Raw genomic sequence first — 57,671 nt, forward strand, 5'->3', positions numbered from 1 at the left:
GGACGCCTGTGGTTTCATCTCCAACCGGGTGCTGATGCTGACCGTCAACGAGGCGGCCTACCTGGTGTACGAGGGCGTTGCCGATGCCGAGGCCGTGGACGAGGTTTTCCGCAGTTGTTTCGGTCACCCGATGGGCCCGCTGCAGACCGCTGACCTGATCGGTGTCGACACCATCCTGTACAGCGTCGAGGTGCTGTACGAGCACTACAGCGACAGCAAGTACCGGCCCTGCCCGCTGCTGCGCCAGATGACCGATGCCGGCCTGCACGGGCGCAAGTCCGGACGTGGCTTCTACGACTACTCGACCGGTTGAGTTTGACCCCTGTAGGTAAGCAGAACAGCCAGCACACTCGATTCCAGCTCACTCGATTCAAGCAAGGAGCACTTCTCATGTCACAGCACGTCCAGGATCAGATCCTCGCTTTCATCCGCAGCCGCTTCCCGCAGGCAGAGATCAGCGACACCGAGGACATCTTCCAGATCGGCTTCGTCAACTCGCTGTTCGCGATGGAGCTGGTCATGTTCGTCGAGAAGACGTTCGGGGTCACCGTTCCCAACGACGAGCTGCGGATGGACAATTTCCGCACCGCCAAGTCGATGGCCGAACTGGTGGACCGGCTCTCCGCCGCATCCGTCGTCGAGGTCTAGCCGTGACCCTGACCAGTCCGCCCGTCCTCGCGCCGGAGAGCTGCGTGGTGCACGATCGCGGCTCCGCGCGAGGCTTTGTCGACGCCCACATCACCCCGTACGCCAACGACTTCGAGCGCGAGGGCAGGCTGCCCGAGGAACTGCTCGAGCGCATCGGGGCAGCCGGGCTGTGGGCGCCGTTCCTGCCGCGCGAGGTTGGTGGCGGGGGCCTGGATCTGGTCACTCTCGGCCACATCCACGAGGAGGTCGGCCGCGGTTGCTCCTCGGTCCGCAGCTTGCTCACCGTGCACACCATGGTCGCCTGGGCGCTGCAACGTTGGGGCAGTCCGGCGCAACGCGCGCAGTGGACCTCGGCGCTGTGTAGCGGCGCGGTGCTCGGGGCGTTCTGCCTGTCCGAGCCCGAGGCCGGCAGCGATGCGACCGGCATCCAGACGACCGCGGTCGAGACCGGCGGCGGCTGGGTCCTCAACGGGGTGAAGACCTGGATCACCAATGGCCAACGGGCTGATCTCTTTCTCGTGTTCGCCCGCACGGCCGACAGCATCGGTGCCTTCCTGGTGCCGCGGAGCACGCCGGGCGTCGAGGTTCGGGCCATTCCCGAGATCCTGGGCACCCGCGGCTCGATGCTGGGCAAGGTCAGCTTTCGCGACGTCAGGCTCGGCCCGGACGCGCTGCTCGGCCCCAGCGGCTTCACCGCCGGCATGATGCTGACCGGCACGCTGGACCTGGGCCGATACAGTGTGGCGGCGGGCTCCGTGGGCATCGTCCAGGCCTGCCTGGAGGCGTGCGCGACGTACACCACCCGCCGCACGGTCGGCGGTACGGCGCTGCGCAACCTGCAGTTGATCCAGGCCAAGGTGACCGACATGGTGACCGACGTCCGGGCGGCCAGGCTGCTGGTCGGCGAGGCCGGCCGACTCAAGGACGCCGGTGAGGCCTCCACGATCATGGCGACCTGGGTGGCGAAGTACTTCGCCTCCACCGCCGCGGCGAAGCACTCGTCCGAAGCCGTGCAGATTCACGGAGCCAACGGTTGCGGGCCGGACTACCCGGTGGCGCGGCTGTATCGCGACGCCAAGGTGATGGAAATTATCGAAGGCAGCAATGAGGTCCAGCGCATCACGATCGCTGGCGCGGCATATCGGGAGATGAACCTGTGAGTGTTGACAACCTGTTGGAGCCGGCCACGGTGAGCGTCCTTCCCGAGAAGCCGGTGCGGGGCCGCATCAAGGTGGTGGTGTGGGATCTGGACAACACCCTGTGGGACGGCGTGCTGCTGGAGGACGACCGAGTCACCGCCCGTCCCTCGGTGGTGGCCCACATCCGGCACCTGGACCAGGTGGGGGTGCTCAACTCCATCGCCAGCAAGAACGACCGGACCGCCGCACTGGCCACGTTGGCCGAGCTGGGACTGGCCGACCTCTTCCTGTTTCCGCAGGTGAACTGGAACCCCAAATCCAGTTCCATCGAACTGATCGCCAAGGCGCTGAACCTGGGCCTGGACGCGTTCGCCTTCGTCGACGACCAGGAGTTCGAGCGCGCCGAGGTGGCCCACGGCCTGCCGCAGGTGACCTGCGTGGACATCCTCGATCTCGACGAGGCGCTGCGGCGACCGGAGTTCCGGCCCCGGTTCGTCACTGACGAGTCGGCCAAGCGGCGCGAGATGTATCAGGGCCAGATTGCCCGGGACGAGCTGGAGCAGGACTTCGTCGGTACGAACGACGAGTTCCTGGCGAGCCTGGGCATGTGCTTCACCCTGGAGCGTGCCAAGCAGCAGGACCTGCAGCGCGCGGAAGAGCTGACGGTGCGCACCAACCAGCTCAACTCCACCGGCAAGACCTATTCTTACGACGAGCTCAACGAGCTGCGGGAATCACCGGATCACCTGCTGCTCGTCGCCTCCCTCACCGATACGTTCGGCAGCTACGGCAAGATCGGACTCGCCCTGGTCGAGAGGGGCGAGCAGGTATGGCAGCTGCGGATGATGCTGATGTCGTGCCGGGTGATGTCGCGTGGCGTCGGGATGGTGCTGCTCAACCACATCATGACGCTCGCCAAGCAGGCGGGCGTGGCCCTGCATGCTGACTTCGTCGAGACGGGCCGCAACCGGATGATGCAGATCACCTATGCCTTCGCGGGCTTTCGTGAGGTGAGCCGCAACGGCAACCTGGTGGTGCTCGGCGCCGACCTGGACTCGCTGCAGGCGCCGCCGCCCTACGTCCGGCTCGAGATCCTCGGATGACGGCCACCGTCGAGCAGTCCAGCCGGTGGCTGCCGCTGCGGACGCCGGGCAGCACCGGCCTGCCGCTGTTCTGCTTTCCACACGCGGGCGCCGGCGCCTCGGCGTACCGGTCCTGGGTCGGCCGGCTGCCCGGTGTCGAGGTGTTGCCGGTGCAGGCCCCCGGCCGTGAGGCGCGGTTGCGGGAGCCCGCCTACGAGCAGCTCGGCCCGATGGTCGAGGAGCTGGCGACCGTTGTTCTGGACGCGGTGGACGGTGGTCCGTATGCCCTGTACGGGCACAGCCTGGGCGCGCTGGTGGCCTTCGAGACGCTGCGGAAGATCCGTCGGCGTGGGGCGACCGAGCCTGCGCACCTCATCGTCTCGGGCTGCGCCGCGCCGCAGTGCCCGGTCGAGGACGGGCCGCCCGTCACCGGCATGTCGCAGGCCGAGCTGGCCCGGATGCTGGGCAAGCTCGGCGGCACCCCGGCGTGGCTGCTGTCCGATCCCGAGCTGCTGCAGATGATCCTGCCCGCGGTCCGGGCCGACTTCAGCGTCAAAGAGACCTACCGGTACGTCGAGCAGGCGCCCATCAGCGTTCCGCTCACCGTGCTGGCCAGCACTGCCGATCCGCGGGCCGCGCACCACCTGCAGGAACGGTGGCGTGAGCTGACGGCGGCGGAGTTCCGGCTTCATACGCTTACCGGCGGCCACTTCGCGGTGCTGGAGCAGCACGAGCGCACCCATCAGCACCTCAGTCACGCGCTGGCTGCGGCCCTCGGCGCGACCGCGGGCTGAGCGCTGTCCGCCGATGTATGGCAGACAGCTGACTGGCAGTGAATAGCCAGTGGTCACGGTCTGTGGCATTCCCGCAAGGTCTGGCAGCATGTCCGGTATAGCCGGACGCCGGAATCGACAATAGTTTGTGGTATGCGAAGGATGGCACATGTTTGCATCGTGGGGAACGGCGATAAGCAGGTTGCGGTGGCTCGTACTGATCCTGGCGGTGGCCTTTCTCGCCTTCGCCGGGGTCTGGGGGACCGGCGTATTCGGCAACCTGTCGGGCAGCTCGGACCTGGACGATCCGGCGAGTGAGTCGCAGCAGATCAATGCGCGGGTCGTGGCGGAGTTCGGGCCGCAGACCGTCGATTTCGTAGCGCTCTATTCCAGCAATGACCTGGCCGTCAGCGATCCGCGATTCCGGGCCGCGGTGCAGGATGTCGCGACCAAGATCCGCGCCAGGCCGACCGTCGCCGCGGTCACCACCTACTACGAGACGCATTCGCCGGCCCAGATCTCGCAGAACGGCCACGAGACCTTCCTGACCGTCCGAATGGCGCCCGGGTCCTCGGACGGAGCGGCGAAGAAGGTCCGCCACAACCTCGCAGCGAGTGGCCTCACCAGCCAGGTCGGTGGCCAGCGTGCCGTCGACCTCGATATCAACGACGCGGTGCCCAAGGACATCGAGCGGGCCGAGATGATCGGCATGCCCATCCTGCTGATCGCGCTGCTGATCGTGTTCGGCAACGTGGTGGCCGCGCTGATGCCGGTGCTACTCGGTGGGTTCGCGGTCCTCGGCGCGTTCATGGTCGTCCGGATCATCACGCTGTTCACGAGCGTGTCCATCTTCTCGATCAACATCATCACAATTCTCGGGCTCGGCCTGGCCGTGGATTACGGGCTGTTCATCGTCAGCCGCTTTCGGGAGGAGCTGGACAGGGGCCATCCGGTCGAAGCGGCGGTGTCGCGCACGGTGGCGACGGCGGGCCGGACGGTCGCGGTGTCCGGCCTCCTGGTGATGCTGGCACTGTCGAGCCTGACCATTTATCCCCAGGTCCTGCTGCATTCCATGGGGCTCGGCGGTGCGGCCGCCGTCCTGGTGGCGATGATCGCCAGCCTCACGGTGCTGCCGGCCCTGCTCGCCGTACTGGGCCACCGAATCGACTCGTTGCGGCTGCCCTGGTCGCGTCGTCGCAAGATTCCCACGCTGACAGGCGCACTCGCGGCACGGACTCCAGGCGGTGGCCGATGGGGCCGGATCGCCGGCAGCGTCATGGCCCGGCCGGTGGTCTACCTGGTCGCGGTGGTGGCGGTTCTCGGTGTGCTGGCCGCCCCGTTCGCCCGGGTGCACTTCGGCGGGATCGACGAGCGGATGCTGCCCGCCCCCACTCAGAGCCGGGTCGTCACCGAGCGGTTGGCGGCAGACTTCCCGGACGGCGGCATTCGCCCGATCCGGGTGCTGATCAGCGACGCCCCGGCCGCCGCGGCCGCCGGTTTCACCCAGCAGGTCAAGGGGGTCGCCGGGGTCTCCGACGCTGTCGTGGCCGCTCAAAAGGGCAACTCGACCCTGCTCAATGTCAGCTTCACCGGTGACGCGAGCTCACCCGCGGCCCGAGCGATCGTCGAGCACATCCGGGCGCTCAGCCCGCCCGGCGGCGCGAACGTGATGGTCGGTGGCACCACGGCCGGAGTGGTGGACCAGCTGAGCTCGCTGATGTCGCGGCTGCCCTGGATGACGCTGCTCGTCGCCGGGATCACCTTTGTATTGCTGACCATTGCGTTCGGCTCGCTGGTGGTGCCGCTCAAGGCGATCGTGATGAACCTGATCTCGATCGGTGCCGCATTCGGCGTGGTCACCTGGATCTTCCAGGACGGCCACCTGGCGGGGCTGTTCCACTTCACGCCGACCGGCTACGTCGAGGCCAGCCAGCCCATCCTGATGGTGGCCATCCTGTTCGGACTGTCCATGGACTACGAGGTGTTCCTGCTGTCGCGGATCCGGGAGCGCTGGGACGAGACGGGTGACAACACCCTCGCCGTCCGCAGCGGCGTGCAGCAGACCGGCGCCCTGATCACGACGGCGGCCGTGCTGCTGTGCGTGGTGGTCGGCAGCTTCGCGACCTCGGGCATCACGTTCATCAAGATGATCGGCGTCGGCATGGTGGTGGCGCTGCTGGTCGACGCCACCCTGGTCCGGCTGCTGCTGGTGCCGGCAACGATGCGCCTGCTGGGCCGCTACAACTGGTGGGCACCGCCGTTCGTGCAGGCGCTGTACGGCCGCTACGGTGCCCGCGAGAGCGACCCGGTGGACGACACCGCCGCTGCGGTGTCACAACCGGCGCTGGTGTCCCACCCGGCATAGCCGGCCCGGACCGATCAGCGGCTGCGCTTGCGGCGGGCGGCATCCAGGCGGCGCTGCGCGGCGGCGTTGCGGCGGGTCCGCTTGATCATCGTGACCCCGGCGGACAGGCCGAACAGCGCGGCTCCGGGCGGTCCGGCGACCCACATCGGCCAGAACACCTTGTGCCCACTGTGCATGGTGACCAGGGCCCAGACCACGAGGTTGATCAGCACCGCGGTGAACCACACGGTCCAGAGGATCTTCACCCATAGCGGCAGGTCGCTGATCACGCCGCTGGATTCCTCGGCGACCGGGCGCTTAACGGGCGCGGACACCGGCTGCGGCGGCATCGACCGGCCGTCGTCGGGCAGGTCCGCGCACACCAGCGCAAGCTCGCTGTAGGTCGTCGAGCGGTACGCGCTGGCGACCCGCTCGTCCCACTCGTGCAGGTTGAGCCGGCCCTCGTCCAGTGCCTTCGTCAGGCGGTCCGTCACTGCCTGACGGTCGCTGTCGGAGGCCCGCAGGTCCCCGGCTGTCCGGGCCTCACGCCGTTCGTCCATGTGCTTGCCTCCGCGCGTCTGCCGTCACCGGTCCAGCACCAGCGCCCCTGTCGGGCGAAGGATGGCCCGCAGTTGCCATTGGCTCCTGGGCACACCCTAACCAGTCGAGCACCCGGCCTGAGGTTGCCGGCGCTGTCAGGTTGCGGACAGCGCAGGTCTGCGAACCGGGGTACCGCTGACCTAGATTCTCCGACAACTTCATGCCAATAGCGGTCGCTCACTGACTTCTCTATGTTCTGAATTGACCACCCGGATCAGGCGAATTCAGTCCGCTGAGCAACTCGGCGTGCTCGCACTTTTCGAATCCGGACCTGAAACCCTGGCCGCCGTCAGTGCGATTACTTAGGATGTGACGACTTGCTCGATGTCCATGACCTCAGCAAACGCTACGGCGCGGTCAACGCGCTGGATGGATTCAATCTGCAGGTGGCCTCCGGCGAGATCGTCGGGCTGGTGGGCCACAACGGCGCAGGCAAGACGACCTTCGTCGAGATCGCGTCCGGTCTGGTCCGCGCCGATCGCGGCTACGTCACTGTCAACGGCCGGGTTCCAGCCGACGCCCGTGGCGACATCGGCGTGACCCCGCAGCACATCGGGCTCTACCCCTCGATCACCGTGCGCGAGCATCTGCTGCTCTTCGGCCGGCTGGCCGGGCTGCGGCGGGCCGCGTTGGCCGCCTCGATCGAGGAGCTCGCCGTCGCACTCCGGCTGACCGAGATCATGGACCGCCGCACCGGCGTCCTGTCCGGCGGTCAGCAGCGCCGCACCCAGGCGGCGACCGCGCTCATCCACAAGCCCTCGGTGCTGCTTCTCGACGAGCCGACGGCCGGGGCCGACCTGGAGACCCGCCAGGCGATGCTCGACGTCGTGAAGCAGCGAGCCGGTGAGGGGGCGGCGATCGTGTACACGACCCACTACCTGCCCGAGTTGACCGAGCTGCACGCCACCATCGCGGTCATCCGTGACGGCCGCATCGTGGCCAGAGGAAACTACGACGAGCTGGTCCAGGGCCTGCCGGGCGAGGTGCGGGTGATCTTCGAGGACGAGGAAGATCTGCGCGTCTCGACCACCGAGCCGACGGCAACCCTGATCGGCCTGCTCAGTTCCACCGACCGCGCGATCAGCGCGGTCGAACTTCGCAACGCCTCCCTCGACGACGTCTACCGGTCCCTGGCGGTCAACGATGCTTCTTGACACTCCGCACCGTCCCAGCACCATGGACGGGCTACGTGGCTCCGCGTACCGGATCAGTGCCATCGCCCGGCACAACCTGATCATCCGGCTGCGTGACCCGGGCCAGATGATCAGTTACATCGTTATGCCGATGGTGCTGATGGTCGTGCTGAAGCCGCTGTATATCAGGGCTGTGAGCGGCGGCGCGGTGCAGGTGGTGACCGGGCTGCTCGTGATGTTCTCGGTGTTCGCCATCGCGATCGCCGGCAACTCCATCCTGGTGGAGCGGCACTGGCACACCTGGGACCGGCTCCGGCAGAGCCGGGCATCGGCAACCGAAATGCTGCTGGGCAAGACCATTCCGATCTTCGTGCTGATGCTGCTGCAGCAGACCCTGCTGTTCGTTTACGGCTGCCTGGTGATCGGCGTCCGGTTGCCGCACTCGGTCGGTTACATCGCACTCGCCATTCCGGTGTGGGCGTTCTCGCTGCTGGCGATGGGCGCGGCCCTGGCTACGGTGGCGCGAAGTCTCGGCGAGCTCGGCGTGATCTCCGACGTGGGCGCGCTGGTGCTCAGCTCGCTGGGCGGCGCCCTGGTGCCGTTGAGCATTCTGCCCGGCTGGGCGCGGGCACTTGCCCACATCTCGCCCGGCTACTACGCGCTGTCGATGATGCAGGCCGCGATCCGCGGTGACGGCCGCGGGGTGCTCGTACCCGCCGCGGTGCTACTGGTGCTCGGCCTGCTCGCCGGTGCCTACGCCGTACGCCGGCTGGCCCGCGGCTGGGGCCGTACTCGGCTGCTGTAGCAGCCACCCGAACCCGTTCACCATGCAAAGCGCGAGAAGGCGTTGCCGGACCGCGACTGATAGGGGCCGTCTTTCATGGATCACCAGAGCGTTCCGAGCGCGACGATGCCGTCCCGGGAACCCGACATCGCGATCATCGGCATGGCCGGGCGTTTTCCCGGGGCCGACGATGTGCACGACTTCTGGCGCAACATCAGCACCGGTGTGGAGTCGTTCACCCGGTTCACCGATGAGGATCTGCTCGCCGCGGGTGAGGACCCGGCAGTGTTCACCCAGCCGAACTACGTCCGGTCGCGCCCCGTCCTGAACAACATCCGCGGTTTCGATGCCTCGTTCTTCGGCGTCAGCCCGCGCGAGGCGACCTTGGCCGATCCTCAGCAGTTGCTGTTCACCGAGTGTGTGTGGGAGCTGCTCGAGTCCGCCGGCTACGGCACGGCGGAGGACCGCGGCGACGTCGGCGTCTACGCGGGCATGAATATCAGCACCTACCTGCTGACCCGTCCGAACGCCTTCCGGCTGAGCGTCGAGATCGATGGTCTGATGGCCGGCAACGACAAGGACGCCCTGGCCACCAATGTCTCGTACCGGCTCGACTTGCGTGGTCCCAGCGTCACCGTGCAGACGTTCTGCTCGACGTCGCTGGTAGCCGTCCACCTCGCCTGTGCGAGCCTGCGCCGCGGCGAGTGTGACGTGGCGCTGGCCGGCGGCGTGTCGATCAGGGTTCCGGACCGGACCGGGTTCCTTTATGCGGAAGGCAATCAGGCATCACCGGACGGCCACGTCCGGACCTTCGACGCGCAGGCGCGCGGCAGTATGTTCGGCGACGGGGTCGCCCTCGTCGCGCTGAAGCCGCTGGCCAAGGCGATCGCCGACCGTGACACCGTGCTCGCGGTCATCCGCGGTTCGGCCATCAACAACGACGGCGCCCTGAAGTTCAGCTTCCAGGCACCGAGCATCGAGGGCCAGCGGCGCTGCGTCACCGCGGCCATCGCGAACGCGGGCGTCGACCCGGCCGACATCTCTTACGTCGAGGCGCACGGCACCGCCACCGAGGTCGGTGACCCGATGGAGGTGGCCGCGCTGAGCAGCGCATTCGGCCCGACTGAAGACAAGCAGTACTGCCTGCTCGGGTCGGTGAAACCAAATGTCGGTCACCTCGACCGGGCCTCCGGCGTCACCGGCCTGATCAAGGTCATCCAGTCCCTGCAGCATGAACTGATTCCGGGGACGCTGAACTTCGATACCCCGAACACCGAAATCGACTTCGTCAACAGCCCGTTCCGGGTGACCGCCCAGCCGACGCCGTGGCCACGTCGGACCGACCGGTCGCGGATCGCCGGACTGAGCTCGCTGGGCACCGGCGGCACCAACTCGCACGCCATCATCACCGAGGCACCTGAGCTGCCCGCTCGGCCCGAGCGCCCGCGCCGCTGGCAGGTCCTGCCGGTGTCGGCGCGCTCGGTGACCGCCGCCGACCATGCCTGTTCCAATCTCGCCGGGCGGTTGGACGCCGAGCCGGAGTTGGAGCTCGGCGATGTGGCCTTCACGTTGCAGGTCGGACGCAAGCTGTTCAACCACCGCAGGGTGATCGTCGCCGACTCGACCGGTGGCGCGGCATCGCGGCTCACCGATCCGGCCGGCCCGCTCGGCCGGGTGGACGCCACCGTTGGGCGCACCGTGGGCCTGCTGATCGCCGGCGTCGGCGAGCAGTATCCGGGCATGGTCGCCGACCTGTACGCCGACGAACCGGAGTTTCGCGCTGAGGTCGACGAGTGTGTCGCGCTGCTCGGGCTGACCGAGGCGGCGCAGCTGTCCGACATCTTCGCTCCGAACGCACGCTCGGCCTCGGGCGGCGGTGATCTCGCCCGGCTGCTGGGTCGCGATGGCCCGGCCCCCGACCGGCAGCCGACGGTGAACGCACACCTGATCCAACCGGCCGTGTTCGTGGCCGAGTACGCGGTAGCCAGGCAGCTGATGCGCTGGGGCATCCAGCCCGAGATAATGCTCGGCTACAGCCTCGGCGAATACGTCGCCGCCTGCCTGTCCGGAGTGCTGTCGCTGCCCGACGCGCTGCAGCTGGTTGCCTACCGCGCCAAGCTGATCGCGTCACTGCCCGAGGGCGCGATGCTGGCCGTGGCAGCCGACGAGGCGCGCCTGCGCACCGTGCTCGGCAACGCGTTCGAGGACCTGGACGTCGCGATCCGTACCGGCTCACAGGTCGTGCTGGCGGGCCCGATCGAGGTGGTGGACGCCGCCGCCAGCACGCTGCTGGCCGCCCAGCTGAGCTGCCAGCGGTTGCAGACCTCGCATGCCTTCCACTCCCGGATGCTGGCTCCGGCCGCGACCGAACTGGTCAACTGGATCAGCGACAACGTCACCCTGCACGCGCCGAAGCTGCCCTTCGTCAGCAATGTCACCGGCGAGGTGGCGACCGAGCGGGACGTCACAGACCCCGAGTACTGGGCCGAGCACATGTGCCAGACGGTCGAGTTCGGCAAGGGCCTGGCGACCGTGCTCGCCTGCGGTGAGCCCGCCCTGGTCGAGGTCGGCCCCGGCCAGTCGCTGGGCGCGCTCGTCCGTAGCCATCCCGCCTGCGAGCAGCGCCAGTGGCCGCTGATACTCACCACCCTGCCCGCGGCTGCCGATTCGCGCAGCGCGCTGCTGACGCTGACCGAATCCCTCGCCAGGCTATGGCTGACCGGTGTTGCGATCGACTGGGCGGCTCTGCACGGCATGGGAGGCGCGGGCTCTATAGCGGACGGTAGCGGCACCGCCGTAGCGCACGGCTGGCGCCCTGGACGGGTGCCGCTGCCGACGTATCCGTTCGAGCGGCAGGAGCACTGGCTCGAGGCCGAGGAGCTCGGCGGCGCACCCGCCACCCAGGCGTTCGACGGGGACGACCCGGCGAGCATCCTGACCAGCCTGCCGCTGCTGCCTGAGGACGACTGGATCACAGTGCCGATCTGGCGCCAGACCACCCTGCGGCCGCCGGCCGATGACGCGCCGTGCTGGCTGGTCTTCACCGACACCGGCGTGGCGGACACGTTGGCCACCGCGCTGCGGACCCAACTCAACGGTGCCACCGTGCTGTTCGCCCGGCCGGGCAGCCGGTTCGCGGTGGTCGAGGACGGCTTCGCACTGCGCCCCGGCTCCTGGGAGGATGCGACGGCAGCGCTGCGCAACCTCGCCGAGCGGCAATTGCAGCCGGAGCGGGTGGTACATCTGTGGACGGCGGGGGCCGAGCCGGATTCGCCGGCAGATGACGTGCAATTCGGCCTGCATACTCTCATCGCCTATGCCCGCGCGGCCGGTGACCTGGGGTTCGGGCCCTGGTCACTGGACGTGGTCACCAGCGGCAGCAGCAGGGTGCTTCCAGGTGATGCGGTGCGGCCGGAGCGGATCACCGCGCTCGGCCCGTGCCGGCTGATCCCGGTCGAGTACCCGAAGGTACGAACCCGTCTGATCGACATCGACCTTGCCACGGCGGTGGCCTCGCCGCGTGCGCTGATCGGCGAGCTGAGGGCCGCGCCCACCGACCAGGTCGTCGCGCTGCGCGCCGGAACCCGCTGGCTGCCCGACTACGAGGTGCTCGACGCCGCATGCGGTGCCAGCCAGCCGCCCGCGGTTGAGATCCGGCGCGGCGGCACGTACCTGGTCACCGGCGGTCTCGGCGGTATCGGCCTGGCCATGGCCGAGCGGCTGGCGGCGGATTACCAGGCGCGCCTCGTGCTGATGGGCCGTACCCCGGTGCCACCACCGGACCACTGGGGCCAGATCCTGGCCGCGGACAGCACCACCAGCGAGGTCCGCAGGCGCTTGGACGGCCTGCAACGGCTGCGGACGTCCGGCGCCGAGGTCGTGACGGTCGCCGGTGACGTCTCGCGCGTCGAGGATGTCCGGCGTGCCGTGGACACCGCGATAGAGCGCTTCGGCGGTCTCGACGGGGTGCTGCACTGCGCCGGCGTCCCCGCGGTGGGGCTGATGCAGTTCAAGACCGCCTCCGACGTCGCCAAGGTGCTGTCCCCGAAGATGGGCGGAGCGCTGGCCATCGCAGAGGTGGTGCGTCAGACGCCGGTCGACTTCGTCGCGCTGTTCTCGTCAACCACCTCGGCAACGGGTGGCGGTGCCGGCCAGGTCGACTACTGCGCGGCCAATGCCTACCTCGACGCCTTCGCCGAGAGCGATCCGATTCCCGGCACCCTGGTGACCGCCATCGACTGGGGGGAGTGGACCTGGAACGGCTGGACCACGGGCCTGGACAACTACGACGAGGGCTCGCGGCAGTTCTTCGAGACCTACCGGCAGACCTTCGGGGTGTCCTTCGACCAGGGCTGGCACGCTCTGCAACGGGTGCTGGCCAGCGGGCAGGCGCACGTCGTCATCTCGACCCAGGACTTTCCGACGTTGGTACGCATGAGCCGGCGCTCCTCGATCGCCAGCCACCAGGCCACGGTGAAGAAGGCCCGGGACGCGCTCGGCCGGCACCCCCGTCCGGAACTGTCGACGGCGTTCGTCGAGCCGCAGTCCCCGGCCGAGCACGCCATCGCCGGGGTGTGGACCGAGGCCCTGGGTCTGGAGCTGGTGGGCGTGCACGACAACTTCTTCGAACTGGGCGGCAACTCCCTCATCGGGATGGAGATCATCGCCGAGATCCGCAAGGCCCTCGACGTTCCGTACCTGCCGCCGCACCTTCTCTATGAGGCACCGACGGTCGCGGCACTCGCCGAGGCCGCCCTTGCCGGCAGCACCGACACCAACCAGGAACCACAGACTGCCGATCTCGGGGACCAGCAGCGGTCCCGGATCGAGCAGCGTCGCAGCACGCTTCGGAGCAGGAGAGTCTCATGACAGAAACGGACGCCGGAACCGACGCCGGGACGCACGTCGGCACCGACTACGACTCGGCGGTCGCACTGGTCGGGATGTCGGGCCGGTTTCCGGGCGCACGTAGCGTCGGCGACCTGTGGCAGAACCTGTTGGCCGGAGTCAAGGGCCTACGCGAGTTCACCGACGAGGAGCTGATCGCGGCGGGTGCGGAGCCTGGCCGGCTCGCCGACCCGCGCTACGTGCGGACCGGTGGCGCCCTGGATGAGCCGGACTGGTTCGACGCCTCGGTGTTCGGGATCAACCCGCGCGAGGCCGAGACGATGGACCCGCAGCACAGGCTGTTCCTGGAGTGCTCGTGGGAGGCCATGGAGGGCGCCGGCTACTGCCCGACTGACATGCCCGGCCAGGTCGCGGTCTTCGCCGGTTGCGGATTCCCCGACTACATCGTCCAGAACCTGCAGCAGCTCGCGGGTGAGCCCGGTGGCGCGCTGCTGATGGCGGTCGGCAACGAGCGGGACTCGCTGGCCTCGCTGGTGTCCTACAAGCTCGGCTTGCGCGGTCCGGCCATCGCGGTGCAGACGTTCTGCTCGACGTCGATGGTTGCCGTGCACCTGGCGTGCCAGAGCCTGCTGACCTACGAGTGCGACATCGCGGTGGCCGGCGGTGCCTACATCCCGCTTCCCCAGCCCTCTGGTTACCTATACGAACAGGGTGGAATCACCTCACCGGACGGCCGGGTACGCAGCCTGGACGCCGAGGCCAACGGCACCGTGATGGGCAGCGGCGTCGGCGCGGTGACGTTGAAGAGAATGTCCGACGCGCTCGCCGACGGTGACCTCATCCACGCCGTGATCCTGGGTTCGGCGGTGAACAACGACGGCCGGGTCCGCGCCGGTTACACCGCGCCCGGGGTTGACGGCGAGGCCGAAGTCATGGAGCTCGCGCTGGGCGTCGCGGGGGTGAAGCCTGAGAGCATCGGCTACGTCGAGTGCCACGCCACCGGCACGACGCTCGGCGATTCCATAGAGTTGGCCGCGCTTAACCGGGTCTTCTCCCAGGCCCGCGACACTCCCTGCGTCCTCAGCACGCTCAAGCCCAGCCTGGGTCACCTCGACCGGGCCTCGGGCGTCACCGGGCTGATGAGGGCGGCGATGAACCTCAAGCACGGCGTGCTTCCGTCGACCCCGAACTACCAGAGTCCGAACCCGGCGCTGGCCAACGCCGGAGACCGGTTCACCGTGCTGACCGAGCACCAGCCCTGGCCCGAGGGCGCGCATCCCCGGCGCGCCGGCGTCAGCTCGTTCGGCCTCGGCGGCACGAACGCCCATGTGGTGATGGAACAACCGCCGCTTCGTGCAGCGCGACCGGCGCGTCCCGGCCCGCAGCTGTTGACCTTCTCGGCGGTGGATGACAAGGCGCTCGCGAAGGTTACCGAGCGGCTGCGCAACCACCTCGCCGGACATGCCGAGGACGACCTCGCCGACGTCGCGTTCACCCTGCAGGTGTCGCGCGGTGGCTTCGCGCTGCGCCGCGCCGTGGTGTGCTCCGACTCCGACGATGCGCTGGCCGCGCTGGCCGACCCCGCGCGGTGGATCGACGGCAAGACCCAGCGGCGCGATCCCAAGGTCGCCCTGGTGGCTCCCGAGACCGAGGTGCCCACCGGCTGGTGGCAAGACCTGCGGGCCGCGATCGCCGGCCTGCGCGGCACCGCCGGCCCGACCGCTTCCGCCACTGACGAGGCCACCCTCAGCGCGCTCGCCGACGGCCTCAGCGGCCTCGGCGTGCAGTTGCTGCGCGGCGGCTCGGACGAGACGGCCGCTGTCGAGAGGATCGTCGTCGCCCCCGAGTCCGGCGAGCCGGCGTCGCAGTGGCTGCTGGCCACCATCGCCCGGCTCTGGCAGGCCGGCAGCACCATCAACTGGCCGGCCCTGCACCATGGCGGCGGCCAGCGGGTAGAGCTGCCAACCTATGCCTTCCAGCGCCGCCGGTACTGGATCGAGGCCAAGTCCACCGTCGAGGTGCCCAACGTCTGGTGGTCAGCCCCCACGACCACCACCCGAACGTTCGACCGGGCGCAGTGGGCGTACCAGCCGACCTGGCAGGTGCAGCCGCACCTGGTCGCCAATCTCGACGAGCAGCTCCGGCTGGCTGGTCCGTGGCTGGTGTTCAGCGCCGACACCACAGGCGAGGCATTGATCGCCCGGCTCTCAGGCAGCGGAGCGGAGGTGCTGGCGGTCCGTCCCGGCGAGGAATTCGACCAGGACGACGCGGGTGATTACACCGTCCGGGTCGACTCGAAAACGGACATGGCGGAACTCGTCGGCTCACTGATGGTCAGTCCGCGTTCAATCGTGCACGGCTTCAGCCTCGCCAGCGCCGAGGCCGGATCCACCGACCCGGTCGAGCACTTCACCGCCGAGCAGCACCGCGGCTTCTACTCCGCGCTGGCACTCACCGCCGAGCTCGTGGACGACACGGGGGCCGCCCCGCGCGCCGAACTGGTGTTGCTGACGTCCGGGGCGGTGGGAGTGGTGGGCTCTGACCTGCGCCATCCCGAGCACGCGACCCTCGCAGCGCTGGCACCCAGCCTGTCCCAGGAGAACCCACGGCTCCGCTCGCGCCACATCGATGTCGACACCGTGCCGGAGGGCAACGCCCGCGCGCTGAGCCGCACCATCACCGAGATTCTGACCACCGCGGTACTGCCGCACGAGGGACCGGTTGCCGTACGGACCGGTGAGGCCTGGCTGCGCCGTTATCAGCCCTTCGCCATCGAGGAGCCGACCGAGCAGGACCCGCCGATCCGCGCCGGTGACACGGTGCTGATCACCGGCGGCCTCGGTGACATCGGCCTGGTGCTGTCGAGGCACCTGGCCAGCCGCTACGGCGCCAAGCTGGTGCTCACCGCGCGCTCGGCATTGCCGCCGCGCGAGGAGTGGGATGCCTACCTGGCCGAAGTGCCGGGCGGCGGAGAGCGAACCGCCCGTCATATCAAGAGCGTTCTCGATCTCGAGCAACGCGGCGCGCAGGTGCTGGCAATGTCGGCAGATGTGGCCGATACCGTCCAGATGCAGGCGGTCATCGACGCCGGGGTCGAGCGCTTCGGCGGGATCGACGTGGTCGTGCATGGTGCCGGTGTGCAGGACGGGGCGTTCTTCAACTTCGCTCACCTGATGGACCGTGCGGCGTGCCAGGCGCACTTCGATGCCAAGGTGACGGGCTTCCACGTCCTGCAGCAGGTGCTGGGCGACCACGCTCGGGACCGCCGGATCACGATGTCCTCGCTGGCGGCGGTGCTCGGTGGGATGACCCTCGCGCCCTACGCCAGTGCAAATGCCGGTCTGGACGCCTACACCCGGGTGGCACGGAGTGCCGATGCCGGGCGCTGGATCACCATCGACTGGGATACCTGGAACATCGATCCCGAGCGTCTGCAGGGACATGGTCCCGGCGTGACCGACTACGCGATGATGCCGGCCGAGGCCGTCGACGTGTTCGAGCGGAGCCTCGCGGCCGGCGCGCAGGTCGGTCACCTGGTCATCTCGACCGGTTCCCTGGGCAACCGCCTCGAACAATGGGTGACCGGTGATCTGCACGACGTCGACGATGACGAGGCCACCGACGATCGCGAGCGCCATCCGCGACCGGACCTCAGCACCCCGTATGTCACGCCGAAGGAGGGCACCGAAACGGTCGTCGCCGAGATCTGGTCCCGGGTGCTGCGGATCGAGCCGATCGGAACCGCCGACAACTTCTTCGAGCTCGGCGGGCACTCCCTGATCGCGATCGACCTGACCGCGCGCATCCGCAAGTCCTTCGGCATCTCTATCCCGGTCACCGGGCTGCTGGAGTGCCCGACCGTCCGGCAGCTCGCGAACCTGATCGACTCGACCGTTGCAGGGGAATCCGGCAGGGCAGCCGAGGATGACAGCACGGCAGCCGACGCGGGCCTCGCAGACCGTGACGCCGGGGATGCCGCCGGACAGGAGGCGAACGCCGATGCGACAGCCTGAGTACGTCCGCACGGTCCAGGCCTTCGCGCGCAGGGAATTGATCGGTCAGGAACGGTTGCTGGACTCACTCGCCGACGCGCCGCTGCCGCTCTACGGCCGCTTCGCCGAAACGGGCCTTGCGAACTGGTGGTTGCCCAAGGAGCATGGCGGCCTCGGGCTGAACCTGGAGGAGAGCGTCCGGATCGTCTCGGAGCTGGCCTACGGCGATGCGGGTGCCGCGTTCATGCTGTTCATCCCGGTGCTGACGACCAGCATGGTCGGTTGGTACGCAAGCGAGCAGCTCAGGAAACGCTACCTCAGCACCATGGTCGAACAGAACGGCTCTTGCGCCACGCTGGGCAGCGAGCACGAGGCCGGCAGTGAGTTGGCGCGCATCACGACCACCGTGCGCCGGGACGGGAACTTCCTCGTCCTCAATGGGCACAAGGCCTACTCGACCAATGCCGACTTCGGCCAGTTCCTGGTCGTGCTGGCACGGGTCGAGGGTAGTACGTCAGAGTTCCTGGCCGTCCTCGTTCCGCGCGACACGCCCGGCATCACCGTCGACAAGCGATGGGAGATGATCGGCCTGCGCTCGTCGGGCACGTACCAGGTCTCGCTGGCCGACTGCCGGGTACCGGCCGACAACGCGCTGGCGGGCAACGGGCTGCGACTGCTCGAGGTGGGCCTGAACGCGAGCCGGATCCTGATCGCCACCACGGGGCTGGGCATCGCCCGCCGGATTCGCGATCTGTGCATGGAGTACGCCAAGACCAAGTCGGTCAAGGGCGCACCGCTTGCCGGAAACGCCGTATTCGCCGCCAAACTCGGCCAGTTCGAGATGCTGATCGGGGTGATGACGAACCAGTGCCTGACGGCGGCACGGGAGTACGACGCGATCGCGGCGCGGCCGGACGCGGGCGAGGAGTTCCTGCGGGTGGGCACGCTCAAGTCGGCGCTCACCACGAAGATGTTCTGCGGCCAGAGCGGTTGGCAGATCGCCTCGACGGCCTCGGAAATGTTCGGCGGGTTCGGTTACACCCACGAGGCGGTCATCGGAAAGTTGATGCGTGACATGCGCTACGTCTCGATCGTCGAGGGTGGCGACGACGTGCTGCGCGACCTGGTCTTCAGCCGGTACGTGGTCCCGGTCTCGAAACGCTCCTGACCCGGGCCGGCTGACCAACCCGGGCGCCTCTCTCAGCCGAGCCGGAAGTCGGGGAAGATCGCGCCCACCGCGATGCCCGCGATGAACAGCCAACCGAACAGCCGGTTGTGCACCAGGCAGACCCGGTGGTACCAGAGCGGCCAGCCGACGTAACCGGCCGGCGGCTCGTTCGGTGCGGGCTGCGACATCACCCGCAGCGCGTGCAGCGCCCGGGGCGCGGCGAACAGCACCACCGCGGTGAACGGGCTCAGCGCGCCGACCGCGATCGCCAGCGCCGTGACGAGGTACATCGCGACGACGGCGGTCCGGTTCAGCGTGCGGGCGCCTTTCTCACCCAGCAGCACCGGCAGCGTCCGCTGGTCCTGCGAGGTGTCGAACGCGCGCTGGTCGATGTGCTTGCCGACGAGGATCGACGCAACGCCCAGTCCGGCCGGAACCGAGGCCAGGTAGGCGCCGCCGGACAGGTGCCCGGTGATCACGTAGTACCCGCCACCGATCATCAGCGGCCCCCACACCGCGAATGCGGCGACCTCTCCCAGCCCCAGTTCCTTCAGGGCCTTGGGCGCGGCGTCATAGGCGTAGAGCAGCACCCCGCCGATCACGGTCAGCACGAGTGCGGGCCAGCCCCGCAGCGCGATGAAGTACGCGGCGATGGCGAGAGCCAGGACGGCCAGCACCGCGAGACCGCTGGCCAGCAAGCGCGGCGTGACCGCACCGCTGGCGATCGGGTGCAGCGTGTACCGGCGTCGCGGCGAGTCGGCGGTGTCGTGGCCGCGGCGGTAGCCGAAGTAGTCGTTGGACAGGTTGCTGATGGCGTGCAACACGACATATCCCATGAATACCAGGAGAAACGGCAACACCCCCAGCCGCCGGTCGGTCAGTGCGAGCAGTCCGGCAATCACGGCCGACTGGGCTGAGATCACCAGGATGACGCTGCGCGAGGCGTACAGGAAGCGGGTCACCGGATCCAGGTCGGAGAACTCGTCGGCCTGTGCTGGATAGAACCCGGTGAACGCGCCGACCCAGGCGAACGGGCCGCGCTGCGGGCGCTTGCCCAGGGCGGGTGTGGCTTGAGCCATGGTCGTCCTCTTCCTTGTCGAGACAACCTCACAGTACGACCGCTGTAAGCAGGCCCGCACCGTGGCGGTTCATCGGCCGAGCAACTCGTCGACGAGCGACTGGACGCGGGCGCGTATCTCGTCCCGGATGGGCCGTACGTCCTCGACGCTCCGGCCGGCCGGATCGGGCAGGTCCCAGTCCTCGTAGCGCTTACCGGGAAAGATCGGACAGGTGTCGCCGCAGCCCATGGTGATCACCGCATCGGAGTCGCGCACCGCTCCGACGGTGAGGATCTTGGGCTGCTCGGCGGTGATATCGATGCCGACCTCGGCCATCACGGCGATCGCGGACGGGTTTATCCGCTCGGCGGGTTCGGAGCCGGCGGACCTGACCTCGATCCGGTCCCCGGCGAGGTGGTGCAGCCAGCCCTGGGCCATCTGGGACCGGCCGGCGTTGTGGACACAGACGAACAGCACGCTCGGCTTGCCGGTCATGAGCGTGCCCCCTGCCGGTCTGCTACCACTGATTCGGCCGGATACCAGCGGCGGCGGATCCACAACGCCACGTAGACCAGCGCGACCAGGACCGGTACCTCGATGAGCGGACCCACGACACCCGCCAGGGCCTGGCCGGACGTGGCCCCGAAGGTCCCGATCGCCACGGCGATGGCCAGCTCGAAGTTGTTTCCGGCGGCGGTGAAGGCCAGTGTGGTGGTCTTGGCATAGCCCAGTTTCAGTCGATGACCCAAGGCAAACCCCCCGAAGAACATGAGCCCGAAGTACCCCAGCAGCGGAAGCGCGATCCGGGCGACGTCCCAGGGTCGATTGGTGATCGTATGCCCCTGCAGCGCGAACAGCACCACGATGGTGAACAGCAGCCCGTACAGTGCGACCGGTCCGATGCGGTAGCAGCCGGCCCTCGTACCAGTCCCGTCCCTTTGCACGTTCGCCCAGGGCGCGGGTCAGGTAGCCGGCGACCAGCGGAATGCCGAGAAAGACGAGAACCGACAAGGCAATGGCCACGACCGAGAAGTGTGCGCTGGTCGTGGAGAACCCCAGCCAGTGCGGCAGCACCTGCAGGTAGAACCAGCCGAGCGCCGCGAATGCCAGGATCTGGAAGACCGAGTTGATCGCGACGAGGACGGCCGCCGCGTCGCGATCACCGCACGCCAGCTCATTCCAGATCAGCACCATCGCAATGCAGCGGGCGAGTCCGACGACGATGAGGCCGGTGCGGTAGGCCGGCAGGTCCGGCAGCAGCAGCCAGGCAAGGGTGAACATCAGCGCGGGGCCGACGATCCAGTTGAGGAGCAGCGAGCCGGCGAGCAGCCTGCGGTCGCCGGTGACCCGCCCGAGCTGGTTGTAGCGCACCTTCGCCAGCACCGGATACATCATGAGCAGCAGGCCGAGCGCGATCGACAGGCTGATCGAGCCGACCTTGACCGAGTCCAGATCCCCTGCCAGTGAGGGGACGGCGCGGCCCAGCCCGATACCGACCGCCATGGCGGTGATGATCCATACCGGCAAGAAGCGGTCGAGCGTGGACAGCTTGGCGAGCACCGGTCCGTCGAGGTTCGCCGGCCGTTCGTAGACGACGTCGCTCATGCGTGTGCTGGCCCAGCCGGCTTGCTCGCCCGGACGATGGCGCCGTGCATGTCCGGAGCGGCCTCATGGGTGAAGATCACGTCCGCATCGGTGAATCCGGCCTCGGACAGTTCGTGCAGGTACTCGGCCCGGGACAGCGCTCCGGCGATGCAGCCGACGTAGGAGCCGCGCTCGGCACGCACTTGGGGGGCCAGGTGGTCCTCGGCCACGACGTCGGAGATCCCGATGCGCCCGCCGGGGACCAGCACCCGGAACATCTCGGCGATCACGGCCGGCTTGTCGGTGGACAGGTTGATCACGCAGTTGGAGATCACCACGTCGACCGAGGCGTCGGGTAGTGGAATGTCCTCGATGGTTCCCTTCACGAACTCGACGTTGGTCGCCCCGGCCTTGGTCGCATTGGCGCGGGCCAGGGTGAGCATCTCCTCCGTCATGTCCAGGCCGTAGGCGAAGCCGGTGCTGCCGACCCGTCGTGCTGAGAGCAGCACGTCGATGCCGCCACCGGAGCCCAGGTCCAGCACCCGCTCGCCGGCACGGAGGTCCGCCACCGCCAGCGGGTTGCCGCAGCCCAGGCTCGCCGCGATCGCTTCGGCCGGCAGTTCACCGTGCTCGTCGGCGCTGTACAGGGCGGCTCCGAAGACAGCCTCGACCTCGCCGCCCCCACAGCACGAGGTCTGCGTGCCACAGCACTGGTCCGCGTCCACCACGGCAAGCGCGCTCGCACTGGCATCAGCGCTCACCGCGTTCGCGGCTTCGGCATAGCGCAGGCGAACCTGTTCGCGGATGTCCTGATCAGTCATCGAGGCCTCCAATCGATAATCTTCGATGCATCAACGATCAGTGATTGATCGACGAATGTCAATACGACTGGCAGACTAGGTGCATGACCCTTCCGCTCGTCATCGACGTCGAGGCCTGCTGCAGCCCGGTTCCAGGCGGCGTTCTGGATACCGAATCAGCCGCGCGGCTCGCCCGGGTGTTCAAGGCGCTCGGTGATCCCGCCCGGTTGCGGCTGCTCTCGCTGATCGCCGCGCAGGAGGGCGGTGAGGCGTGCATCTGCAATCTGACCGAGCCGGTGGGGCTGAGCCAGGGGACGGTGTCGCACCACATGAAGATCCTCGCCGGAGCCGGCCTGGTCAGCCGCGAGCAGCGCGGCAAGTGGGCGTACTACCGGGTGCAGCGGCAGGCTTTGGACGCTGTGGGTAGATCGCTGGCCGGCATGTGACAGTGCAGCCAAGAGCTACCTGACGCTGGCACCCGATCAGGTAACCGTCACGTCAGCTGCGACGCTAGGTAGTTGGTCAGTGACGCGATTGCGGCTTGTGTGGGGATCGTGAGCGCCGGTATTGTTGGTTCCGCATGGGGCAACACGGGGAAAGCAACAAGGGATAAAAGCTTCGCCTGACTGGGTACGAAGGTGCCGGTCGGCGGGGCTTTATCTCTTTTGCGCTCGTCCGCAACTCCCTTTCCCTTTGTCGATGCGACTGTCGATGCAAGGGCTTTCGGCTTCCCTGGCGACGTCGTCGACGCGAGCGCGCGGTTCCAGTAGCGTTTCGCAGCGGGAGTGGCGCTGATCAGGTGCCCGGTTTGGTATGTCTGGTCCGAGTGGACGTGCGCAAAGCGCGATTCCGGACATCGGGTTGTCCCAGGACGGGGTCGAAAGTGCGCTGCGCGGTTTACGCTTGCGGATATGACGGCGATGCATTCTGAGGAACTGACCGAGGGTCTGGACGAACAGCTGTGCGTCGCTCTGTATCTGGCGTCACGAGCTATGACAGCCACCTACCGGCCCGTGCTGGACGAACTGGGACTGACCTATCCGCAGTACCTGGTGTTGTTGCTGCTCTGGGAAGACGGCGCGTCATCGGTCGGCGACATCGGTGAGCGGCTGAACCTGGAGTCGAACACCTTGTCCCCGTTGATCAAACGGCTGGAGGCGCTGCAATTGGTGACGCGCCAGCGACGGGTCGAGGACGAGCGAACGGTCGAGGTGCAACTCACCCGGCAGGGCAAGGCGATGCGTCGCCGGGCCGCCCAGGTTCCCACCGTGGTGTGCGGCGCGACAGGTTTGGACCAGGCCGGGCGCGCGCGCTTGGTCAAGAAGCTGCGCCGTCTCACCGAGGATTTGCAGAACAGCCAATCCCACGGGATGTAAAGGGTAATCGCGACCGAGTTCGGCCTTAGTGCGAGACGCCGTCCTCGAAGGGGCGCACGTCCAGGTCGAGCAGCGCTTCGACGTCGTCGGCTACCTTGGCAATTCCGGCGGGGTGATTGTCGGGGTCATACGGCCCCCAGACCGACAGCAATGCGACCTGCTCATAGCCGAGCGGTGCCGACCAGATCTTCTCGCCGCGTTCGACGATGGGGTAATACTCGCGGAAGTACGGGCTCCGGGCCGCGTCACCGGCTGAATTCTCGGCCACCACACCGGTGCGGTAGAGGAACCGGATACAGGTCGCCACCCGGCCGGGGTGCCTGCTGCTCGCAAGCTCCGCCGCGGACTCGGTGTCGCCCAGCGCCGCGATCAGAAAGATCTTGACGAGGTCGACGGCGTGCACGTCCCGCACGTTGCGGTACACGTGGCCACCGCTGATCCGGGTGCTGAACTCGACGAAGCGGAAGTTGCCGTCGGCATCCCGGCGCATCTCGGCGTTGACCAGGGTGGTCCGCAGATCGAGGGTTGACACCAGGCTGTCCATCAGGCCGCGGACGGCCGTCTCGGCGGGCAGATCACCGAAGGGCATGACGTAGAGGTCTTCCTCGAAGCACGGCGGATTCGGGAAGCTCTTGGTGTTGATGCCGCCGAGGTAGAATCTGCCGTCGACGACGACGCCGTCAACGGTGATCTCTTGCCCCGGCAGGTATTCCTCGATCAGCGCCCAGGCCTCGGGAAAGCCGTCCTCGTAGAAATGCGTCTCGCCGGTGACGGCCATCTCGCGGATCTCGGCGAGCAGCTCCCGGGCACGGGCCGGATCGTCGACGAGCTCGACCTTGGCACTCGACGCGCCCCGGGTCGGTTTGACGACGAAGGGCGTCCCCACCTGTCCGATCGCGGCGTCGACGTCCACGCCGTCGCCGATCGGGATGGACAGCGGCACCGGCAGCCCGGCCTCGCGCAGGTGTGCGCGCTGCAGTGACTTGTCGCGGGCGATCTTGTCCGATGCCGGCCGCGCCCACGAGACTCCATGGCGCTGATTGGCTTGTCCGGTCGGGGTGATGTCGATCTCGAGGAACGTGACTGCGCACTCGGAGTTGGTCCGCTGCAGCTCGGCGTAGATCTCGTCGGCCATGGTTTCGGTCGTGGTGTCCGGCGGAAGCACCCGCACCGATGCGAACCGCGGGTCGTTGACGGCACTGGCATCCTCGGTGAGCAAATGGATGGACAGACCGGTCTGGAACATGGTCTCGATGTGATCGTTGCGAATCATGAGGCCGATCCGCATGGCGAGCACGACCGGGCGGTTGAGGTAGGACTTCACTTCGAGACTCTCCAGACGAGATAGGTTCCGGCGCCGAGCACGCAGGCGGTGATGGATGTGCCCAGCCAGAGACCGGGGCGCGAGAAGGCGAAGACGCTCATGCCGATGGCCGGCCCGAGCGAGAAGCCGAGGCTCTGGGCGGTGGCGAGCAGGCCCTGGTAGCGAGCCTCCGCGCCTGCGGGTGAGATCTCGGCGACGGCGGCGTTGGCCACCGGGGCGAACATCATCTCGCCGGCCGTGAACGCGACGAAGGCGACGATGATGACCGCTGCCAGCGTGACCAGTGCGGCGACCACGAGCCCCGCCGTCATGATCAGCACGCCGGCCACGATGGGCAGCACCCACGGCAGTCGGCGGGTCACCGAGCTGATCGGCAGTTCGAACAGAATGACGACGAAGCCGTTGATTGCCAGCAGCGTGCCGTAGAAGGCGGTCGAATAACCGTGGCCGACCAGCTGCAGCGGCAGGGTGGACTGGTATTGGGCATAGAGCGCCGCTACGCCGAACAGGACGACGCAGAGCATCCAGACCGGCAGGTGGCAGTCGGCCGGTAGGTGACCCTGCGGTGTGGCCTCGTCGGCCTCGGCCGCTTCGGTGGCGCCCTCGGCCACGTCTCGCGTCCTGCCGCCGGCGAGGCCGGTATAGATGACGAGAGCACAGGCGGCGTAGGCGATCGCCTCGACGGTGAAGAGTGTGGAGTAGGACCGGGTCGCGATCACGCCCGCAATGAGGGCACCCAGCGCCGCGCCGACGTTGAGGGCAAGCCGGAAGAAGGCGAACGTCGGAACGCGGTCATCCGGTGCGGTGTTCACGATCAGCAGTGCGGATGCTGCCGGGGTGTAGGACTGGGTGCACAGCGAGACCAGGCACACCGACACGACGATGAGCGGATGGGTAGGGGCGATCACCAGCATCGCCACGGCTGCCGACGACGCCAGCATCGACAGCACCAGGGTGCTGCGCTGCCCGATCCGGTCGGCCAGCCAGCCGCCGGACAGCGAGCCGACCATCCCTGCCACGCCGATGGCGATCAGTACCGCGGGCAGGCTTGCTGCCGTGAAGCCACGGTTGGTGAGAAACAGCGTGGCGAACGTGGAGAAGAAGGACCCCATCCGGCTGACGAACACGCCGAGGATGAGGATGCGCACCGGCCGTGGCGCGTGCAGCACCACCTCGAGTACGGACCGCCGCTCGCTGGCCGTCGTGACATCAGACATCATACGTGCGGTTCACCGCCGTCAGCCCGCGTCGGGAGTCTGGGCGGTATCCGTGCTGAGCACCTCGGTATCGATGGCGACGGCGTCGGAGCAGTCGCTGATGGTCGCCAGGCACTCCTCGCGAGTATCGCCGTGCGCCACCAGGGACGCCAGTCGTGACAGGTAGCCCCGTGGCGGCAACAGCACTTCGGTGCCCGGCTCGCACAGGACGGTGAAGCTGTCCAGTCCGGGGTACTCCTCGACCGGCTTCGGAAGGCTGACCGAGCGCACCAGGATGTCCTGCGCCGGGTACAGGAACCGGACCGCGGCCGTGCCGAGGTCCTTGCGTTCGGTGCTCGGTTCGATGCCGAGCGCGATGTCGGCGGCGGCCCCGGCCAGGTCCACTCCGTGGGCGAGCAGGCCGAGGTATGGAATCAGGTCGCCGGCGAGCCGGGCGTTGAGTTCGATGACCCGGGGGCCGCGCGAGCTCAGCCGCAGCTCGGTGTGTGACACGACGTTGTCCAGACCGGCGACCTGATGCGTTCGGCGAACCAGGTCGAGCGCCTCGTCCGACAGCAGTTCGGCCCGAGGCGGCACGATGTGGCCGAGCTCTTCGAAGTACGGGTCCAACCCGGTCTCTTTCTCGGCGATGACCAGGGCAGTGGTCACGCCCTGGTAGGTCACCGCGTCCACGCTGATCTCGGGGCCGTCGATGTACTCCTCGATCAGCACGCCGTCATAGCGCGATCGCACCGGCCCGATCCGGGCGCCGACGGCATCTGCGAACGCGCCCTCGATCTGGTCGGCGCCGGTGACGAGCCGGACGCCGACACTGCCACCCAGAGCTCGCGGCTTGAAGACGACGGGCAAGCCGAGGACGTCCACGATGTCGTGCGCCTGCCGGATGGTCTCGGCGACCCCGAAGCCGATGGCGCCCACGCCGGCCTGCCGGAGCAGGCCGCGAAGCTCGCTCTTGTCCTTCACCGCCCGGACGGCATCGACGGTCGGTCCTGCTACCCCGAACATCGCGGTGAGCTGCGCGGTCAACTCGACATAGCGCTCGTCATAGGTGAGCACGCCGTCCGGGTTAAGGCCGGTCAGGCGCTCGATGACGGCGGGGAAGTCGTCGATATCGACAACGACGGAGTCGACGCAGTACGGCGTCTCCCAAGTCAGCGGGAACTTGCTGACGAGCACAACGTCGGCCTTGCTCGCCACGGCGCTCAGCGCGTACTCCCGGAAAGCGGCCATGCCGCTGCCGATGAGGATGATGCGCTTTCGGGCACTCATTCTTTGGGATGCTCCTCGGACTGCAAAAAGGTGGTCATCGCGGTGACGCCATTCTCCGGCGCGATGATATACGTGCAACCGTCTGGTCCGGCTGTCGACCCGTGAACCGTCTCGGCCGGCAGCGCGATCTTGGTTCCGGCGGGGCAATCTCGCCGCTGAACCGAGCCGTCCTGAAGCCAAAAGACCTCCATGCCGCCCGCCAGCACGAAAAGGGTCTCGTTCAGGCTGTGCTTGTGCCAGTTATGGGTCTTACCCGCCTGGTCGTTCTGGTACTCGAAACTGCCCTGACGCGGCACGAACTGCGTCAGCCGCTCGGCGAGTGGTAGTTCCGGCTCCGCGGTGATCGTCGGCGATCCCATGGCAATTCCTCCTGTGCTGGTGGCATCAGCGTGCTGGTGCCGGTCGAATGTGATCCTGTCAAGAATGTGACGCCTGTCGGGCGCGATGCGGGCGGCAGCGTCAGCCGCGACGGGCGTGCGTGATCGGGCAACCCGCCGCGAGGTCGACGGGCTCGTTGTCATCGCCGAGGAAGTACTGACTCCACTCCATGTTTCCCGGCTCGCCGAAGCTGCCGAGCAGTGGCGTCTGCTCCACCGTGTCGTAGCTCTGCAGGCGGCGTCGGATGACTGCCCGAGCCTTGTCGCCGGTCGACGTACCAGCCTTCAGATCATCGAATACGAAGCGTGGCTGGAAGGTGACGGTGAAATAATTGGACTGCCGGCTGCGGCGGTTTTCGTGCCGGGGCGTATTCGCAACCACGAACATCGGAGTGGAGTTGAACGAGAATTCCCAGGTGGAATCCTGCGGGTCAGGGGATATGCCTTCGGGCCACTCGCTGGTGTCGCAGGCCTCGAGTTGGGCGAGCAACGACCAGAAGTGGTCCCGGTAATCGTCGAGGGACTCCACGCCCGCCTCAACGTCGAAGAAGCAGACAAGCGACGTACGTGTCCCCAGGCTGGTCGCAATGCGGGTGAACTCGGTGAGGGCCTGCGCCAGAGCTGCTACCCGCAATTCACCGGCCGGTATGAAGCTGTAACGCAGCGTGCCCTTACGGACCGCGTCTACCCCGAAGATGCAGGGGAACAGGGACTTGTCGCTGAGCATCCGCTCGTGAAAGTAGCTGGCCGCCTCGCGTTCCCAACCACCGGCCGGAGGCTCATGCGGATGACGCAGGACGGACGCGTGCGGATGGGACGGGGCCTGTGCGGTTGTAGCGTTCGCGTTCATGCGAGGGGGACTCCACGTTGAGTTATCCCGGCACCAGGGTGCGGGCGCGCACGGTCGACCTGTGCGCAATCGAGTTGTGGCCGGTGTCTCCAGGCAGGGTGAGGCGCACGGGGGAAACGCGCGATCCGCCGCCACGGAGACCGTCAGTTGGCAGACGAAGTATCACCTACGGTGTCAGATATGTAAAGGTGGTGATTCGTGCGTAGGGTCTAAGTCACCTGCAGGTTTCGAAGGGCGTAATTCAGACGAGCGCTTGACTGCTCGGTAATGCTCGGCCAGTGTCAGAGAGTGGTCGATCTGAGCGTCAGTAGTCCCAGCCGGCAGCCTGTGACCTCCTTGATGCCCCGTCCGGCGGTGTCTTCGTGATCCGGGGACCGGTCGACTCGAGCCAGGTCCCGCGCTTCGCCGGACCGCCGACCTTCGCGCGGCTGCCACGTATCGATGAGGTGTCCGACGTGGACATCGCGGTACTGGGAGTGCCCTTCGACTCGGGTGTCAGTTACCGGCCAGGGGCCCGTTTCGGCCCCTCCCACGTCCGGGAGTCTTCCCGGCTCCTGCGGCCCTACAACCCGGCGCTCGCAGTGGAGCCGTTCGCACTCGCGCAGGTGGTCGACGCCGGTGACGTGGTGGCCAATCCGTTCTCCATTCCCGAGGCGGTCCGCCAGATCGAGGTCGGTGCCAGAGCGCTGCTGGAACGGGCCGGCCGGCTTGTGACGATCGGCGGGGACCACACCATCGCACTGCCGCTGCTGCGTTCCATGGCGGCAATTCACGGGCCGGTTGCTGTCGTCCACTTCGATGCGCACCTGGACACCTGGGACACCTACTTCGGCGAGCCGACGACGCACGGCACGCCCTTTCGCCGGGCGTCGGAAGAGGGCTTGCTCGACCGCTCCGGCTGCCTGCACGTCGGAATCCGCGGCCCGCTGTACGGGGCAGCAGACCTGCGCCAGGATGCCGAGCTGGGCTTTCAGACGGTGCACGCGCGCGAGATGGACGACTTGGGCGTGGCCGGTGTGGTCGAACGTATTCGCGACCGGGTGCGAGAGCGACCGGTCTACGTCTCCGTCGACATCGACGTCCTCGACCCGGCGTTCGCGCCCGGCACCGGAACGCCCGAATCGGGTGGCCTGCTCAGCCGGGAGCTGCTCGGGATCGTCCGCGCGTTCTCCACGCTGAACCTGATCGGTGCCGATGTCGTCGAGGTCGCGCCTGCCTATGACCACGCCGAGATCACCGGAATCGCGGCGTCACATGTGCTCTACGAGCTGGTGTCGGCAATGGCGATGGGAGTCGCACGCGGCTCGGCCGGCTAGCGGTCCTGAACTCGGGCATCGGCCGCTCAGCGGTGGTCCTCCCTCAGGGCGCATCGACTCCCTGCGTGGCCACCGCCTTGAGCGTGCTGTCATCGGCATCTGACGTGCCGGTGGCATAGCCCGCCTCGGCGACCAGCACGCGGTTTCCGGATTGGCGCGAGGCGAACGCAGCCGCCGGCAGTTCGGCCGGGGCGCCCGGGTAGCCGACGCCCTCGCGTAGCAGATCGCTGACATTGCCGGTGCCGTCGGAGGTCACCAACGAGCGGTACGTCGCGGCCTGCGCGGCTGTGTCGAAGGTGACCACACTCGTCGCGACGACCACGGTGCGGCCGTGCGGGTTGGTCGTGGCCAGCCTGCGGTGCACCGATGAGCAGGGCGTCTTGGTGAAGAAGGTCTGTACCCGGCCGTAGGAGTGTGCCGCGCAATCGGTCTTGTCGTCGCTGGCCCGCTGAACCCAGCCGCTCGGGAGCGAGGCCGTGCGGGATGGCGACGGCGATGCGCTGGAACTCTGCCGGCCCTGTTCCGGAGCGCGAATCGCGGACGTAGAACCGTGCCTGCCGCCGAAGGCCAGCAGCCCGATGAGGACGAGCGCGCTGACGACGAGCCAGCCCGCCAGCACCAGCGCGACGACCTTGAGCCGGCTTTTCGGTTCTTTCCGGTAAGCGTCGGGGTCGGTGTCCCACTCCTCGTCCGGTTCGGTCAGCCAGCTCACGGCGCCACCGTGCCGCCCTGGAGCGGTGCGATGCTCGTCAGCTTCATCTGCCGTCCTCCTCCAGTGCCGGATCCTGAGCCGGATCCTGAGCCGGGTCTTGAGCCGAGTCCTGAGCCGACCACCGTATCCAGCGCCGCCTGCTCGTGTCCTCTGCACACGCGGCGTGCACGATAAGTACCGCGCCGTTCGCCATGATGTACCCCATGGCTGACTATGACGTGATCGTGATCGGGCTGGGAGCGATGGGCTCTGCCGCGGCGCACCAGCTGGTTCTGCGTGGGTTACGAGTGCTGGGCATCGAGCAGTTCACTCCGGCTCACACGCTCGGCTCGTCCCATGGCGCAAGCCGGATCGTACGCAAAGCCTACTTCGAGCGGCCGGACTACGTTCCGCTACTGGTCCGGGCGTATGAGCTGTGGGACGAGCTGGGCGCCAAGTTCGGGGCCGAGCTCTTCACCCGGTGCGGGGCGCTGATGATCGGCCGGCCGGAGAGCGAGGTGGTATCGGGCACCTTGGCGTCGGCGAAGCGGTGGTCGCTGCCCCACGAACTGCTGACGCCCGCTCAGTTGCATGAACGGTTCCCGCAGTTCGCGCTGTCCGAGGACCAGGTGGCTGTCTACGAGGCTGATGCCGGCTACGTCCGGCCCGAGGTCGCGGTGCTGGCGAACATCGAGCTGGCGACCGGCGCCGGGGCCGAGCTGTGGTTCGACACGGTGGTCGAGTCGGTACAACTGGTCCCCGAGGGTGTTCGGGTCGTCGCCGGCGGAAAGCAGGTGTCAGCGCCCAAGGTTGTGATCGCGACCGGCGCCTGGGCCGGTCGGCTCGCCGATCTGAACCGGTACGGGGTGAAGGTGCAACGCCAGACGGTGCATTGGTTCGAGCCCACGAACGGTGCCGACGCCTTCGCCGACGACCGCTTTCCGGTGTACATGTGGGCGCTGCCGGTGCAGCCCGGCGAGCCGAACATGGAGCTGTACGGATTCCCGCACCTCGACGGTGACCGCGGCGTGAAGGCAGCGATCTACCGCGACACCACCAATACTGACGTCAACCCCGACACGGTGGATCGGCAGGTGATCGAGCAGGAGCATGAGCGGGTGCGCGAGCTGCTTGCCCGGTCGATACCGGCACTCGCCGGACCGCACACCGACAGCACCGTCTGCATGTACGCGGGCGTCGCCGATGACGACTTCGTACTCGGAGTGCATCCAGGATCGTCCGGACGACTCGTACTGGCGATCGGGTTCTCCGGCCACGGGTTCAAGTTTGTTCCAGTGGTCGGGGAGATCGTGGCCGATCTGGTCATCGATGGTAAGACCCGGCACGAGATCGGTTTTCTGTCACCGGACCGGGTGGCCGCGCAGTAGGTCACTCGGTATGTGCCGCAGCCGTCACGGGAAGGCTCAGGCGAACTCGAGGCTGACCTCGGGCGTCACGGGATGGGACTGGCAAGCCAGCACAAGGCCGGTCTCGATTTCTTCCGGCTCCAGGGCGTAATTTCGGGCCATGGCGACCGCGCCTACTGTCACCTTGGCGCGGCAGGTACCGCACACTCCGCCCTTGCAGGCGTAAGGCGCGTCAGGACGGTTGGCCAGCACCGCGTCGAGGATGCTGGGTCCGGCGTAACCGACCGGCACGGTCGACGTCCGACCCGCCAGAGTCACGGTGACCTGGCTCAGTTGCTGGTCCGACGTCAAGGGCAGTACATCTACGGGGGCCTCTTCGTTCGCCTCGCTGACGTAGAAGAGTTCGGCGTGGATGTCGGCCTCAGCGACTCCGCCCGCTACCAGCGTCTCGCGAGCAACGGACACCATTCCGAACGGCCCGCACAGGTACCAGGCGTCGACGTCCAGGCACACGCTGTCGCGCAGGGTGGCGACCTTGCCGGCGTCGATGCGACCGGTCAGCAGCTCGGACAGCTGCGGCTCTGCCGACAGGACGTGCAACAGGGTGAACCGGGCCGGGTAGGTGTTCTTGAGGTCGGCCAGCTCTTCGAGGAACATCACGTCGTTGGAGGTGCGGTTGCCGTACACCAGGGTGACGCGGCTGTCCGGCTCCTCGCGCAGGACGGAGGCGGCAATCGACAGCACCGGCGTGATGCCCGAGCCGGCGGCGATGCAGCCGACATGCCTGGCATTCGCAGCTGAGGTAGAGGTGCCGAACCGTCCGGCCGGGGCCATCACCTCGACGGTGTCACCGTGCCGTAGCCGGCTGGTCAGCCATCCCGAGAAGCTGCCGTCGGGAATGCGCTTGACGCCGATGCGCACCCGGCCATCCTCGGTCAATTCGGTAGCGGTCGAGCAGATCGAGTATGTCCGGCGTTCTTCGCCGGTAGCTGAGACGGTGCGTAGCGTCAGGTGCTGGCCGGGATGAAAGGCGAACTGCTCGCGGAGCTCATCGGGCACCGCAAAGCTCACCGAGCACGCTTGCGCGGTGAGCGGCTGGACGTCGGCGACGACAAGCTTCTCGAAGGCGCTCATAAGGACTTGAACTCGTCGAACGGCTCGGCGCAGGCTCGGCACCGGCGCAGCGACTTGCACGGCGTCGACCCGAACTGGCTGACCAGCTCGGTGTCGTCGGAGCCGCACTGGGGGCAGCTGGCTGCCACGGGCTTGCCGAACCGGACGGGGACGGGTCCGAGCGAACGGGTCGGCTGCGGTGGTGCGATGCCGTACTCGTGGAGCTTGCTCTTACCGCCATCGGTGATCCAGTCGGTCGTCCAGGGCGGCGACAGCTCGATCACCACCCGGGCTCCGGGGTCGATCCGATGCGTCCGGGTCAGTACGTCCTGACGGATCGCCTCGGTTGCCGGACACCCCGAATACGTAGGGGTGATCACGACTTCGGGTACCCCGTCGGTGGCGAAGCGGACATCGCGCAGGATGCCCAGCTCGGCGATTGTGACGACCGGAATCTCGGGATCGGGCACCATCGCGGCGGCGAGGCGCAGTTCGGTCAGTGAGGTCATCGCGCTCACCACTCTGCGCCGGCATGTGACCGGTGCAGGTGCTGCAACTCCGCGAGCAGGTATCCGAAGCTCTGGATGTGCAGACCGGCCCGTCCGCCGGTGGGCTTCCAGTTGTCCTCGACGATGCTCAGCGTCGCCTCGTCCAGCACCTGGCGCACCGAGGTCAGCCAGTCCTCGTACAGGGAGGACGGCAATGGACCGATGCCGGCGGCGGAAACTCGGCGAGCCAGGTCGTCGTCCTGGAAGAGCTCGTGCGTGAACGGCCACACCGCTCGCATCGCCGCCTGAGCTCTTTCGTGGCTGGTAGCGGTTCCGTCGCCGAGTCGCACGACCCACGCCGCCGAGTGCTCGATGTGGTAGCTGACCTCTTTGACCGCCTTTGCCGCAACACCCGCCAGCTGCGGATCGGAGGAACGCGCGAGCCTTCGGTACAGCTCGTACTGGTAGACGGAGAACAGCAGTTGTCGGAGCATCGTGACGGCGAAGTCGCCATTGTCCAGCTCGACGAGCTGGCAGTTGAGAAACTCGCGCTCCGGACGGAGGTAGGCGAGATCGTCCTCCGTCCGGCCGGTGAACGCTCCGCCGTAGGCCAGCAGCGCCCTGGCCTGGCCGAGCAGGTCCAACGCGATGTTCATCAGGGCGATGTCTTCTTCGATCTGCGGCGCATGGGCAGACCACTCGGACAGCCGGTGCGACAGGATCAGTGCGTCGTCGCCGAGGCGAATCGCATACTCGGCGACGTCAGCGGTCAGGACCGGCGTGCTCACAGGTGCTCGACCCCCTCAGGGATCGCGTAGAACGTCGGGTGCCGGTACGGCTTGTCGGCTGCCGGTCCGAAGAACGAGTCCTTCTCTTCGGGCGAACTCGCCGTGATGTCGGCAGACGGCACCACCCAGATCGAGACGCCCTCGCTGCGGCGGGTGTAGAGATCGCGCGCATTCTGCAGAGCGAGGGTGGCGTCGGTGGCGTGCAGGGACCCGACGTGCACGTGATTGGTGCCGCGAGCAGGCCGGACGAACACCTCCCACAGCGGGGTGGCCGGAGTGCTCATGCGGCGGGCCTGCCGGCCGAGCGCGTGCCTCGCGAACCGGCGCTGGTCGAACCCTCGCGCGCCGCCTGCTTGGCCGCGTACTCGGCCGCTGCCTCTCGTACCCAGGCACCATCCGCGTGTGCCTGCCGGCGGGTGGCAACGCGCTGCCGGTTGCACGGCCCGTTGCCCTTGAGTATCTCGTGGAATTCCGTCCAGTCGATGACGCCGAAGTCGTAGTGGTTGCGTTCGGCGTTCCAGCGCAGGTCCGTATCGGGCAGGGTGAGACCGAGGGTTTCGGCCTGCGGAACGCAGATGTCCACGAAGCGCTGCCGCAGTTCGTCGTTGGAGAACCTTTTGATACCCCAGGCGCTGGACTGGGCCGAGTTCGGTGAGTTCTCATCGGGCGGTCCGAACATCATCAAGGATGGCCACCACCACCGGTCGATGGCGTCCTGTGCCATCGCGTGCTGCTCGGGGGTGCCGTTGGACAGCGCGAGCAGCGACTCGAAGCCCTGCCGCTGATGGAACGACTCTTCTTTGCAGATGCGGACCATTGCCCGGGCATAGGGGCCGTAGGAGCAGCGCGTGAGCGGAACCTGGTTCGTGATGGCGGCCCCGTCGACCAGCCAGCCGATCGCCGCGACATCGGCCCAGGTCGGCGTCGGGTAGTTGAAGATCGAGGAGTATTTCTGGCGCCCCGCATGCAGCAGGTCGAGCATCTCTTCGCGGCTCATGCCCAGCGTCTCCGCCGCGGAATAGAGGTACAGGCCGTGCCCCGCCTCGTCCTGCACCTTCGCCAGCAGAATCGCCTTGCGCCGCAAGGAGGGCGCTCGGGTGATCCAGTTGCCCTCGGGTTGCATGCCGATGATCTCTGAGTGACCGTGCTGCGCGATCTGCCGGATCAGGGTCTTGCGGTAACCGTCGGGCATCCAGTCGCGCGGCTCGATGCGGCCATCGGCAGCGATGAGCGCGTCGAAGCCGTCTTGCTCTGTAGTCGACGCTGTAGTCGAAGCAATGTTCGGCGCTGTAGTCGAAGCAGCGATCGAGCCTTCAGTGGCATGCATGACGTTCTCCCCAAACCGAATGATCGTTCGGTTAGTCTATGCTGACGTCACGTCACTGGCAAGCGAGGGGAATGGCACATGGCCGAGATGCTGCGTTCGTATCTGTGTGACCGGTGGGTCACCGCCGACGACGAGGGCGTCGCGCTGCTCGATGCCGCCACGGCGGCGGAGGTCGCCCGCTGGTCTAGTGCCCCGGTGGACGTGCCCGCGATGTACGAGCACGCCCGAACTGTCGGTGGGCCCGCGCTGCGCGCGCTGACGTTTCCCGAGCGGGCGGCGATCCTCCGGCAGCTGGCGGGCTACCTCAACGAGCGTCGGGAGGCCGGCTACTACCCGCTCTCCTTTGCGAGCGGTGCCACCCTGTTCGACTCGAAATTCGATGTGGACGGCGGCATCGGCGTGCTGTTCGCGTACGCGTCGCGTGGTCGCCGTGAGCTGCCGGACTCCGACATCTATCTCGATGGGCCGGTCGAGCAGCTGGCCAAGGACGGTTCCTTCGTCGCCCAACATGTCTACACCTCGCGGCATGGCCTGGCGCTGTTCATCAATGCGTTCAACTTTCCGGTATGGGGCATGCTCGAGAAGTTTGCGCCCGCCTTCCTCGCCGGGGTGCCGGTCGTGGTCAAGCCCGCTGAGCAGACGGGGTATCTGACCGCCAAGGTCTTCGCCGACATGGTCGACTCCGGCTTGCTGCCGACTGGTGCGATCTCGTTGGTGTGCGGCTCGACGGATGGGCTGCTCGACCACCTCACCGGACAGGATCTCGTCGCGTTCACCGGATCGGCCTCGACGGCACGGAAGCTGCGCCAGCATCCGGTGATCGTGGGAGAGTCGGTCACGTTCACGGCCGAGGCGGACTCGCTCAACTGCGCGATCCTGGGACCGGACGCGGTGCCTGGCGAGCCGGAATTCGATCTGTTCGTCCGCGAGCTGTCGCGCGAGATCACCGTCAAGGCGGGCCAGAAGTGCACCGCGATTCGCAGGGCCTTCGTGCCCGCCGGACAGCGCGACGCCGTGATCGACGCGCTCGCCGCCAAGCTGGCAAAGGTGTCCGTCGGTGATCCGCGCACCGAAGGCACGACCATGGGTGCGCTGGCGACACTGGGACAGCGTGAGGAGTTCTTCGCCAACCTGACCCGGCTCTGTGCGGAGGCGGACGTCGTCGTGGGAGGTCCGGACGCGCTGGCAGGCAAGGGCCTCGCGGCCGATGGTGCCTTCGTGGCGCCGACCGTGCTCAAGGCTCGCAGCGCCACCGCTGAGGCGCTGCACAGTATTGAGGCATTCGGCCCCGTCGCGACCGTGTTCGGATACGACGACACCGACTCGGTGGTGGCGCTCGCCGCCCTCGGTGGTGGCTCGCTGGTCGGATCGGTGTACTCCTATGACCCTGAGTTCGTTCGCGAGGTGGTTGTCGGCGCTGCCGCCCACCATGGCCGGATGATCGTCATCGACCGTGAGGATGCCAAGACCTCGACCGGTCACGGTTCGCCGCTGCCCATGCTCGTGCACGGTGGCCCGGGGCGAGCCGGCGGCGGTGAAGAGCTGGGCGGCATCCGCGGGGTGCTGCACTACATGCAGCGGACCGCCGTGCAGGGCTCGCCACGGGCGCTGTCCGCGGTGACCGGCCGCTGGGTTGCCGGGGCGCCCACTGTGGCCGAAGAGGTGCACCCGTTCCGCAAGCATCTGGAAGAGCTCGCCATCGGTGAGGTGCTCTTCACCGGCAGCCACACGGTGACCGCCGAGGACATCGACCAGTTCGTGCAGCTCACGGGAGACTCGTTCTACGCCCACACCGATCCGGTGGCGGCGGCGCAGAACCCGCTGTTCGGCGGCATCGTCGCCCATGGCTACTTCGTCATCTCGCGGGTCGCCGGCCTGTTCGTCGACCCGGCACCGGGACCGGTGCTGGCGAACTACGGCCCGGACAACCTCCGCTTCATCACGCCCGTCAAGGTGGGCGATTCGATCAGCGCCCAGCTGACCTGCAAAGAGAAGAAGGCTCGGCAGACCGAGAACTACGGCGAGGTTCGCTGGGACCTCGTGGTCCGTAACCAGCGGGACGAGCTGGTCGCCACCTATGACGTTCTGACCCTGGTGGCGAAGCGATCAGATTGACCTGAGCGGTGCCGCCTGTGCTCACAGCAGGCTCTGCGTTAGCTCCAAGCTTACGGTGAGGTGCCGACGGTTGACTCGTCTATGAATCGAGTAGACGACGCGAACAGAGGTGGTCACGTGACCGACCAATCACCATATGAAGAGTCAGCCCCGCGCCAGCAGGCGGAGGTGGGACCGACTTCGTACCAGCAGGCGGGCTACGGCCAGGCTCCGTACGTCGCCGCTCCGTCCGAGCAGCCGTACTTCGTCCCCACCGCGCACCAGCAGGCGTGGTCGGCGGCCCAGCAGTTCCCCAACGCCCAGGTCTGGGCACCGCCGCCGGTAGCTCCTAGGCCGCGCCACCACAAGCTGCTTCTCGGCTCGGTTGCGGCGGCGGTGGCGACCGCGGTTGCCGCAGGGGGCATCGCGGTGGCGGTCGACCGATCCAATAACGGCTCGTCACAGCAGACGGCAGTCAGCAGCCCGAACAGTCAGAACGCTCCGTTCGGCCAGAGCGGGAACGGCCAGGGCTCGCCGTACGGCTATGGCAATGGCGGCGGTTTCAGCAATGGCGGGGGCTTCGGTTCCGGCGGCGGACTCGGCAGTGGTTCGGACAGCGGCAGCGGAACCGGCTCGGGCAGTAGCTCCACCGGCACCGCGACGAGTGCGCAGCAGGTCGGCGTGGTCGACATCAACACCACACTCGACTACGGGCAGGGCAAGGCGGCCGGAACCGGCATCGTGTTGACCGCCAACGGTGAAATCCTGACGAACAACCATGTTGTCGAGGGCTCGACGGCGATTTCCGTGACCATCGTCAGCACCGGCAAGTCCTACACGGCCACGGTGGTCGGCACAGATCCCACGGACGATGTTGCCGTGATCCAGCTCAAGGACGCCAGCGGGCTCAGCACCGCCAAGCTCGGCGACTCGTCCAAGGTTGCGGTGGGCACGGCCGTCACCGCGGTGGGCAACGCGGGCGGAACCGGTGGCACCCCCAGTTCCGCGACGGGAACCGTGACGGCGCTCAACCAGTCCATCACGGCAAGCGACACCAACGGCAGCAACGCCGAGCAGCTCACCGGCATGATCCAGGTCAACGCCGACATCCAGGCCGGTGACTCCGGCGGCCCGCTGTACGAGAACGCCGGTGGAACGGTTGTCGGTATGGACACTGCCGCCTCGTCCTCGGTGTCGCGCTACAGCTCCTCGGCAACCACCGGGTTCGCGATTCCGATCGCGAAGGCCCTGAGTATCGCCACGCAGGTCGAGTCCGGCCACCCGAGCAGCACCGTGCACATCGGCTACCCCGCGTTCCTCGGGGTGCAGCTCTCGGCACAGGGCCAAGCCGCCGGCGCGACCATCGCCGGCACGGTCGACGGTTCCGGCGCAGCGAAGGCTGGTCTACAGGCGGGTGACACGATCACCGCGGTCGACGGCAAGGCGATTGCCAGCGCCACCGCACTGTCAGCGGTGACGGCCTCGCACAAGCCAGGCGACCAGGTCAAGGTCACGTACACCGATGGCTCCGGCGCGAGCCACACGGTCACCGTGACGCTCGGAGCCGGTCCCGCCGACTGACCCGAGCCGGGTGAAAGCCGGGGCCAGGGTCACGATGACCCAGGTCCCGGCTTTTGCGCTATTGCCGGGTGCTGTCAGGGGCGAGTCGTCACGGGCGGTGACCTCCTCGACGTTGGCCGTGTCAAAGTTCTGAGCCGACCGGCCACCGCGGCCGGTCACGAGCCGATTATCAGTGGGCGCAATCAGCCAGGTACGTGTCGATTTCGTGGAGCACGTCGGCCTTGACGGTGTCCGGGGCGAACGAGGCCGTCACCGCGTTCTTCGCCAGCGCGCCGATGCCCGCCTCGTCCAAGCCCAGCAGGTCAGCGGCGATGCCGTACTCGCGATTGAGGTCGGTCGAGAACATCGGCGGGTCATCGGAGTTGATGGTCACCAGCACCCCGGCCTTCACCAGGTCCGGCAGCGGATGCTCGGCCAGTGAGCCGACGGCCCGGGTCGCGAGGTTGGACGTCGGCGACACCTCCAGGGCGATCTGGTGCTCCGCGAGGTACCGGAGCAACTCGGGGTCCCGCGTCGCGGACGTGCCGTGGCCGATCCGCTCGGCGCCCAGCAGCCGGATCGAGTCCCAGATGGTCTCCGGGCCGGTCGTCTCGCCGGCGTGCGGAACGCTGTGCAGGCCGATGGCCCGGGCCTGGTCGAAGTACGGTGCGAACTGCCCGCGCGGCACCCCGATCTCGGGACCGCCCAGGCCGAAGCTGATCAGCCCCTCCGGTGTCAGCGTGGTGGCGATCCGGGCGGTCTCCTCCGCTGACGGAAGGCCGGCCTCACCGGGAATGTCGAAGCACCACCGCAGCACGATCCCCAGCTCGCTCTCGGCCGCCAGGCGCGCGTCCTCGATGGCTTCCAGGAAAGCCTCCGCAGGGATTCCCCGGTTCACCGACGAGTACGGCGTGATGGTCAGTTCGGCGTAGCGGATGTTCTGCGCGGTCATATCTCGCGCTACCTCATACGTCAGCGTCCGGACGTCGTCAGCGTCCCGGATGAGGTCGACAACGGACAGGTAGACCTGGATGAAGTGTGCGAAGTCGCTGAACGTGAAGTACTCGGCGAGCTTCTCGACGTCAGCCGGCACTCCGGCGGTGGGGTGCCGGGCGGCGAGTTCGGCGACGATGCGCGGCGAGGCCGACCCGACATGGTGGACGTGCAGCTCAGCCTTCGGCAGACCAGCGATAAAGTCAGTGATAGAGGAGATCATCGACCAACTCTTTCACAGTCGTGTCAGCTTTCGACGACCATCTGGTAACGCTGTGCAGCCTCAGAGTTCGCCGAGCGCGGTGATGGGCCGCTCCACGCAGTCCGCGACGAAGCGGAGAAATCCGCCCGCGACTCCGCCGTCACACGCCCGGTGGTCGAAGGCGAGGGTGAGCTGGGTGACTTTGCGAACGGCCAGTTGACCGTCGACAACCCAGGGGCGGTCGATGATCCGGCCCATGCCGAGGATCGCCACCTCCGGGTGATTGATGATGGCGGCCGAGCCATCCACGCCGAAGACACCGTAGTTGTTCACCGTGAACGTCCCGCCGGTCAACTGGGCCGGGGTCAGGGTGCCGCCCCGTCCCGCCTCGGTGCGCTCGGCCAGGGCTCTGGACAACTCGCGGGTGGTCAGCCGCTGGGCCTGGTGCACCACCGGCACCATCAGCCCGCGCTCGGTCTGGGCGGCGAAGCCCAGGTTGATGTCGGGCAGCAGTTCGACGGCGTCGGCGCTGATCCGGCTGTTGAGCTCCCGGTAGCGGCCCAGGCCCAGCACGCAGAACCGTGCCAGCAGCGCCAGCAGGCTCACCAGCTCGTCGGGTCGCGCGGTGTTCAGCGCCCGGCGGGCGTCGAGCAGGCCGGTCGCGTCCACGTCGACCCAGACGGTGGCCTCCGGAATCTCGCGGCGGGACTGGCTGAGCTTGTCGGCGGCGAGCTTGCGCAAGCCGACCAGCGGCAGCCGCTCCGGCTCACCGGGCCCGAGCGTGCTGGCCGGGGTAGTGCTGGCCGGGATAGTGCTGGTCGATGGCGTGCTGACCGGCGCCTGGATCGAGTCGATATCGCAACGGCGAATCACGCCGGACGGGTCCGAGGCCCGCACGCTTGCCAGGTCGATGCCGCGGTCCCGGGCCAGCTTCCGGACCACGGGCGAGATCACCGACGGTGCCAACCTCGCGGTGCCCTCCGGCACTGGACTGACGGCCGCGTCCCGCGTCACGGCTGGACTGACGGCCGCGTCTCGCGCCACGGGCGAGCCGGCTTCGACCGTGAGATCGGCAGCCGCGGGCGAGGACGAGCGCCTCACCCTGCTCCGCCGCCGCGCCGGCGATGGCGATGTGCCATAGCCGATAAGGACTTTGCCCGAGGACTCGGACGACTCGACGTCGGCCGTGGTCGGAGCAGTGTCGGACACGGGCGGCGTGCCGAGGTTCCGCACGGTAACCGAATCAGCATGGTCCGCCGACTCGACGGTGATCAGCGGTGATCCGACGAGGACCCGCTCACCCGGTGCGCCGAAGAGTGCCGACACCCGGCCGGCAAAGGGAACCGGGACCTCGACCGAGGCCTTGGCTGTCTCGACCTCGACGACCGGCTGGTCGATCGTGACGACATCACCGACCGCCACCAGCCAGCTGACGATCTCGGCGTCGGTCAGGCCTTCGCCGAGATCGGGCAGCAAGAAGTCGGCCATCAGCCGAAACCGCCCGAGGCAACAGCGGAACCGCCCGAGGACCCCGAGGAACCGCCCGAGGCAACCGTGGGACCGTCCAGCGCACGGGGCACGGCGACGGTGTCGTCGAACTGCAGCCGGTCGATGGCGTCCAGGATGCGGTCCACCGAGGGCAGGTGGTGCTCCTCGAACATCGGCGGCGGGTACGGGATGTCGAAGCCGGTGACCCGTCCGATCGGTGCGTGCAGCTGGTGAAAGCACTGGTCGGTGAGCCGGGCGACGATCTCGGCCCCGAAACCGGCGAAGCCGCTCGCCTCGTGGACGACGACCGCCCGCCCCGTCTTGCGCACCGACGCAGCCACGGTCTCGTCGTCGAACGGCGAGAGCGTGCGCAGGTCCACCACCTCGGCCGAGATTCCGTCAGCCGCCGCCGCATCCGCCGTCTCCAGCAAGGTGGTCACCATCGAGCCATAACCGATCAGGGTGACATCGTCGCCGGGGCGCCGGACGAGCGCCCGATCGAAGGCAGCAGGTGCCGCGGGAGCGATCCCCTCCTTGGCCCAGTAGCGCCGCTTCGGTTCAAGGAAGAGAACCGGGTCGTCGCTGGCGATCGCCTGGCGAAGCAGCCAGTACGCATCGAAGGCGCTTCCCGGTGTCACCACCTTCAGACCAGGGGTGTGCACCCAGTAGGCCTCGGAGGAGTCGCAGTGATGCTCGACGCCGCCGATACCGCCGCCGTAGGGGATCCGGATGACGACGGGCAGGCTGATCTTGCCCCGGGTGCGGTTGCGGAGCTTCGCCAGGTGCGAGGTGATCTGCTCGAACGCGGGGTATGAGAACGCGTCGAACTGCATCTCGACGATGGGCCGCATGCCGTGCATGGCCATTCCGATCGCGGTGCCGACGATGCCCGACTCGGCCAGCGGGGAGTCGAAGACGCGCGCGTCGCCGAACTCGGCCGCGAGGCCGTCGGTGACCCGGAAGACGCCGCCGAGTGCGGCCACGTCCTCGCCGTACAGGACGACCTTGGGATCGGCGCGCAGCTCGTCGGCCAGCGCCCGGTTCAGGGCGGCGGCCATGGTCAGCGTCCGGGTCTGCTCCGCGACGGCGGTCACGAGGCGTCCAGCGAGAGCTCGTCGGCCAGGGCCTGCGCCTGGACGCGCAGCGCCGCGGTCGGCTCGGCGTAGACGTGGCTGAACAGCTCGGCCGGGTCCAGGTCGGGCTGGGCGTTCATGGCGGCACGAAGCTGCGCGGCCTTCGCCTCAGCCTCCGCCGCCATCTCGGCCATCGCCTCGTCATCCAGAATGCCCTTACCACGCAGGTAGGTCTCCAGCCGGGCAATCGGGTCGCGCGCCAGCCACTCGGTGACCTCGGACTGCTGCCGGTACCGGGTGGCGTCGTCGGCGTTGGTGTGTGCCTCGATCCGGTAAGTCAGCGCCTCGATCAGGGTCGGGCCACCCCCACCGCGTGCGCGCTCGATCGCCTCGGTCATCGCCACGTGCACCATGGCCGCGTCGTTGCCGTCGATGAGCACGCCTGGCATGCCATAGCCGATTCCCTTGTGCGCAAGGGAATCGGCCCGGGTCTGCTTGGACAGCGGCACCGAGATGGCGTAGCCGTTGTTCTGCACCAGGAACACCACCGGTGCCTGCCACACCGCGGCGATATTGAGTGCCTCGTGGGTGTCACCCTCGCTGGTCGCGCCGTCCCCCAGCAACGCTACGGCGACGGTGTCCTCGCCGGAGAGCTTGGCGGCGTGCGCCAGCCCGACCGCGTGCAGGGTGTTGGTGGCCAGCGGCGTGCACTGGGTGGCCGTCCGGTGCAGGTACGGGTCGTAACCGCAGTGCCAGTCGCCGCGCAGCAGCGTCAGCACCTCGACGGCGTGAATGCCCCTGCTGACCAGCGCCATGGAGTCCCGGTAGGTCGGAAACAGCCAGTCCCGGTCGGCCATCGCGGCGACGGCTCCCACCTGGCAGGCCTCCTGACCGCGCGCGGACGGGTAGACCGCCAGCCGGCCCTGCTTGGTGAGCGCGGTGGCCTGGGTGTCGAAGCGCCGTCCGAGGACCATCCGCCGGTGCAGGTCGAGCAGCACGCTGTCGGCCGGAAACTGGTCCGAACTCGGTCGCGGCCGGCCGTCCGGATCGATCAGCGACCGCGGCACGCCGGTCGGCAGCAGGGTGGGGCTGTTGACGACAGTCATGGGCTCAGTGTGAACGGCGGTCGACCGTTGTTCTAGAAATGTCGTCGTAGTAGAGAAGTTTGGTACGGCGAGCGGCTACAGTCGTGCAACATGTCCAGCAAGACTCCGAACCGGAGCATAGAAATCAGACGCCCGGTCGCCCTCGACGACACTGATCGAGCCATCGTGGACGCGCTGCGTGAGGACGGCCGACTGTCCATGCGCTCGCTTGCCGAACAGCTGCACATCTCACGCGCCAGCGCGTACACCCGGGTGGAGCGCCTGGTCGACGAGGGTGTAATCACCGGCTACACGGTGACCATCGATCCGGAGCGGTACGGGTTCGGCATCTCGGCGTACGTATACCTCAAGATCAGCCAGCACTCCTGGAAGGCGGTGCGCGACCGGATCCTGCACATCCCCGAGGTCTGGCACGGCGCGCTGGTGTCCGGTGACAACGACCTCGTCCTGCTCGTGCGCACCCAGGATGCGGCGAGCATGCGCGATCTGGTGCTGAACACCTTCCAGACCATGCCCGATGTGGTCGCCACCCAGACGGTGCTGATCCTGGACGAACTCAGCGGCCCGCGTAAGAGCCTCTGAGGGGCTAGCCCAGAGCGGTCGCCACGATCTCGCGAGCCTCGTCCTGGATCTTGCTCAGGTGTTCCGGGCCGTCGAAGGACTCGGCGTACAGCTTGTAGACGTCCTCGGTGCCCGACGGACGGGCCGCGAACCAGCCGCGGTCGGTGGTGACCTTCAGCCCGCCGATGGCGGCGCCGTTGCCCGGGGCCTTCGTCAGCCGAGCGGTGATCGGGTCCCCGGCCAGCGTCGAGGCGGTGACCTGTTCCGGCGACAGCTTGCTGAGCACGGCCTTCTGCTCACGGGTTGCCGGTGAATCGATGCGGGCGTAGGCCGGGTCGCCGAAGCGCTGGGTCAGCTCGCGGTAGTGCGCCGACGGCGACTTGTCGGTGACCGCGAGGATCTCGGAGGCGAGCAGGCACAGCAGGATGCCGTCCTTGTCGGTCGTCCAGACGCTGCCGTCCTGCTGCAGGAAGGACGCCCCCGCGGACTCCTCGCCGCCGAAGCCGATGGAGCCGTCGAGCAGGCCGGGTACGAACCACTTGAAGCCGACCGGGACCTCGACCAGCCTCCGTCCGAGGTCGGTCGCCACCCGGTCGATCATCGAGGAGCTGACCAGGGTCTTGCCGATCGCGGTGTCGGCGCGCCAGCCGGGCCGGTGCCCGAAGAGGTAGCCGATCGCGGTTGCCAGGAAGTGGTTCGGGTTCATCAGGCCGCCGTCGGGCGTCACGATGCCGTGCCGGTCGGAGTCGGTGTCGTTGCCGGTCGCGATGTCGTACAGCGTCGCGTCCTGCTTCATCCGGTTGATGAGCGAGGCCATTGCGGACGGTGACGAGCAGTCCATCCGGATCTTGCCGTCCCAGTCCAGGGTCATGAAACCGAAGGTGGGATCGATGTCGGGGTTCACGACGGTCAGGTCCAGGCCGTACCGGGATTCGATCTCCGCCCAGTACGCCACCGACGCACCACCGAGCGGGTCCGCGCCGATCCGGATGCCGGCGGCCTTGATGGCTGCCATATTGATCGCGCCGGGCAGTGCCGAGACGTAGGCGTCCAGAAAGTCGAAGCCGTGCACGGTGTCGGCCGCCGCGGCGCGTTGGTACGGGATGCGGCTGAGTCCGGACAGCTTCGCCGCCAGCAGCTCGTTGGCGCGGTCCTGGATCCAGCCGGTGATCTCGGTGCCGGCGGGGCCACCGTCCGGTGGGTTGTACTTGAAACCGCCGTCCGCGGGCGGGTTGTGCGAGGGCGTGACCACCACGCCGTCGGCCAGCCCCGAGGTGCGGCCGGAGTTGTACGCGAGGATCGCTCGCGAGACGGCAGGCGTGGGCGTCAGGCCCTTGCGGGAGTCGATCAGCACCGTCACGCCGTTGGCGGCGAAGACCTCGAGCGCGGACCGGGCCGCGGGCTCGGACAGGGCGTGGCTGTCCGCACCCAGGTAGAGCGGGCCGTCGATGCCCTTGCCCGCGCGGTACTCGCAGATCGCCTGGCTGGTAGCGAGGATGTGGTCCTCGTTGAAGCTGGTGCTCAGCGCCGAGCCCCGGTGCCCGGACGTGCCGAAGCTGACCCGTTGCTCGGTCACGGACACGTCGGGGTGCTGGGAGTAGTAGGCGTCGACCAACGCGCCGACATCGATCAGGTCAGCGGCGGTGGCCGGCTGACCGGCCCGGGGGGAGTTCGGCATCATTCAATCCAACCATGCCGGCGCCGCGGTTCCCCTGGCTCACCGTTCTTCACAACGACTTGAGCTTGTTTCCACAGCGTTTCGCCGCTAGCCTCGGCAATAAGTTCAGTGTCTAAACAAATCGAGGATTAGCAGATGACGCCAACTCCCACCAAGGCCGACAGATTCTCCTTCGGGCTCTGGACGATCGGCTGGACCGGCCGCGACCCGTTCGGTGACGCGACCCGCCAGCCGCTCGACGCGGTAGAGGCCGTCCACAGGCTCAACGAGCTCGGCGCGTACGGCATCACGTTCCACGACAACGACCTGATCCCGTTCGACGCGACGACCGGTGAGCGCGACGCCCAGATCGCCCGCTTCCGCCAGGCTGTGGACGAGACCGGCCTCGCGGTCCCGATGATCACGACCAACCTCTTCACCCATCCGGTGTTCAAGGACGGTGGCTTCACCAGCAACGACCGCTCGGTCCGCCGGTTCGCGCTCCGCAAGGTGCTGCGCAACGTCGAGTTGGCCGCTGAGCTCGGTGCTGAGACCTACGTCGTCTGGGGTGGCCGCGAAGGCAGTGAGTACGACTCCGCCAAGGACGTGCAGGCGGCGCTGGAGCGCTACCGCGAGGCGATGAACACCCTCACCGAGTTCGTCACCGACCGCGGTTACCCGATCCGCTTCGCCATCGAGCCGAAGCCGAACGAGCCCCGCGGCGACATTCTGCTGCCGACCCTGGGCCACGCGATGGCCTTCATCACCGAGCTGGACCAGCCGGATCTCGTCGGCATCAACCCCGAGGTCGGGCACGAGCAGATGGCCGGGCTGAACTACGCGCACGGCGTTGCGCAGGCGCTGTGGCAGGGCAAGCTCTTCCACATCGACCTCAACAGCCAGCGCGGCATCAAGTTCGACCAGGACCTGGTCTTCGGTCACGGTGACCTGATGAACGCCTTCAGTCTGGTCGACCTGCTCGAGTTCGGTGGCCCGAACGGTGGCCCGTCGTACACCGGCCCACGGCACTTCGACTACAAGCCCTCGCGCACCGAGAGCTACGACGGCGTCTGGGACTCGGTCAAGGCGAACATGAGCATGTACCTGATGCTCAAGGAGCGGGCGACGTCCTTCCGCAACGACCCCGAGGTCCAGCAGGCGCTGCTCGACGCCAAGGTTGCGGAGCTGTCCGAGCCGACGCTGAACCCGGGTGAGGGCTACGCCGAGCTGATGAAGGACGCCAGCTCGTTCGAGGACTACGACGCCGACGCCGCCGGCGCGCAGGGTTACGGCTTCGTCCGGTTGAACCAACTCGCGCTCGAACACCTCCTGGGAGCGCGCTGATCATGGCACTGGTCGCCGGAGTCGACTCGTCCACGCAGTCGTGCAAGGTTGTTCTCCGCGATGCCGGAACCGGACGGCTGGTGCGTTCTGGACGCGCGAGCCACCCGGACGGCACCGAGGTGCACCCCTCGGCGTGGTGGGACGCCTTACAGGTTGCTCTGGAGGATGCCGGTGGCCTGGCCGACGTGAGCGCGATCAGCGTCGGCGGCCAGCAGCACGGCATGGTCTGCCTGGACGAGTCAGGCGAGGTCGTGCGCCCCGCACTGCTGTGGAACGACACCCGGTCGGCGAAGGCCGCCGCGGACCTGGTCCTGGAACTGGGCGCGCAGGCCTGGGCGGACGCGGTCGGCAGCGTGCCGGTGGCCTCGTTCACGATCACCAAGCTGCGCTGGCTGGCCGAGCACGAGCCGGACAGCGTCGCCCGCACGGCCGCGGTGTGCCTGCCGCACGACTGGCTCAGCTGGAAGCTGTCCGGCTCCACCGACCTGGCCGACCTGGCGACCGATCGCTCGGACGCCTCGGGCACCGGCTACTTCGACGGCCACACGAACACCTACCGCACCGACCTGCTGGTCCGGGCGCTGGGCAAAGAGGTACGGCTGCCGCGCGTCGCCGGCCCGGCCGAGCGGATCGGCCAGCACGGCTCGCTGCTGCTCGGCCCCGGCGCGGGCGACAACGCGGCCGGAGCGCTCGGCGTGCAGACCGGCGACGACGTGCTGGTGTCGCTGGGCACGTCCGGCGTTGCCTGTGCCCGCAGCTCTGTCCAGGCAGCGGACCCGAGCGGTCTGGTGGCCGGATTCTCCGATGCCACCGGGGCGTTCCTGCCGCTGGTGTGCACCCTCAATGCCGCCCGGGTGCTCGACGCGACGGCCCGGCTGCTCGGGGTCAGCCTGGCCGACCTCAGTGCCCTCGCGCTCAGCGCCGAGGCTGGTGCGGCCGGCCTGAGCCTCGTCCCGTACCTCGAAGGTGAGCGCACCCCGAACCTTCCCGACGCCACCGGTGCGCTGCACGGGCTGACGCTGTCCAACGCCACCCAGGCCAATGTCGCCAGGGCGGCGGTCGAGGGCATGCTGTGCGGCCTGGCCGCCGGCCTCGATGCGCTGGTCGCCCAGGGCGTCTCGGTGTCCGCGGTGCGCCTGATCGGCGGAGCCGCGCAGTCCGAGGCCGTACGCCGCATCGCTCCGACCGTGTTCGGTGTACCGGTCACGGTGCCCGAACCGGGCGAGTACGTCGCCGACGGCGCTGCCCGGCAGGCCGCCTGGGTGCTGGCGGGTTCGGACGAGGCACCTGCCTGGGAACTCGGCGAGGCCGCGCACTTCGAGGGTGCGGCTACTCCCGGCCTGCGCGCCCGGTACGCCGTCGCCGCGGGCAAGCACCTGAGCGTGCCGCGCTGACGGGGCGCCCTATGACAGCCTTGGCGCTATGACGGTGCCCGGCACCCCCGCGGGCCAGCAGACCGTCCGCCGGCACAACCTCAGCCTGATCACGACGGCGCTGGCCGGGGCGCCGGCCTCACGGGCGGAGCTGGCGCACCGGACCGGGCTGACCAAGGCCACCGTGTCCAGCCTGGTGGATGTCCTGATCAGTCAGACGATCCTGGTCGAGGGCGTGCCCGACGCGCCCCGGGTCGGACGGCCGGCCAGGCCCGTTCGCCTCAATCCGGACGGGCCGGTCGCGGTCGGGCTCGAGATCAACGTCGACTACCTCGCGGCCTGCGCCCTCGACCTGACCGGGCAGGTGCGCGGCTACCGGCACGCACCCGTGGACAACCGCGGCCGGACCGCCGACCAGGTGGTTGCGCATGCCGTCCGGCTGAGCGACGAGGTCCGCGCGGGCCTGGACCAGCCACTGCTCGGGGTGGCATTGGCCCTGCCTGGCGTGGTGGGTGTCGACGGCGAGCTGCTGCGTGCTCCGAACCTGCCCCTGCTCGCCGGCGCCCGGCTCGGGCAGGCGCTGGCCGGCGAGCTGAACGTGCGCGAGCTGCAGGTGGACAACGAGGCCAACCTGGGTGCACTGGCCCGGCTGTGGTCCGCCCCGGACGGCGGCCGGGACTTCGTCTACGTCTCCGGCGAGATCGGCGTCGGCGCCGGCCTGGTCGTGAACGGCGAGCTGTTCCGCGGCGTGAACGGGTTCGCCGGCGAACTCGGGCACGTCGTCGTCGAACGGGACGGCCCGTTGTGCGGGTGCGGCGGGCGCGGCTGCGTCGAGCAGTACGCCGGTCAGGAGGTGCTGCTGCGCAACGCCGAGCAGCCCGACGTCGAGGCGCTGGAGGCAGCGGTCACCCGCTCCGATCCCCGGGCGCTGGCCGCGGTCGAGCTGGCGGGATCGGCGCTCGGCGTGGGCCTGTCGTCCCTGCTCAACGTGGTCGACCTGCCGGCCATCGTGCTCGGCGGCGTGTACGCCCGGCTGTATCGCGTCATCGAGCCGGCGCTGACGGCAGAGCTCGCCAGCCGGGTGCTGTCGTCCCGCAGCTCGGCCGGCCGGCTGTGCTGCTCAAGCCTGGGTGTCGACGCCGCCGTCCGCGGTGCGGCCGGTGCGGTGGTGGACCGGGCGCTGAAGGACCCGGGCCGGTTCACCGAGTGGGACGCGAGTTCAGATTCCAGTAGCCCTTCGCGTGCACGTCGGACCGGCTGAGCCCGAAGCGCCCCAGAGCTTCGCGCAGCGCCACCACCGCCCGGGACTCACCGAGGACGTAGGCATAGCCGCTGCTCCCGGTGGGCGACAGCAGCTCCAGCGCCGAACTCAGGATGTCGGCCCGGCCGGCCGGCCGGCCGTCGCGGGGCAGCCAGGTCACGTCGGCATTGTCGGGCAGCGGGTAGCGCTCGTTGTCGTTCTCGATCTCGGCCAGCACCCCAACCCGGCGCCCGTCGATATGCGCGGCCTCGGCGAGTGCCGCGATGGCGGGCAGCCCCGACTCGTCCGTGAGCGCGACCAGCCACGGCGTCGGGGACAGCGCTATCTCACCGCGCGGGCCGAAGAAGGTCACCTCGTCCCCGGCCGCAAGCTGCTGGGCCCAGGTCGAGCCGGGACCGTGTCCGTGCAGCACCGCGTCGATCACCAGGCTGTCGGCCCAGTGGGAGCGGACGGTGTAACGCCGCCGGACCTCCCGGCCGTCCGGGCCGGTGAGGACGATAGCGATGTCGCAGCCCAGTGGCCAGTGCCGGCCCGCGATTTCGGGGGCGCGCAGGGTGATCCGGCGCATCCGCGGTGACAGTTCGCTTAGATCGGCGACCGTAGTGAGGAATTGACCGGTGCGGGAGATGTGTTGGACCTCAGACATGATGTGTTCAGCATGCCACCGTCGTTCCGGCGATCATCGCCGGAAGACACCGGTGGCAGCCGAACAGATCCAGGTCCCGTACACCTACCGATCGACCTAGCTAGAAGGAGCAGTATGCCCATCGAATTGAAGAAGGTCGCCTACGTCACCTCCGCCACCGCCAAGGGTGGCCGCGCCGGACACGTGCGTAGCGCCGACGGCCTGGTGGACTTCGAGCTGGCTCAGCCCGGCAGCACGCCGGAGCCCGCGGTCAACCCCGAGACGCTGTTCGCCGCCGGCTACGCCTCCTGCTTCCAGGGCGCGCTGGAGAACCGGGCCAAGACCAAGGGTGTCGACACCTCCGGCTCGACCGTGACCGCCAACGTCTCGTTCGGACCGTCCGAGGACGGCGGCTTCGGCCTCGCCGTCGAGCTCGAGGTCAGCATCCCGGGTGTCGAGGCCGCGCAGGCGCAGGAGCTGGTCGAGCTGGCGCACCAGTTCTGCCCGTACTCCAAGGCGACCCGCGACAACATCGTGGTCACGCTGACCGTCGCCTGAACCGTCTCGCGCAGCGCGAGCTGCTCGAACGAAGTTGACCGGCCTGATGGCCACGGGTGCATGATGAACCCCGTGGCCATCAGTGTTTTCGACCTTTTCTCGATTGGTATCGGGCCGTCGTCGTCCCACACCGTCGGGCCTATGCGGGCTGCCCGCACCTTTGCCCTCGGCTTGGAACGCGATGGTCTGATCGGCAGTGTCGACCGGGTGCGAGTGGAGCTCTTCGGCTCCCTCGGCGCGACCGGGCGGGGCCACGGCTCCGACCGGGCGGTGGTGCTGGGCCTGGCCGGCGAGACTCCGGAGAGCGTCGACACCGCCACCGTGCTCCCACGCTTCACCGCCGCGCGGGCAGCGGGGTCGGTCCGGCTGCTGGACAGGTACCCGGTGCGGATGGAAGCCGATGATCTGGTGCTGCACCGGCGCTCGACGCTGCCCTTCCATCCGAACGGGATGCGCTTCACGGCCTGGGCGGCTGATGACTCCCCGGTGCGCGAGCGGACGTTCTACTCCGTGGGCGGCGGGTTCGTCGTGGACGAGGCCGCGACCGGTGCGGACCGGATCAAGGCCGATGACACCGTCCTGCCCTATCCATTCACCACCGGTGTGGAGCTGTGCCGGCTCGCCGGGGCCACCGGGCTGTCCATCTCTGACCTGATGCTGGCCAACGAGACCGTCTGGCGGCCGGAGGCAGAGGTACGGGCGGGGCTGCTCGACATCTGGCAGGTTATGCAGGACTGCGTCTCGGCCGGCTACTCCCAGGAGGGAATGCTGCCGGGCGGTCTCAAGGTGCGCCGCCGCGCACCCGAGCTGTACCGGACGCTGGCCGCCGAATCGTTCTCCACCGACCCGCTGCGGGTGATGGACTGGGTGAGCCTGTTCGCGCTTGCCGTCAACGAGGAGAACGCCGCGGGTGGCCGGGTCGTGACCGCCCCGACGAACGGCGCGGCCGGCATCATTCCGGCGGTGCTGCACTACTACCGGCGCTTCGTACCGGGTGCCACCGATGACGGCGTGGTGCGATTCCTGCTCACCGCTGGGGCCATCGGCGTGCTCTACAAGGAGAACGCGTCGATCTCCGGCGCTGAGGTCGGTTGCCAGGGTGAGGTTGGCTCCGCCTGCTCGATGGCCGCCGGCGCGCTGTGTGAGGTTATGGGCGGAAACCCCCTGCAGGTCGAGAACGCCGCCGAGATCGGCATGGAACACAACCTGGGGCTGACCTGCGACCCGATCGGCGGGCTCGTCCAGGTGCCGTGCATCGAACGCAATGCGATGGGTGCGGTCAAGGCGATCAACGCCGCTCGCATCGCGCTGCGCGGCGACGGCACCCACATCGTCAGCCTCGACAAGGTGATCAAGACCATGCGGGAGACCGGCGCTGACATGAAGGTCAAGTACAAGGAGACCTCCCGCGGCGGGCTGGCCGTGAACGTCATCGAATGCTGAGGATCTCTGCCTCTCGGCTACTCCACGCCATCAGCTAGCGCAAAGGGCCGCCCAGTAGGAATGACTGGACGGCCCTTTCGCTATTGCTGCGGTCAGTGAACCGCGACGCCGGCCGGCGCGTCGACAACCTCGTCCTTGCCGGTCGTGATCATGGTCATGGTGACGATGATGGCGACCAGCGCGAAGATGGCGGCGGTCAGGAAGCCTCGCGAGGAGCCGTGCGCCAGGACCTCGTGGAACGCCCGGTTGGCAGTGGGATCGGTCAGCGCACCGGCACTGGCCTTGACGCTGCCGGTTGCCTGCTGCGACAGCTGCAGGAAGTGCTGCAGCACCGTCGGCGGCTCTTTACCGGACTGCACCAGCGCGCCGAGCAGCTTTCCCTGGTGCTTGCCCTCGCTGGTCGAGGTGGTGGCGAAGACGGTGGTCAGCACCGACAGGCCGATGGACCCGCCGACCTGCTGCCCGACGTTCAGCAGTGCCGATGCCAGGCCGGCCTCGTGTGGTTCGACTCCGGCCACGGCCACGGTGGTCAGCGGCACGAAGATGCTGCCGATACCGAAGGACATGATCAGCAGCGACGGCAGCAGGTGGCCGGCATAGCTGGAGTCCGCGCTGGTGGTGGACAGCCAGAACAGGCCGCCGGTCATGAGCACGGAGCCGAAGATGATCAGGTTGCGCGGACCGACCCGGGGCAGCAACGTCGCCGAGAGCTGGGCCGCGATGCCGATCATGAAGGCGACCGGCAGGAATGCCATGCCGGACTTCAACGACGAGTAGCCGAGCACCAGTTGGACGAAATAGGTGACGAAGAAGAACATCCCGAACATGGCCGCGCCGATGATCAGCATGACGATGTAGGCGCCCGATCGGTTCTTGTCGCGGAACGTGCGCAGCGGCATCATCGCGTAGGACAGCTTGCCCTCCAGCGCGGCGAACGCGGCGAGCAGTACCACCGCAAGGACGAAGGCGCTGACGGTGATGCCGTTGCTCCAGCCCTTGGATGCGGCATGGATGAAACCGTAGACCAGCGAGGCCATGCCCACCGTGGACAGCAGGCCACCGAACCAGTCGAACTTGCCGGAGAGGCGCTCGGACTCGTGCAAGAACATGTAGGCGCCGACGACCAGGACGACACCGATCGGGACGTTGACGAAGAGCACCCAGCGCCAGGTCAGGTACTCGGTGAGAACGCCACCGAGCAGCAGGCCCAGAGCGGCACCGGCACCAGCCACCGCGGAGAACACCGCGAAGGCACGGGTCCGTTCGGGCCCCTCGTCGAACTCTGTGGTGATCAGCGAGAGAGCCGTCGGCGAGGCGATCGCGCCCCCGATGCCTTGGATGATCCGGCCGAAGATGAGGAACTGGAAGTTGTGAGCGAGGCCGCCGAGGAAGCTGCCGATGGTGAACAGCGCGAGGCCCACCATGAACATCCGGCGCCGGCCGAGGATGTCGCCTGCCTTGCCGCCCAGTAGCAGCAGCCCGCCGAAGGCCAGGGTGTAGGCGTTGATCGCCCACGTCATGTCGGTCTGGTTCTTGCCGAAGTAGTCGCCCATCTTGGGCAGCGCGATGTTCACGATGGTTCCGTCGAGAACGATCATGAGCTGCGCGCCCGCGATGATGAGCAGCGTCAAGCCTGGATGGCTTCCTCTTCGGCTCGTTGCCGTTGTCTGTGTCGCTCCGTAGGTCGTGGTCACGACTCTCCTTGGCCAATCGATGTTCTGTGCCGGCGGGCTGCCGCGCGGCGTGGTGTCGGCACGCTGCTCAGTGCCGTTAGCTCAGTATGTTGCGGCGAACCGCTCGTCCTGAGTCTGTCGTGTTGAGTTAGCATTTCGGCTTGTTGCTGTCGCATAGTGAACGCAGCCGTTCCTTCCTTCGGTACGCTAGCGAACATCAGTTAAGAAACGCAAACGTGCACTATCTTGGTCGCTCAGCTGCCACACAGCACCACCGCCGCCACTTCCGTTCGTCAGAGAGGATTCCCGTCGCCATGACCGCACCGCCAGTCAATTTCGCAGGTACCTCTGACAACACCTCTGACAGCGGCGAGGATCCGGGGCGTCAGCGCAAGCGTGGAGCCGAACTGGAGCAGGCGATCAAGGACGCCACGATCGCGGAGCTGGCGTGCGGTGGGTACGGCAATGTCACCATCGAGTCGGTCGCCGCCCGCGCCCAAACGGGCAAGGCGTCCATCTATCGCAGGTGGCCCACCAAGCAGGAGTTGGTGATGGATTCGCTGGGTTGCCTGCTGGCCGGTCCGTTGCTCAGCATCGACCCGCCCCGCCTGGAAGACACCGTGACGACGCGTGACGCGCTGCTGATGCTGCTGCGGCAGGTCGTCGAGGTGATGACCGGGCCAGGCGGTGAGGCGATGCGATCCATCATGAGCGAGTCACTGCGGGATCCGGACTTCTCAACCACGTTCGAATGCGACTACTTCGACCCGCGTAAGCAGGTTCTGGTCGACCTGCTCGAACGAGGTGTCGCCCGCGGCGAGGTGCGCCCCGACGCGGTGACGCCGCTGCTTCCCGAGATCGTGGCGGGCACCCTCACCCACCGGATCGTCATGCGTAGACAGTCGATCTCCGACGAGGATCTGGTGGAGCTGCTGGATCGCTTCGTGATGCCGGCGATCAGCCCCCGCTGAGTGATCTGCAGCCCTTGTGGTCAGGGGCCGCTTTGGGCGCGCCGGTGCTCGCCCAGTAAGGTATGCGGCGGTCGTGTTCCGCGGCTTCAGGAGGCTTCGCCTAGTCCGGTCTATGGCGCCGCACTGCTAATGCGGTTTGGGTTTATCGCCCATCCGGGGTTCAAATCCCCGAGCCTCCGCGGTGTCAGAGCCCCGTCCTCGGACGGGGCTCTGTGCTGTGATCGCCTCTGTGGTTGATCTTGGCCGGTGCCGCCGAGGCGACGCCGGAGGCGGTTTTGGAGGCCCGAACCTGACCCGCTAGAGTATGGCTTCGGTTCACAATGCGCCCGTAGCTCAACGGATAGAGCACTTGACTACGGATCAAGAGGTTGCAAGTTCGAATCTTGCCGGGCGCACCAGAGTGACGTCTTTCAAACCCGCACCGTGTTGAACGGATGCGGGTTTGTTCATTTTGGGCGTTGTGCACGGATGCGGCGGATGTAGGCGGCGCTCCAGTCGTGGCAGGTAGCGCTTGGACGCCTTGTCGAGCCCACGGCAGCAGTTGCTCCAGTCACCGCGCCTTGCGGTCGAGGTCTCCGCCCGGCGGCCTCCATGACGTCAGGGCCGAGCAGTGTCTTGAACGGTTCGGTGAGCGCTGCACTGAATCGCACCGGAGTTTCCGGAGGCTCTGGTGCTAGGGTCGACTCGGTGAACGAGCAGCCCAACAAGTACTGGCGTGCAAATACGCGCCCGATAACCATCGCCGTCCTGTTTCTGTACCTCCTAGAGTTCGTACTCATCGTGATTGCGCTCCTTCCGGCATGGACGGCGTTGGTCGTCATACTGGTCGGCTTTCCGCTGCGCTGGTTGATATATCGAGTCTGGGACAGATAGATCAAGCACTAACCCGGGCGGTGCAAGATCAACTCGGGTACCTGCGTGTAGATGACAGAAAGTGCCTACTGGGTGCGGGATTCTGTGATTGCTGAAGTCCCAGATCCCCGCTCCGAGAGGCACTTTCCACGTGAAGGCTACCTGCACTCGTCCTGCTGTCGCGGTCTTGGCTGATGGTGTGGGGTGGTGTCGCATGCCGGGTCGCGGTTGCTGGCCGATCTGGCTGACCGGACCACGCTGACCGGGCAGCTGTCGGAGGTGTTCGCGGGGCGGACGGCGCCGCAGACCGAACACGATCCGGGTCGGGTGTTGGTGGATCTGGCGGTGATGATCGCCGACGGCGGGGAGGCGATCTGCGACATCGCGGCCTTGGCTGATCAGCCCGGGGTGTTCGGCAAGGTTGCCTCGGACAGCACCCGCTGGTATGACCCACCACCGGCACCTGGGACCCAACAAGACACCCTCAACACACCCCTGGACCCCCACAACGGCAACCGCTACATCTACGCCGCCGACAACCCCCTCAACAATGCAGGACCAACCGGAACTTCCTTTGCTGCGGGTGGTCTAGCGGGCGCCCTCGCTGGCGGAGCCGGAGGCTTCGTAGTTGGAGGACCCGCCGGTGCGGTCCTCGGTGGCGGCCTCGGCGCAGGCGGAGTGGGCGGGTTCGTCTACGGCGCATGCGAATCTGACTCGGCCAGCGCAGGCGGAACAACCGGTTGCCGGTGCCGTAGAGGGTGGGGTGGGTGCTCTCCTTGGAGGCCTCGGTACCCTTGGCGGCGCTATCTTCGGGAGCTTCGGGAGCTGACATGAAGACTTCCCCTGACCTAGGAAGACTCGTCATACGGCGGCAGCCCGGTAGTAGCTCAATCCTCCGCGCATTCCGGGTGCTAGTCGATGGCAACCAGGTCGGGAGGCTCCGCCAAGATGGTGAACTGGCGGTAGATGTCGAACCCGGAACGCACGCCGTTCAGATCAAGGTCGACTGGGCCGGCAGCAAACCACTTGAGGTCACCGCAGGTCCGGGAGAAGTGATCAGACTGGTATGCGAGACGGCTCCCTTCACCAAGGGATTCGCATCGATCTTCCGTCAGCCCTCCGAGTACATCAAACTCAGAGCGTCCGAGTAGACCAAAGAAGGTCGCGGAGTCTGGTGCCAGACTCCGCGACCTTCTTTGGGCTCATAGCCGTGGTTGAGGTGCCGGTAAGAACGCTGGCACCGAAGGCAGTCCGAGTGAGCTGCGACGGGTCGTCGCCCTGTACGTCTCAGTTCCTAGTGTCGCGTGAACGATGATCTTTGACCGCCGGTTGCTTTGGTGAGGATTTCGTCGGCGGTCTTGGTCCAGGTGAACGGCTGGCA

The 57,671-nt window shown here is 67.8% G+C and carries 47 protein-coding genes, 2 tRNA genes and 3 pseudogenes (2 of these 52 cut by a window edge); 28 read left to right on the top strand and 24 right to left on the bottom strand.

Annotated elements, in window-relative coordinates; genetic code table 11:
* The 6 genes from RM423_RS11230 to RM423_RS11255 form a co-directional block, all read left to right on the top strand.
* On the top strand, window positions 1-313 hold the 3' portion of the coding sequence (locus tag RM423_RS11230; protein ID WP_311423123.1) for a 3-hydroxyacyl-CoA dehydrogenase family protein. Its footprint begins 536 nt before the window's first position; the window shows 313 of its 849 coding nt (coding positions 537-849); the start codon falls outside the window, past its left edge; the stop codon is at window positions 311-313.
* 77 nt (window positions 314-390) lie between these two features.
* On the top strand, window positions 391-648 hold the full coding sequence (locus tag RM423_RS11235; RefSeq protein ID WP_311423124.1) for an acyl carrier protein: 258 nt from the start codon (window positions 391-393) through the stop codon (window positions 646-648).
* An 8-nt stretch (window positions 649-656) separates the two neighbouring features.
* A complete protein-coding gene (locus tag RM423_RS11240) occupies window positions 657-1,808 on the top strand; it encodes an acyl-CoA dehydrogenase family protein (RefSeq protein ID WP_396327694.1) in 1,152 nt (383 codons plus the stop codon).
* Window positions 1,805-2,890: an HAD-IIIC family phosphatase gene (locus tag RM423_RS11245; protein ID WP_311423126.1), complete on the top strand. Its 1,086-nt coding sequence runs from the start codon at window positions 1,805-1,807 to the stop codon at window positions 2,888-2,890. The genes RM423_RS11240 and RM423_RS11245 overlap by 4 nt, the downstream gene beginning before the upstream one ends.
* Entirely contained in the window at window positions 2,887-3,663 is a 777-nt protein-coding gene (locus tag RM423_RS11250; protein ID WP_311423127.1) for a thioesterase II family protein, read from the top strand. The genes RM423_RS11245 and RM423_RS11250 overlap by 4 nt, the downstream gene beginning before the upstream one ends.
* Window positions 3,664-3,811: 148 nt before the next feature.
* Window positions 3,812-6,007 carry an MMPL family transporter gene (locus tag RM423_RS11255; RefSeq protein WP_311423128.1) on the top strand — a complete coding sequence of 732 codons (2,196 nt, stop codon included), beginning with the start codon at window positions 3,812-3,814 and terminating at the stop codon, window positions 6,005-6,007.
* Window positions 6,008-6,021: 14 nt separating this feature from the next.
* On the opposite strand, the gene RM423_RS11260 is transcribed toward RM423_RS11255, so the two are convergent.
* On the bottom strand, window positions 6,022-6,546 hold the full coding sequence (locus RM423_RS11260) for a DUF1707 SHOCT-like domain-containing protein (RefSeq protein ID WP_311423129.1): 525 nt from the start codon (window positions 6,544-6,546) through the stop codon (window positions 6,022-6,024).
* A gap of 357 nt (window positions 6,547-6,903) precedes the next feature.
* On the opposite strand from RM423_RS11260, the gene RM423_RS11265 reads away from it, so the two are divergent.
* The 5 genes from RM423_RS11265 (at window position 6,904) to RM423_RS11285 (ending at window position 18,511) form a co-directional block, all read left to right on the top strand.
* Window positions 6,904-7,740, top strand: coding sequence for an ABC transporter ATP-binding protein (locus RM423_RS11265; RefSeq protein WP_311423130.1), 837 nt, complete (start codon window positions 6,904-6,906; stop codon window positions 7,738-7,740).
* Window positions 7,730-8,524: an ABC transporter permease gene (locus RM423_RS11270; RefSeq protein ID WP_311423131.1), complete on the top strand. Its 795-nt coding sequence runs from the start codon at window positions 7,730-7,732 to the stop codon at window positions 8,522-8,524. Before RM423_RS11265 ends, RM423_RS11270 begins: the two co-directional genes overlap by 11 nt.
* A 75-nt stretch (window positions 8,525-8,599) precedes the next feature.
* Window positions 8,600-13,372, top strand: a complete 4,773-nt coding sequence (locus tag RM423_RS11275) for a type I polyketide synthase (RefSeq protein ID WP_311423132.1) — start codon at window positions 8,600-8,602, stop codon at window positions 13,370-13,372.
* The gene (locus RM423_RS11280) at window positions 13,369-17,364 is read left to right on the top strand and encodes an SDR family NAD(P)-dependent oxidoreductase (protein ID WP_311423133.1); all 3,996 of its coding nucleotides are present in this window, start codon (window positions 13,369-13,371) and stop codon (window positions 17,362-17,364) included. Before RM423_RS11275 ends, RM423_RS11280 begins: the two co-directional genes overlap by 4 nt.
* A complete protein-coding gene (locus RM423_RS11285) occupies window positions 17,351-18,511 on the top strand; it encodes an acyl-CoA dehydrogenase family protein (protein ID WP_311423134.1) in 1,161 nt (386 codons plus the stop codon). The genes RM423_RS11280 and RM423_RS11285 overlap by 14 nt, the downstream gene beginning before the upstream one ends.
* 32 nt (window positions 18,512-18,543) lie before the next feature.
* On the opposite strand, the gene RM423_RS11290 is transcribed toward RM423_RS11285, so the two are convergent.
* The 4 genes and pseudogenes from RM423_RS11290 to arsM all read right to left on the bottom strand — a co-directional run bounded on the left by RM423_RS11290 (window position 18,544) and on the right by arsM (window position 21,974).
* Window positions 18,544-19,590, bottom strand: a complete 1,047-nt coding sequence (locus RM423_RS11290; RefSeq protein WP_311423135.1) for a prenyltransferase — start codon at window positions 19,588-19,590, stop codon at window positions 18,544-18,546.
* Between the two features lie 69 nt (window positions 19,591-19,659).
* Window positions 19,660-20,064, bottom strand: coding sequence for an arsenate reductase ArsC (locus RM423_RS25585; protein WP_396327693.1), 405 nt, complete (start codon window positions 20,062-20,064; stop codon window positions 19,660-19,662).
* Window positions 20,061-21,174: pseudogene (gene arsB, locus RM423_RS11295) on the bottom strand (ACR3 family arsenite efflux transporter). Before arsB ends, RM423_RS25585 begins: the two are co-directional and overlap by 4 nt.
* Window positions 21,171-21,974, bottom strand: a complete 804-nt coding sequence (gene arsM, locus RM423_RS11300) for an arsenite methyltransferase (protein ID WP_311423137.1) — start codon at window positions 21,972-21,974, stop codon at window positions 21,171-21,173. Before arsM ends, arsB begins: the two are co-directional and overlap by 4 nt.
* A gap of 83 nt (window positions 21,975-22,057) precedes the next feature.
* Here arsM and RM423_RS11305 point away from each other — a divergent pair, with 83 nt between their 5' ends.
* Together RM423_RS11305 and RM423_RS11310 are read left to right on the top strand one after the other, a co-directional pair.
* Window positions 22,058-22,399 (top strand): ArsR/SmtB family transcription factor, encoded by a 342-nt coding sequence (locus tag RM423_RS11305; protein WP_311423138.1) that lies wholly within the window; start codon window positions 22,058-22,060, stop codon window positions 22,397-22,399.
* Between the two features lie 465 nt (window positions 22,400-22,864).
* Window positions 22,865-23,329: a MarR family winged helix-turn-helix transcriptional regulator gene (locus tag RM423_RS11310; protein ID WP_311423139.1), complete on the top strand. Its 465-nt coding sequence runs from the start codon at window positions 22,865-22,867 to the stop codon at window positions 23,327-23,329.
* 25 nt (window positions 23,330-23,354) lie between these two features.
* On the opposite strand, the gene RM423_RS11315 is transcribed toward RM423_RS11310, so the two are convergent.
* From RM423_RS11315 to RM423_RS11335, 5 genes are all read right to left on the bottom strand, one after another.
* Window positions 23,355-24,653, bottom strand: coding sequence for an ATP-grasp domain-containing protein (locus RM423_RS11315; protein ID WP_311423140.1), 1,299 nt, complete (start codon window positions 24,651-24,653; stop codon window positions 23,355-23,357).
* On the bottom strand, window positions 24,650-25,873 hold the full coding sequence (locus RM423_RS11320; RefSeq protein ID WP_311423141.1) for an MFS transporter: 1,224 nt from the start codon (window positions 25,871-25,873) through the stop codon (window positions 24,650-24,652). The genes RM423_RS11315 and RM423_RS11320 overlap by 4 nt, the downstream gene beginning before the upstream one ends.
* Window positions 25,874-25,891: 18 nt before the next feature.
* Window positions 25,892-27,139: an ATP-grasp domain-containing protein gene (locus RM423_RS11325; protein WP_311423142.1), complete on the bottom strand. Its 1,248-nt coding sequence runs from the start codon at window positions 27,137-27,139 to the stop codon at window positions 25,892-25,894.
* Entirely contained in the window at window positions 27,136-27,498 is a 363-nt protein-coding gene (locus RM423_RS11330) for a hypothetical protein (protein ID WP_311423143.1), read from the bottom strand. Before RM423_RS11330 ends, RM423_RS11325 begins: the two co-directional genes overlap by 4 nt.
* Window positions 27,499-27,598: 100 nt before the next feature.
* Window positions 27,599-28,366, bottom strand: a complete 768-nt coding sequence (locus RM423_RS11335) for a YqcI/YcgG family protein (protein WP_311423144.1) — start codon at window positions 28,364-28,366, stop codon at window positions 27,599-27,601.
* 362 nt (window positions 28,367-28,728) lie between these two features.
* Between RM423_RS11335 and speB the strand changes: the two genes are divergently transcribed.
* Window positions 28,729-29,682: an agmatinase gene (gene speB, locus RM423_RS11340; protein WP_311423145.1), complete on the top strand. Its 954-nt coding sequence runs from the start codon at window positions 28,729-28,731 to the stop codon at window positions 29,680-29,682.
* A 43-nt stretch (window positions 29,683-29,725) separates the two neighbouring features.
* Here the strand turns inward: speB and RM423_RS11345 are convergent, their stop codons facing one another.
* Entirely contained in the window at window positions 29,726-30,394 is a 669-nt protein-coding gene (locus RM423_RS11345; RefSeq protein ID WP_311423146.1) for a hypothetical protein, read from the bottom strand.
* A 203-nt stretch (window positions 30,395-30,597) separates the two neighbouring features.
* Between RM423_RS11345 and solA the strand changes: the two genes are divergently transcribed.
* Window positions 30,598-31,761 (top strand): N-methyl-L-tryptophan oxidase, encoded by a 1,164-nt coding sequence (gene solA / locus RM423_RS11350; RefSeq protein WP_311423147.1) that lies wholly within the window; start codon window positions 30,598-30,600, stop codon window positions 31,759-31,761.
* Between the two features lie 36 nt (window positions 31,762-31,797).
* Here solA and RM423_RS11355 read toward each other — a convergent pair whose 3' ends face one another.
* From RM423_RS11355 to paaA, 5 genes are read right to left on the bottom strand one after another with little or no spacing between them, the layout of a single operon-like run.
* A complete protein-coding gene (locus tag RM423_RS11355; RefSeq protein ID WP_311423148.1) occupies window positions 31,798-32,874 on the bottom strand; it encodes a 2Fe-2S iron-sulfur cluster-binding protein in 1,077 nt (358 codons plus the stop codon).
* A complete protein-coding gene (gene paaD / locus RM423_RS11360; RefSeq protein WP_311423149.1) occupies window positions 32,871-33,362 on the bottom strand; it encodes a 1,2-phenylacetyl-CoA epoxidase subunit PaaD in 492 nt (163 codons plus the stop codon). The genes RM423_RS11355 and paaD overlap by 4 nt, the downstream gene beginning before the upstream one ends.
* Before the next feature lie 5 nt (window positions 33,363-33,367).
* A complete protein-coding gene (gene paaC, locus RM423_RS11365; protein ID WP_311423150.1) occupies window positions 33,368-34,129 on the bottom strand; it encodes a 1,2-phenylacetyl-CoA epoxidase subunit PaaC in 762 nt (253 codons plus the stop codon).
* A complete protein-coding gene (gene paaB, locus RM423_RS11370; protein ID WP_311423151.1) occupies window positions 34,126-34,413 on the bottom strand; it encodes a 1,2-phenylacetyl-CoA epoxidase subunit PaaB in 288 nt (95 codons plus the stop codon). Before paaB ends, paaC begins: the two co-directional genes overlap by 4 nt.
* Complete coding sequence (gene paaA, locus RM423_RS11375; protein WP_311423152.1) at window positions 34,410-35,456, bottom strand: 1,2-phenylacetyl-CoA epoxidase subunit PaaA; 1,047 nt, start codon at window positions 35,454-35,456, stop codon at window positions 34,410-34,412. Before paaA ends, paaB begins: the two co-directional genes overlap by 4 nt.
* 78 nt (window positions 35,457-35,534) lie before the next feature.
* Here paaA and paaZ point away from each other — a divergent pair, with 78 nt between their 5' ends.
* Entirely contained in the window at window positions 35,535-37,571 is a 2,037-nt protein-coding gene (paaZ, locus tag RM423_RS11380; protein ID WP_311423153.1) for a phenylacetic acid degradation bifunctional protein PaaZ, read from the top strand.
* Between the two features lie 168 nt (window positions 37,572-37,739).
* Complete coding sequence (locus tag RM423_RS11385) at window positions 37,740-39,131, top strand: S1C family serine protease (protein WP_311423154.1); 1,392 nt, start codon at window positions 37,740-37,742, stop codon at window positions 39,129-39,131.
* Between the two features lie 169 nt (window positions 39,132-39,300).
* Here the strand turns inward: RM423_RS11385 and RM423_RS11390 are convergent, their stop codons facing one another.
* Genes RM423_RS11390 through pdhA form a run of 4 tightly spaced genes read right to left on the bottom strand, consistent with a single transcriptional unit; the run spans window position 39,301 to window position 43,972 of the window.
* The gene (locus RM423_RS11390; RefSeq protein WP_311423155.1) at window positions 39,301-40,326 is read right to left on the bottom strand and encodes an adenosine deaminase; all 1,026 of its coding nucleotides are present in this window, start codon (window positions 40,324-40,326) and stop codon (window positions 39,301-39,303) included.
* A 60-nt stretch (window positions 40,327-40,386) separates the two neighbouring features.
* On the bottom strand, window positions 40,387-41,793 hold the full coding sequence (locus RM423_RS11395; protein ID WP_311423156.1) for a dihydrolipoamide acetyltransferase family protein: 1,407 nt from the start codon (window positions 41,791-41,793) through the stop codon (window positions 40,387-40,389).
* Window positions 41,793-42,851: an alpha-ketoacid dehydrogenase subunit beta gene (locus RM423_RS11400; protein ID WP_396327695.1), complete on the bottom strand. Its 1,059-nt coding sequence runs from the start codon at window positions 42,849-42,851 to the stop codon at window positions 41,793-41,795. The genes RM423_RS11395 and RM423_RS11400 overlap by 1 nt, the downstream gene beginning before the upstream one ends.
* Window positions 42,852-42,883: 32 nt before the next feature.
* A complete protein-coding gene (gene pdhA, locus RM423_RS11405) occupies window positions 42,884-43,972 on the bottom strand; it encodes a pyruvate dehydrogenase (acetyl-transferring) E1 component subunit alpha (protein ID WP_311423158.1) in 1,089 nt (362 codons plus the stop codon).
* Between the two features lie 90 nt (window positions 43,973-44,062).
* On the opposite strand from pdhA, the gene RM423_RS11410 reads away from it, so the two are divergent.
* Window positions 44,063-44,554: an Lrp/AsnC family transcriptional regulator gene (locus RM423_RS11410; protein WP_311423159.1), complete on the top strand. Its 492-nt coding sequence runs from the start codon at window positions 44,063-44,065 to the stop codon at window positions 44,552-44,554.
* 4 nt (window positions 44,555-44,558) lie between these two features.
* On the opposite strand, the gene pgm is transcribed toward RM423_RS11410, so the two are convergent.
* A complete protein-coding gene (gene pgm, locus RM423_RS11415) occupies window positions 44,559-46,211 on the bottom strand; it encodes a phosphoglucomutase (alpha-D-glucose-1,6-bisphosphate-dependent) (protein WP_311423160.1) in 1,653 nt (550 codons plus the stop codon).
* A 135-nt stretch (window positions 46,212-46,346) separates the two neighbouring features.
* On the opposite strand from pgm, the gene xylA reads away from it, so the two are divergent.
* The 3 genes from xylA to RM423_RS11430 are packed head-to-tail and all read left to right on the top strand — an operon-like array spanning window position 46,347 to window position 50,168.
* Window positions 46,347-47,534 carry a xylose isomerase gene (gene xylA, locus RM423_RS11420; protein ID WP_311423161.1) on the top strand — a complete coding sequence of 396 codons (1,188 nt, stop codon included), beginning with the start codon at window positions 46,347-46,349 and terminating at the stop codon, window positions 47,532-47,534.
* Window positions 47,535-47,536: 2 nt separating this feature from the next.
* A complete protein-coding gene (gene xylB, locus RM423_RS11425; RefSeq protein ID WP_311423162.1) occupies window positions 47,537-48,928 on the top strand; it encodes a xylulokinase in 1,392 nt (463 codons plus the stop codon).
* 28 nt (window positions 48,929-48,956) lie between these two features.
* Window positions 48,957-50,168 (top strand): ROK family protein, encoded by a 1,212-nt coding sequence (locus tag RM423_RS11430; protein ID WP_311423163.1) that lies wholly within the window; start codon window positions 48,957-48,959, stop codon window positions 50,166-50,168.
* Here the strand turns inward: RM423_RS11430 and RM423_RS11435 are convergent.
* Window positions 50,107-50,814 (bottom strand): siderophore-interacting protein, encoded by a 708-nt coding sequence (locus tag RM423_RS11435; RefSeq protein ID WP_311423164.1) that lies wholly within the window; start codon window positions 50,812-50,814, stop codon window positions 50,107-50,109. The two genes, RM423_RS11430 and RM423_RS11435, sit on opposite strands and share 62 nt — an antisense overlap.
* A gap of 114 nt (window positions 50,815-50,928) precedes the next feature.
* Here RM423_RS11435 and RM423_RS11440 point away from each other — a divergent pair, with 114 nt between their 5' ends.
* Together RM423_RS11440 and RM423_RS11445 are read left to right on the top strand one after the other, a co-directional pair.
* Window positions 50,929-51,351 (top strand): organic hydroperoxide resistance protein, encoded by a 423-nt coding sequence (locus RM423_RS11440; RefSeq protein ID WP_311423165.1) that lies wholly within the window; start codon window positions 50,929-50,931, stop codon window positions 51,349-51,351.
* A 63-nt stretch (window positions 51,352-51,414) separates the two neighbouring features.
* The gene (locus RM423_RS11445) at window positions 51,415-52,794 is read left to right on the top strand and encodes an L-serine ammonia-lyase (protein WP_311423169.1); all 1,380 of its coding nucleotides are present in this window, start codon (window positions 51,415-51,417) and stop codon (window positions 52,792-52,794) included.
* Window positions 52,795-52,886: 92 nt separating this feature from the next.
* Here RM423_RS11445 and RM423_RS11450 read toward each other — a convergent pair whose 3' ends face one another.
* Window positions 52,887-54,488 (bottom strand): MFS transporter, encoded by a 1,602-nt coding sequence (locus RM423_RS11450; protein ID WP_449555807.1) that lies wholly within the window; start codon window positions 54,486-54,488, stop codon window positions 52,887-52,889.
* Window positions 54,489-54,781: 293 nt separating this feature from the next.
* On the opposite strand from RM423_RS11450, the gene RM423_RS11455 reads away from it, so the two are divergent.
* The 5 genes and pseudogenes from RM423_RS11455 to RM423_RS26245 all read left to right on the top strand — a co-directional run.
* Window positions 54,782-55,438, top strand: a complete 657-nt coding sequence (locus RM423_RS11455; protein WP_311423167.1) for a TetR/AcrR family transcriptional regulator — start codon at window positions 54,782-54,784, stop codon at window positions 55,436-55,438.
* 89 nt (window positions 55,439-55,527) lie between these two features.
* Window positions 55,528-55,617: transfer RNA gene (locus RM423_RS11460), tRNA-Ser, on the top strand.
* Between the two features lie 143 nt (window positions 55,618-55,760).
* Window positions 55,761-55,836 (top strand) — tRNA-Arg (locus RM423_RS11465).
* Window positions 55,837-56,125: 289 nt separating this feature from the next.
* Entirely contained in the window at window positions 56,126-56,311 is a 186-nt protein-coding gene (locus RM423_RS11470) for a hypothetical protein (protein ID WP_311423168.1), read from the top strand.
* A gap of 130 nt (window positions 56,312-56,441) precedes the next feature.
* Window positions 56,442-56,734 (top strand): annotated as a pseudogene (locus RM423_RS26245) (transposase); the annotation flags it as partial.
* An 850-nt stretch (window positions 56,735-57,584) separates the two neighbouring features.
* On the opposite strand, the pseudogene RM423_RS11475 reads toward RM423_RS26245, so the two are convergent.
* Window positions 57,585-57,671, bottom strand: a pseudogene (locus RM423_RS11475) (IS630 family transposase); its annotated part runs 73 nt beyond the window's last position; the annotation flags it as partial.

The organism is Jatrophihabitans lederbergiae (genome assembly GCF_031845305.1).
Classification (GTDB): domain Bacteria; phylum Actinomycetota; class Actinomycetes; order Mycobacteriales; family Jatrophihabitantaceae; genus Jatrophihabitans_A; species Jatrophihabitans_A lederbergiae.

Bases quoted from the DNA above. Each gene is read 5' to 3' on its own strand.
- xylA (WP_311423161.1), top strand. From the start codon at position 46,347: ATGACGCCAACTCCCACCAAGGCCGACAGATTCTCCTTCGGGCTCTGG.
- RM423_RS11410 (WP_311423159.1), top strand. From the start codon at position 44,063: ATGTCCAGCAAGACTCCGAACCGGAGCATAGAAATCAGACGCCCGGTC.
- xylB (WP_311423162.1), top strand. From the start codon at position 47,537: ATGGCACTGGTCGCCGGAGTCGACTCGTCCACGCAGTCGTGCAAGGTT.
- RM423_RS11400 (WP_396327695.1), bottom strand. From the start codon at position 42,851: ATGGCCGCCGCCCTGAACCGGGCGCTGGCCGACGAGCTGCGCGCCGAT.
- pgm (WP_311423160.1), bottom strand. From the start codon at position 46,211: ATGCCGAACTCCCCCCGGGCCGGTCAGCCGGCCACCGCCGCTGACCTG.
- RM423_RS11310 (WP_311423139.1), top strand. From the start codon at position 22,865: ATGACGGCGATGCATTCTGAGGAACTGACCGAGGGTCTGGACGAACAG.
- RM423_RS11235 (WP_311423124.1), top strand. From the start codon at position 391: ATGTCACAGCACGTCCAGGATCAGATCCTCGCTTTCATCCGCAGCCGC.
- RM423_RS11440 (WP_311423165.1), top strand. From the start codon at position 50,929: ATGCCCATCGAATTGAAGAAGGTCGCCTACGTCACCTCCGCCACCGCC.
- paaB (WP_311423151.1), bottom strand. From the start codon at position 34,413: ATGAGCACTCCGGCCACCCCGCTGTGGGAGGTGTTCGTCCGGCCTGCT.
- RM423_RS11325 (WP_311423142.1), bottom strand. From the start codon at position 27,139: ATGAGTGCCCGAAAGCGCATCATCCTCATCGGCAGCGGCATGGCCGCT.
- RM423_RS11275 (WP_311423132.1), top strand. From the start codon at position 8,600: ATGGATCACCAGAGCGTTCCGAGCGCGACGATGCCGTCCCGGGAACCC.
- RM423_RS11280 (WP_311423133.1), top strand. From the start codon at position 13,369: ATGACAGAAACGGACGCCGGAACCGACGCCGGGACGCACGTCGGCACC.
- RM423_RS11445 (WP_311423169.1), top strand. From the start codon at position 51,415: ATGAACCCCGTGGCCATCAGTGTTTTCGACCTTTTCTCGATTGGTATC.
- paaD (WP_311423149.1), bottom strand. From the start codon at position 33,362: ATGACCTCACTGACCGAACTGCGCCTCGCCGCCGCGATGGTGCCCGAT.
- paaA (WP_311423152.1), bottom strand. From the start codon at position 35,456: ATGCATGCCACTGAAGGCTCGATCGCTGCTTCGACTACAGCGCCGAAC.
- RM423_RS11250 (WP_311423127.1), top strand. From the start codon at position 2,887: ATGACGGCCACCGTCGAGCAGTCCAGCCGGTGGCTGCCGCTGCGGACG.
- RM423_RS11285 (WP_311423134.1), top strand. From the start codon at position 17,351: ATGCGACAGCCTGAGTACGTCCGCACGGTCCAGGCCTTCGCGCGCAGG.
- solA (WP_311423147.1), top strand. From the start codon at position 30,598: ATGGCTGACTATGACGTGATCGTGATCGGGCTGGGAGCGATGGGCTCT.
- RM423_RS11255 (WP_311423128.1), top strand. From the start codon at position 3,812: ATGTTTGCATCGTGGGGAACGGCGATAAGCAGGTTGCGGTGGCTCGTA.
- RM423_RS11335 (WP_311423144.1), bottom strand. From the start codon at position 28,366: ATGAACGCGAACGCTACAACCGCACAGGCCCCGTCCCATCCGCACGCG.
- RM423_RS11430 (WP_311423163.1), top strand. From the start codon at position 48,957: ATGACGGTGCCCGGCACCCCCGCGGGCCAGCAGACCGTCCGCCGGCAC.
- RM423_RS11290 (WP_311423135.1), bottom strand. From the start codon at position 19,590: ATGGCTCAAGCCACACCCGCCCTGGGCAAGCGCCCGCAGCGCGGCCCG.
- RM423_RS11390 (WP_311423155.1), bottom strand. From the start codon at position 40,326: ATGATCTCCTCTATCACTGACTTTATCGCTGGTCTGCCGAAGGCTGAG.
- RM423_RS11355 (WP_311423148.1), bottom strand. From the start codon at position 32,874: ATGAGCGCCTTCGAGAAGCTTGTCGTCGCCGACGTCCAGCCGCTCACC.
- arsM (WP_311423137.1), bottom strand. From the start codon at position 21,974: ATGACTGATCAGGACATCCGCGAACAGGTTCGCCTGCGCTATGCCGAA.
- RM423_RS25585 (WP_396327693.1), bottom strand. From the start codon at position 20,064: ATGACCGGCAAGCCGAGCGTGCTGTTCGTCTGTGTCCACAACGCCGGC.
- RM423_RS11270 (WP_311423131.1), top strand. From the start codon at position 7,730: ATGCTTCTTGACACTCCGCACCGTCCCAGCACCATGGACGGGCTACGT.
- RM423_RS11260 (WP_311423129.1), bottom strand. From the start codon at position 6,546: ATGGACGAACGGCGTGAGGCCCGGACAGCCGGGGACCTGCGGGCCTCC.
- RM423_RS11330 (WP_311423143.1), bottom strand. From the start codon at position 27,498: ATGGGATCGCCGACGATCACCGCGGAGCCGGAACTACCACTCGCCGAG.
- RM423_RS11435 (WP_311423164.1), bottom strand. From the start codon at position 50,814: ATGTCTGAGGTCCAACACATCTCCCGCACCGGTCAATTCCTCACTACG.
- RM423_RS11320 (WP_311423141.1), bottom strand. From the start codon at position 25,873: ATGATGTCTGATGTCACGACGGCCAGCGAGCGGCGGTCCGTACTCGAG.
- paaZ (WP_311423153.1), top strand. From the start codon at position 35,535: ATGGCCGAGATGCTGCGTTCGTATCTGTGTGACCGGTGGGTCACCGCC.
- RM423_RS11455 (WP_311423167.1), top strand. From the start codon at position 54,782: ATGACCGCACCGCCAGTCAATTTCGCAGGTACCTCTGACAACACCTCT.
- RM423_RS11395 (WP_311423156.1), bottom strand. From the start codon at position 41,793: ATGGCCGACTTCTTGCTGCCCGATCTCGGCGAAGGCCTGACCGACGCC.
- RM423_RS11305 (WP_311423138.1), top strand. From the start codon at position 22,058: ATGACCCTTCCGCTCGTCATCGACGTCGAGGCCTGCTGCAGCCCGGTT.
- pdhA (WP_311423158.1), bottom strand. From the start codon at position 43,972: ATGACTGTCGTCAACAGCCCCACCCTGCTGCCGACCGGCGTGCCGCGG.